General features: G+C 33.5%; 66 protein-coding genes and 2 other annotated features (2 of these 68 running past the window's edge). Of the genes, 21 read left to right on the plus strand and 45 right to left on the minus strand.

Annotated features, from left to right (window positions below):
- Positions 1-304 carry the 5' portion of a hypothetical protein gene (locus tag LJY09_RS26540; protein ID WP_053001520.1) on the minus strand. The gene continues 218 nt to the left of window position 1, outside the view, so only the first 304 of its 522 coding nucleotides appear in the window; it begins with the start codon at positions 302-304; the stop codon falls past the left edge of the window.
- Between the two features lie 256 nt (positions 305-560).
- On the opposite strand from LJY09_RS26540, the gene LJY09_RS26545 reads away from it, so the two are divergent.
- Both LJY09_RS26545 and LJY09_RS26550 read left to right on the plus strand, forming a co-directional pair.
- Positions 561-791: an XRE family transcriptional regulator gene (locus LJY09_RS26545; protein WP_047752044.1), complete on the plus strand. Its 231-nt coding sequence runs from the start codon at positions 561-563 to the stop codon at positions 789-791.
- Positions 792-1,029: 238 nt separating this feature from the next.
- Positions 1,030-1,290 carry a hypothetical protein gene (locus LJY09_RS26550; protein WP_228307879.1) on the plus strand — a complete coding sequence of 87 codons (261 nt, stop codon included), beginning with the start codon at positions 1,030-1,032 and terminating at the stop codon, positions 1,288-1,290.
- Positions 1,291-1,367: 77 nt separating this feature from the next.
- On the opposite strand, the gene LJY09_RS27860 is transcribed toward LJY09_RS26550, so the two are convergent.
- From LJY09_RS27860 to LJY09_RS26555, 3 genes are all read right to left on the minus strand, one after another.
- The gene (locus tag LJY09_RS27860) at positions 1,368-1,529 is read right to left on the minus strand and encodes an IS3 family transposase (protein WP_080963453.1); all 162 of its coding nucleotides are present in this window, start codon (positions 1,527-1,529) and stop codon (positions 1,368-1,370) included.
- Positions 1,517-1,738: a DDE-type integrase/transposase/recombinase gene (locus LJY09_RS27865; RefSeq protein ID WP_176521468.1), complete on the minus strand. Its 222-nt coding sequence runs from the start codon at positions 1,736-1,738 to the stop codon at positions 1,517-1,519. The genes LJY09_RS27860 and LJY09_RS27865 overlap by 13 nt, the downstream gene beginning before the upstream one ends.
- A gap of 111 nt (positions 1,739-1,849) precedes the next feature.
- Complete coding sequence (locus tag LJY09_RS26555; protein WP_047752043.1) at positions 1,850-3,190, minus strand: aminotransferase-like domain-containing protein; 1,341 nt, start codon at positions 3,188-3,190, stop codon at positions 1,850-1,852.
- Positions 3,191-3,310: 120 nt separating this feature from the next.
- Between LJY09_RS26555 and LJY09_RS26560 the strand changes: the two genes are divergently transcribed.
- Positions 3,311-4,231, plus strand: coding sequence for a DMT family transporter (locus LJY09_RS26560; protein WP_047752042.1), 921 nt, complete (start codon positions 3,311-3,313; stop codon positions 4,229-4,231).
- A 174-nt stretch (positions 4,232-4,405) separates the two neighbouring features.
- Here the strand turns inward: LJY09_RS26560 and LJY09_RS26565 are convergent, their stop codons facing one another.
- Entirely contained in the window at positions 4,406-5,974 is a 1,569-nt protein-coding gene (locus tag LJY09_RS26565; protein ID WP_228307880.1) for a 2-isopropylmalate synthase, read from the minus strand.
- Positions 5,975-6,031: 57 nt separating this feature from the next.
- Positions 6,032-6,275, minus strand: a binding site (T-box leader).
- 657 nt (positions 6,276-6,932) lie between these two features.
- Between LJY09_RS26565 and LJY09_RS26570 the strand changes: the two genes are divergently transcribed.
- A complete protein-coding gene (locus LJY09_RS26570) occupies positions 6,933-7,130 on the plus strand; it encodes an IDEAL domain-containing protein (protein WP_047752041.1) in 198 nt (65 codons plus the stop codon).
- Positions 7,131-7,406: 276 nt separating this feature from the next.
- Positions 7,407-7,877, plus strand: coding sequence for a DinB family protein (locus tag LJY09_RS26575; RefSeq protein ID WP_047752079.1), 471 nt, complete (start codon positions 7,407-7,409; stop codon positions 7,875-7,877).
- Positions 7,878-7,957: 80 nt separating this feature from the next.
- Here the strand turns inward: LJY09_RS26575 and LJY09_RS26580 are convergent, their stop codons facing one another.
- The 6 genes from LJY09_RS26580 to LJY09_RS26605 all read right to left on the minus strand — a co-directional run bounded on the left by LJY09_RS26580 (position 7,958) and on the right by LJY09_RS26605 (position 11,665).
- Positions 7,958-8,869 (minus strand): DMT family transporter, encoded by a 912-nt coding sequence (locus LJY09_RS26580; RefSeq protein ID WP_228307881.1) that lies wholly within the window; start codon positions 8,867-8,869, stop codon positions 7,958-7,960.
- The gene (locus LJY09_RS26585; RefSeq protein WP_047752039.1) at positions 8,859-9,257 is read right to left on the minus strand and encodes a MerR family transcriptional regulator; all 399 of its coding nucleotides are present in this window, start codon (positions 9,255-9,257) and stop codon (positions 8,859-8,861) included. Before LJY09_RS26585 ends, LJY09_RS26580 begins: the two co-directional genes overlap by 11 nt.
- Positions 9,258-9,410: 153 nt before the next feature.
- A complete protein-coding gene (locus LJY09_RS26590; protein WP_047752038.1) occupies positions 9,411-9,689 on the minus strand; it encodes a hypothetical protein in 279 nt (92 codons plus the stop codon).
- Positions 9,682-10,200 (minus strand): GrpB family protein, encoded by a 519-nt coding sequence (locus tag LJY09_RS26595; protein WP_047752037.1) that lies wholly within the window; start codon positions 10,198-10,200, stop codon positions 9,682-9,684. The genes LJY09_RS26590 and LJY09_RS26595 overlap by 8 nt, the downstream gene beginning before the upstream one ends.
- A gap of 12 nt (positions 10,201-10,212) precedes the next feature.
- A complete protein-coding gene (locus LJY09_RS26600) occupies positions 10,213-11,037 on the minus strand; it encodes a class I SAM-dependent methyltransferase (protein WP_047752036.1) in 825 nt (274 codons plus the stop codon).
- 142 nt (positions 11,038-11,179) lie between these two features.
- Complete coding sequence (locus LJY09_RS26605; protein ID WP_047752035.1) at positions 11,180-11,665, minus strand: dihydrofolate reductase; 486 nt, start codon at positions 11,663-11,665, stop codon at positions 11,180-11,182.
- Between the two features lie 88 nt (positions 11,666-11,753).
- Here LJY09_RS26605 and LJY09_RS26610 point away from each other — a divergent pair, with 88 nt between their 5' ends.
- Complete coding sequence (locus tag LJY09_RS26610) at positions 11,754-12,167, plus strand: NUDIX hydrolase (protein ID WP_228307882.1); 414 nt, start codon at positions 11,754-11,756, stop codon at positions 12,165-12,167.
- A 139-nt stretch (positions 12,168-12,306) separates the two neighbouring features.
- On the opposite strand, the gene LJY09_RS26615 is transcribed toward LJY09_RS26610, so the two are convergent.
- From LJY09_RS26615 to LJY09_RS26625, 3 genes are all read right to left on the minus strand, one after another.
- Positions 12,307-12,810 carry a DinB family protein gene (locus LJY09_RS26615; RefSeq protein ID WP_047752033.1) on the minus strand — a complete coding sequence of 168 codons (504 nt, stop codon included), beginning with the start codon at positions 12,808-12,810 and terminating at the stop codon, positions 12,307-12,309.
- Positions 12,811-12,936: 126 nt separating this feature from the next.
- Positions 12,937-13,395 (minus strand): GNAT family N-acetyltransferase, encoded by a 459-nt coding sequence (locus tag LJY09_RS26620; RefSeq protein WP_047752032.1) that lies wholly within the window; start codon positions 13,393-13,395, stop codon positions 12,937-12,939.
- Between the two features lie 282 nt (positions 13,396-13,677).
- Entirely contained in the window at positions 13,678-14,613 is a 936-nt protein-coding gene (locus LJY09_RS26625; protein WP_047752031.1) for an NAD-dependent epimerase/dehydratase family protein, read from the minus strand.
- Between the two features lie 144 nt (positions 14,614-14,757).
- On the opposite strand from LJY09_RS26625, the gene LJY09_RS26630 reads away from it, so the two are divergent.
- Entirely contained in the window at positions 14,758-15,108 is a 351-nt protein-coding gene (locus LJY09_RS26630; protein ID WP_047752030.1) for a winged helix-turn-helix transcriptional regulator, read from the plus strand.
- Positions 15,109-15,221: 113 nt separating this feature from the next.
- On the opposite strand, the gene LJY09_RS26635 is transcribed toward LJY09_RS26630, so the two are convergent.
- The 5 genes from LJY09_RS26635 to LJY09_RS26655 form a co-directional block, all read right to left on the minus strand.
- Entirely contained in the window at positions 15,222-15,635 is a 414-nt protein-coding gene (locus LJY09_RS26635; RefSeq protein WP_047752029.1) for a YjdF family protein, read from the minus strand.
- 272 nt (positions 15,636-15,907) lie between these two features.
- Positions 15,908-16,270 carry a hypothetical protein gene (locus tag LJY09_RS26640; protein WP_047752028.1) on the minus strand — a complete coding sequence of 121 codons (363 nt, stop codon included), beginning with the start codon at positions 16,268-16,270 and terminating at the stop codon, positions 15,908-15,910.
- A 197-nt stretch (positions 16,271-16,467) separates the two neighbouring features.
- Positions 16,468-17,658 carry a putative lipid II flippase FtsW gene (gene ftsW / locus LJY09_RS26645; protein ID WP_047752027.1) on the minus strand — a complete coding sequence of 397 codons (1,191 nt, stop codon included), beginning with the start codon at positions 17,656-17,658 and terminating at the stop codon, positions 16,468-16,470.
- Positions 17,659-17,701: 43 nt separating this feature from the next.
- Complete coding sequence (locus LJY09_RS26650) at positions 17,702-17,956, minus strand: hypothetical protein (RefSeq protein WP_047752026.1); 255 nt, start codon at positions 17,954-17,956, stop codon at positions 17,702-17,704.
- Between the two features lie 57 nt (positions 17,957-18,013).
- Entirely contained in the window at positions 18,014-18,403 is a 390-nt protein-coding gene (locus tag LJY09_RS26655; protein WP_047752025.1) for a hypothetical protein, read from the minus strand.
- Between the two features lie 1,025 nt (positions 18,404-19,428).
- Between LJY09_RS26655 and LJY09_RS26660 the strand changes: the two genes are divergently transcribed.
- The gene (locus tag LJY09_RS26660; protein ID WP_047752024.1) at positions 19,429-20,325 is read left to right on the plus strand and encodes a macrolide 2'-phosphotransferase; all 897 of its coding nucleotides are present in this window, start codon (positions 19,429-19,431) and stop codon (positions 20,323-20,325) included.
- A 207-nt stretch (positions 20,326-20,532) separates the two neighbouring features.
- On the opposite strand, the gene LJY09_RS26665 is transcribed toward LJY09_RS26660, so the two are convergent.
- From LJY09_RS26665 to LJY09_RS26685, 5 genes are all read right to left on the minus strand, one after another.
- Positions 20,533-21,108 (minus strand): GNAT family N-acetyltransferase, encoded by a 576-nt coding sequence (locus tag LJY09_RS26665; protein WP_047749698.1) that lies wholly within the window; start codon positions 21,106-21,108, stop codon positions 20,533-20,535.
- A gap of 134 nt (positions 21,109-21,242) precedes the next feature.
- Positions 21,243-21,677 (minus strand): GNAT family N-acetyltransferase, encoded by a 435-nt coding sequence (locus tag LJY09_RS26670; RefSeq protein ID WP_228307801.1) that lies wholly within the window; start codon positions 21,675-21,677, stop codon positions 21,243-21,245.
- A 191-nt stretch (positions 21,678-21,868) separates the two neighbouring features.
- The gene (locus LJY09_RS26675; RefSeq protein WP_157862161.1) at positions 21,869-22,039 is read right to left on the minus strand and encodes a hypothetical protein; all 171 of its coding nucleotides are present in this window, start codon (positions 22,037-22,039) and stop codon (positions 21,869-21,871) included.
- Positions 22,040-22,674: 635 nt separating this feature from the next.
- Positions 22,675-23,460 carry a MerR family transcriptional regulator gene (locus LJY09_RS26680; protein ID WP_047752022.1) on the minus strand — a complete coding sequence of 262 codons (786 nt, stop codon included), beginning with the start codon at positions 23,458-23,460 and terminating at the stop codon, positions 22,675-22,677.
- Between the two features lie 183 nt (positions 23,461-23,643).
- Entirely contained in the window at positions 23,644-23,913 is a 270-nt protein-coding gene (locus LJY09_RS26685; protein ID WP_047752021.1) for a YesK family protein, read from the minus strand.
- Positions 23,914-24,321: 408 nt separating this feature from the next.
- On the opposite strand from LJY09_RS26685, the gene LJY09_RS26690 reads away from it, so the two are divergent.
- Entirely contained in the window at positions 24,322-24,786 is a 465-nt protein-coding gene (locus LJY09_RS26690) for a MarR family transcriptional regulator (RefSeq protein WP_182031417.1), read from the plus strand.
- Between the two features lie 70 nt (positions 24,787-24,856).
- On the opposite strand, the gene LJY09_RS26695 is transcribed toward LJY09_RS26690, so the two are convergent.
- Both LJY09_RS26695 and LJY09_RS26700 read right to left on the minus strand, forming a co-directional pair.
- Entirely contained in the window at positions 24,857-26,080 is a 1,224-nt protein-coding gene (locus tag LJY09_RS26695) for a pulcherriminic acid synthase (RefSeq protein ID WP_154974526.1), read from the minus strand.
- Positions 26,081-26,113: 33 nt separating this feature from the next.
- Positions 26,114-26,827 (minus strand): tRNA-dependent cyclodipeptide synthase, encoded by a 714-nt coding sequence (locus LJY09_RS26700; RefSeq protein WP_209369524.1) that lies wholly within the window; start codon positions 26,825-26,827, stop codon positions 26,114-26,116.
- A 268-nt stretch (positions 26,828-27,095) separates the two neighbouring features.
- Between LJY09_RS26700 and LJY09_RS26705 the strand changes: the two genes are divergently transcribed.
- The 4 genes from LJY09_RS26705 to LJY09_RS26720 all read left to right on the plus strand — a co-directional run bounded on the left by LJY09_RS26705 (position 27,096) and on the right by LJY09_RS26720 (position 32,632).
- Positions 27,096-27,581: a MarR family transcriptional regulator gene (locus tag LJY09_RS26705; protein WP_154974523.1), complete on the plus strand. Its 486-nt coding sequence runs from the start codon at positions 27,096-27,098 to the stop codon at positions 27,579-27,581.
- 73 nt (positions 27,582-27,654) lie between these two features.
- Positions 27,655-28,869: an MFS transporter gene (locus LJY09_RS26710; protein WP_209369526.1), complete on the plus strand. Its 1,215-nt coding sequence runs from the start codon at positions 27,655-27,657 to the stop codon at positions 28,867-28,869.
- 356 nt (positions 28,870-29,225) lie between these two features.
- Positions 29,226-29,454: a binding site (T-box leader), on the plus strand.
- 50 nt (positions 29,455-29,504) lie between these two features.
- Entirely contained in the window at positions 29,505-31,430 is a 1,926-nt protein-coding gene (gene thrS / locus LJY09_RS26715; RefSeq protein WP_228307802.1) for a threonine--tRNA ligase, read from the plus strand.
- A 212-nt stretch (positions 31,431-31,642) separates the two neighbouring features.
- A complete protein-coding gene (locus tag LJY09_RS26720; protein WP_209369531.1) occupies positions 31,643-32,632 on the plus strand; it encodes a ketoacyl-ACP synthase III in 990 nt (329 codons plus the stop codon).
- A gap of 238 nt (positions 32,633-32,870) precedes the next feature.
- Here the strand turns inward: LJY09_RS26720 and coaD are convergent, their stop codons facing one another.
- A complete protein-coding gene (gene coaD, locus LJY09_RS26725; protein ID WP_047752015.1) occupies positions 32,871-33,356 on the minus strand; it encodes a pantetheine-phosphate adenylyltransferase in 486 nt (161 codons plus the stop codon).
- A gap of 209 nt (positions 33,357-33,565) precedes the next feature.
- A complete protein-coding gene (locus LJY09_RS26730; protein ID WP_168761487.1) occupies positions 33,566-34,207 on the minus strand; it encodes a TetR/AcrR family transcriptional regulator in 642 nt (213 codons plus the stop codon).
- A gap of 110 nt (positions 34,208-34,317) precedes the next feature.
- On the opposite strand from LJY09_RS26730, the gene helD reads away from it, so the two are divergent.
- On the plus strand, positions 34,318-36,666 hold the full coding sequence (gene helD / locus LJY09_RS26735) for an RNA polymerase recycling motor HelD (RefSeq protein WP_209369533.1): 2,349 nt from the start codon (positions 34,318-34,320) through the stop codon (positions 36,664-36,666).
- Positions 36,667-37,299: 633 nt separating this feature from the next.
- A complete protein-coding gene (locus LJY09_RS26740; RefSeq protein ID WP_228307803.1) occupies positions 37,300-37,488 on the plus strand; it encodes an IDEAL domain-containing protein in 189 nt (62 codons plus the stop codon).
- A gap of 293 nt (positions 37,489-37,781) precedes the next feature.
- Here the strand turns inward: LJY09_RS26740 and LJY09_RS26745 are convergent, their stop codons facing one another.
- Positions 37,782-37,991: a hypothetical protein gene (locus tag LJY09_RS26745; RefSeq protein WP_228307804.1), complete on the minus strand. Its 210-nt coding sequence runs from the start codon at positions 37,989-37,991 to the stop codon at positions 37,782-37,784.
- A 461-nt stretch (positions 37,992-38,452) separates the two neighbouring features.
- Here LJY09_RS26745 and LJY09_RS26750 point away from each other — a divergent pair, with 461 nt between their 5' ends.
- Entirely contained in the window at positions 38,453-38,752 is a 300-nt protein-coding gene (locus LJY09_RS26750; RefSeq protein ID WP_228307805.1) for a general stress protein, read from the plus strand.
- 596 nt (positions 38,753-39,348) lie between these two features.
- Positions 39,349-39,519: a hypothetical protein gene (locus LJY09_RS26755; protein ID WP_228307806.1), complete on the plus strand. Its 171-nt coding sequence runs from the start codon at positions 39,349-39,351 to the stop codon at positions 39,517-39,519.
- Between the two features lie 575 nt (positions 39,520-40,094).
- Here the strand turns inward: LJY09_RS26755 and LJY09_RS26760 are convergent.
- The 8 genes from LJY09_RS26760 to LJY09_RS26795 all read right to left on the minus strand — a co-directional run bounded on the left by LJY09_RS26760 (position 40,095) and on the right by LJY09_RS26795 (position 46,034).
- Positions 40,095-40,379 (minus strand): HesB/IscA family protein, encoded by a 285-nt coding sequence (locus LJY09_RS26760; protein ID WP_047751966.1) that lies wholly within the window; start codon positions 40,377-40,379, stop codon positions 40,095-40,097.
- A gap of 34 nt (positions 40,380-40,413) precedes the next feature.
- Complete coding sequence (locus LJY09_RS26765; RefSeq protein ID WP_228307807.1) at positions 40,414-40,842, minus strand: protein-tyrosine phosphatase family protein; 429 nt, start codon at positions 40,840-40,842, stop codon at positions 40,414-40,416.
- 64 nt (positions 40,843-40,906) lie between these two features.
- Entirely contained in the window at positions 40,907-42,679 is a 1,773-nt protein-coding gene (gene arsA, locus LJY09_RS26770; protein WP_228307808.1) for an arsenical pump-driving ATPase, read from the minus strand.
- Positions 42,680-42,692: 13 nt separating this feature from the next.
- Positions 42,693-43,061 carry an arsenite efflux transporter metallochaperone ArsD gene (gene arsD / locus LJY09_RS26775; protein WP_047751969.1) on the minus strand — a complete coding sequence of 123 codons (369 nt, stop codon included), beginning with the start codon at positions 43,059-43,061 and terminating at the stop codon, positions 42,693-42,695.
- Between the two features lie 117 nt (positions 43,062-43,178).
- Positions 43,179-43,601 carry an arsenate reductase (thioredoxin) gene (arsC, locus tag LJY09_RS26780; protein WP_047751970.1) on the minus strand — a complete coding sequence of 141 codons (423 nt, stop codon included), beginning with the start codon at positions 43,599-43,601 and terminating at the stop codon, positions 43,179-43,181.
- Between the two features lie 23 nt (positions 43,602-43,624).
- On the minus strand, positions 43,625-44,923 hold the full coding sequence (locus LJY09_RS26785) for an arsenical efflux pump membrane protein ArsB (RefSeq protein WP_047751971.1): 1,299 nt from the start codon (positions 44,921-44,923) through the stop codon (positions 43,625-43,627).
- 15 nt (positions 44,924-44,938) lie between these two features.
- Positions 44,939-45,289: an ArsR/SmtB family transcription factor gene (locus LJY09_RS26790; RefSeq protein ID WP_195694661.1), complete on the minus strand. Its 351-nt coding sequence runs from the start codon at positions 45,287-45,289 to the stop codon at positions 44,939-44,941.
- A 256-nt stretch (positions 45,290-45,545) separates the two neighbouring features.
- On the minus strand, positions 45,546-46,034 hold the full coding sequence (locus LJY09_RS26795; protein ID WP_228307809.1) for an arsinothricin resistance N-acetyltransferase ArsN1 family A: 489 nt from the start codon (positions 46,032-46,034) through the stop codon (positions 45,546-45,548).
- 375 nt (positions 46,035-46,409) lie between these two features.
- Here LJY09_RS26795 and LJY09_RS26800 point away from each other — a divergent pair, with 375 nt between their 5' ends.
- Both LJY09_RS26800 and LJY09_RS26805 read left to right on the plus strand, forming a co-directional pair.
- On the plus strand, positions 46,410-46,703 hold the full coding sequence (locus LJY09_RS26800; RefSeq protein WP_228307884.1) for an ArsR/SmtB family transcription factor: 294 nt from the start codon (positions 46,410-46,412) through the stop codon (positions 46,701-46,703).
- A 79-nt stretch (positions 46,704-46,782) separates the two neighbouring features.
- Positions 46,783-47,211, plus strand: coding sequence for an ArsI/CadI family heavy metal resistance metalloenzyme (locus LJY09_RS26805; protein WP_047751976.1), 429 nt, complete (start codon positions 46,783-46,785; stop codon positions 47,209-47,211).
- Positions 47,212-47,302: 91 nt separating this feature from the next.
- Here LJY09_RS26805 and LJY09_RS26810 read toward each other — a convergent pair whose 3' ends face one another.
- The 5 genes from LJY09_RS26810 to arsL all read right to left on the minus strand — a co-directional run bounded on the left by LJY09_RS26810 (position 47,303) and on the right by arsL (position 52,100).
- Positions 47,303-48,445 (minus strand): inorganic phosphate transporter, encoded by a 1,143-nt coding sequence (locus LJY09_RS26810; RefSeq protein WP_228307810.1) that lies wholly within the window; start codon positions 48,443-48,445, stop codon positions 47,303-47,305.
- A gap of 121 nt (positions 48,446-48,566) precedes the next feature.
- A complete protein-coding gene (vcpD, locus tag LJY09_RS26815) occupies positions 48,567-48,950 on the minus strand; it encodes an ArsD-related vicinal cysteine protein VcpD (protein ID WP_228307811.1) in 384 nt (127 codons plus the stop codon).
- Positions 48,951-48,963: 13 nt separating this feature from the next.
- Entirely contained in the window at positions 48,964-50,073 is a 1,110-nt protein-coding gene (locus LJY09_RS26820) for a GTP-binding protein (protein WP_228307812.1), read from the minus strand.
- Between the two features lie 19 nt (positions 50,074-50,092).
- Positions 50,093-50,797: an aquaporin gene (locus LJY09_RS26825; protein WP_416339302.1), complete on the minus strand. Its 705-nt coding sequence runs from the start codon at positions 50,795-50,797 to the stop codon at positions 50,093-50,095.
- A gap of 28 nt (positions 50,798-50,825) precedes the next feature.
- On the minus strand, positions 50,826-52,100 hold the full coding sequence (arsL, locus tag LJY09_RS26830) for an arsinothricin biosynthesis radical SAM protein ArsL (protein WP_228307814.1): 1,275 nt from the start codon (positions 52,098-52,100) through the stop codon (positions 50,826-50,828).
- A gap of 530 nt (positions 52,101-52,630) precedes the next feature.
- Between arsL and LJY09_RS26835 the strand changes: the two genes are divergently transcribed.
- A complete protein-coding gene (locus LJY09_RS26835; RefSeq protein WP_228307815.1) occupies positions 52,631-53,884 on the plus strand; it encodes a helix-turn-helix domain-containing protein in 1,254 nt (417 codons plus the stop codon).
- Between the two features lie 14 nt (positions 53,885-53,898).
- Here the strand turns inward: LJY09_RS26835 and LJY09_RS26840 are convergent, their stop codons facing one another.
- Genes LJY09_RS26840 through LJY09_RS26850 form a run of 3 tightly spaced genes read right to left on the minus strand, consistent with a single transcriptional unit; the run spans position 53,899 to position 55,720 of the window.
- On the minus strand, positions 53,899-54,189 hold the full coding sequence (locus LJY09_RS26840; protein ID WP_228307816.1) for an ArsR/SmtB family transcription factor: 291 nt from the start codon (positions 54,187-54,189) through the stop codon (positions 53,899-53,901).
- Between the two features lie 2 nt (positions 54,190-54,191).
- On the minus strand, positions 54,192-55,415 hold the full coding sequence (locus LJY09_RS26845) for an ATP-grasp domain-containing protein (protein WP_228307817.1): 1,224 nt from the start codon (positions 55,413-55,415) through the stop codon (positions 54,192-54,194).
- 11 nt (positions 55,416-55,426) lie between these two features.
- On the minus strand, positions 55,427-55,720 hold the full coding sequence (locus tag LJY09_RS26850; protein WP_047751984.1) for a carboxymuconolactone decarboxylase family protein: 294 nt from the start codon (positions 55,718-55,720) through the stop codon (positions 55,427-55,429).
- 201 nt (positions 55,721-55,921) lie between these two features.
- On the opposite strand from LJY09_RS26850, the gene LJY09_RS26855 reads away from it, so the two are divergent.
- On the plus strand, positions 55,922-56,331 hold the 5' portion of the coding sequence (locus LJY09_RS26855) for a MarR family winged helix-turn-helix transcriptional regulator (protein ID WP_228307818.1). The gene runs 43 nt beyond the window's last position; only the first 410 of its 453 coding nucleotides appear in the window; it begins with the start codon at positions 55,922-55,924; its stop codon lies off the right edge, out of view.

Genomic DNA, 56,331 nt, shown 5'->3' on the forward strand with positions numbered 1-56,331 from the left:
CACGGTCATCATTTTCTCCTCCTCCTTTCTCTTCGATGTTGGGCTCTTGTTCCATCCATAACGGGTGTGAAGAAGATTGCCATGGAGAGGAGGGGAGAGGGACGTCACTTATTTTATACTGATTCATTAGCGTTAAAAAAACAGGGTTGTGCGCTGCTGTAAAAAGCGCACATCTTATAATTTGATTTCGGTCTAACTCGGTAGCCTGAAACAGACTATCTACATATGTACGATAAATAGAATGATACCGCACAGTTGGTCGATAAGTGTCTACATGATTTTCCGGCTTCTTATTTTTCTTCATATGCGCTTTTCTCTTTCAGAATGACATCTAACATCTTCTTACCTTCTAACGTTAAATAGACGTCTTTTCGATTCAATAGCGAGGTTGCTAATTCTTTTGTCATTTCAATCGCTCCATTCTTGGTAGCATAAGGTGACGTCTCTTTCTGACGTCTTACTCTATGATATGAGCCGATGCTTGTCCTATATGTAACTTTTTTTTTTATGATTAAAAAAGTTACATAATGTCCATACTTCTTGATAAAGGAGATGGATGTATGGTTCTAGGCTTAGGAAAGAAGCGAACAAGGTTTGGAAGGTGGTTGGATAAGCAAGAAGATATCAATCAATTAGAACTCGAAAATGCCACAAAGTTAAGTCGCCCAACCATATCGAGGCTTTGTAATGATAAAAACTACATACCTAAATACTCCACAATTTATAGAATAAATGCAGGGTTACGAAAGTTAAAGAAGGATGTAAAAGTAGAAGATTTTCTACAGTTGTAAATAGGTAATGCACTTAAGGCTTATAAATGGAGTTATTAATACTAATAATTTAGCTAAATTAAATTTTGATAAAAAATGATTATATGAAAAACTTCAGGAATTAGATATAAGTTCTATTTCATAGGTATTTTATGTAGAAGTTGGAGGAGACGTAGCGATCGATCCAGTAGCAATTGGGCAAGCGATTGCGGATGCAGCTAAAACGGCTGATAATCGAAGTGGTTTTGTCAAAGGAGCAATGGAAAAAGCGCTTTTTGAATCGGGTCAACAATATAATGTAGTGGTCATGAATTTGAGTCAAGGTTATAATTCAAACCAGTTACAAGGTGTCCAATATTTTGATACCGTAGATTACGATGGTATCACGTTTGGAGTTTGGATATTTGAAGAAGGAACGTTTATTAATGAAGGTGACGGAGGATACGATAACTGGGCCTTTAGAGGTTGGTTTGAACGAACGGGAGATGACGAAAAAACGGTCAACTTTCGTAGACCTTAATCTATATAAAAAGAATTCATTTTGAATAATTATTTGAACAGCCCCCTGTCAAGTAGACAGTGGAAATAATAAAAAAATTAGGCGGCTTGAATCCTATATTCTAATAGACTTAAGCCGTTTAATCTTTCTTGATAACGTTTGTTATTGTAAAAATCAATATAATCATTTATTGATTGTTGTAACGTTTCAATCGTTTCGTACTTATGTGGGTAATATTCTTCACACTTCAACGTTCCCAAAAAAACTCCATTGGTCCATTATCTATACATCTTCCTGCACGTGACATGCTATGAACCATTTTTGCTTTTTCTACTTTTCTCTTAAACACACGGGACGTGTATTGATACCCTCGATCACTATGAATTAATGGTTGTTCATTCTTTTTTAAGATAGCGATAGCTTGGTCTAATGTTTGAAATACCAATCCGTTATTGTTTGAATCTCCCAATACATAACTAATAATAGAAGGAAAGCGAGAAAAATATATATCATTACAAGAATAATACTCTTAAGTCTCTTTGTCTTAAACAGTGTTAAAGACCTTAATTACATTAGGTAATTAAGCAAAATAGTTATCTCTTTTTTTTAAAGCATTGGCAATTTTTCTGACTCCTTCTTCAACTCGGTGATTTTCAACATTTGATACATTTAACTTTAAAACCCGTTCTTTGTGAAAGTTGGCTAAATAATTACTTTCAACTGAATCCAGATATACACCCTGTTCGTATAAATAACGAATAAATAACTTCATATTTACTTGTCTAGGTAGCAAAATATGACCATGCATAACTATTTCTGACGATGATTCGTAATTAGCCAGATGCTTTTGCAGAGATTGATGAAGAATTTGTGCACGTTTATGGTAAATACTACTTACTTTTGATTTATTATGTTCAAACATACCACTTTTTATATAAAGATATAGGGCAGCTTGTGAAATCATAGAGCTATCTATATCTGAGGTCATTCTAAATTTTTGAAAGCTACTAAGAATTGGAGGAGGAAGTACGGCTAAACCAATTCTTAAACCTGGAAACATGATTTTTGAAAAGCTCTTTAAGTAGATAACCTGTTCCTTTATATCCTCTGAAAAAAGAGGATCATTCTTTGTGTTATATTCAAAATCTGCTAAATAGTCATCTTCTATGATATACACATTGTATTTATAAGCTAACTGTAAAATAGCTGCTTTGTCTTTTTTGCTATATGACGTTCCTAAAGGATTATGGAAGCGTGGCATTGTATAAAAAAATTTAACCTCTTCTTCCTTGAATATTTTTTCTAGTTGCTCTAGATCAATACCTTGTGCTGTACGTTGAATGCCTATTGCATGAATTCCATATGTTTTCAGCATATCCATATACAAATGGTAACTAGGTTGTTCAACTAAAATAGTAGATCCGTTATTTGGAAAAGGCATCATACTCAGTAAAGCGAGTGCCTGTTGAACCCCTGAAGTGATGAAGATCTGTTCAGATTTCGCAAATACTTGATAAGATTCTAAGAGTCTCTTAGCTTCTGCAATTAATAAAGAGAAACCTTTTGGTGTTCCATAACGAAACAATTCTTCTTGATATGTATCAATCGCTTTATTAATACACTGTTGAAAGTCTTTATAAGGAAATGCATGCCATGTTGGAGATGATGTTGCAAAATCAACGCCTTCAGTAGATCTAGGTTCTTCGAAAACCTGATGTTCTACAACGTAATAACCACTCTTTGGAATAGAATAAATAATATGTTGCTCTTCCAAACGTTTTAAGGCAGATATTATGGTACTTTTACTACAAATATATTCGAGCGATAAGCCTCTAATTGATGGTAATTTTGCCCCTGATGGAAAGTCCCCAGACTGTATCTTTTGAAGTAGAGAATGATAAATTGTTTCATATTTAAGCATAGTATTCCTCCAAATACACATCTGTACCGATACAGATGTGTATTTTTTATATCGTAGATATTGCTTGTTTTTCTTACTATAGTGATAACCGGCCGGATAATTCTAAAGGAGGTCAATCACATGGTTAAAAAGAAAAAAGCATATATAGCTGCACTTACTTATGCTATCATTATCGGATTGTCATTTATGTTTGTCAAAGTTGCATTAACTATTGCTACACCTTTTGATGCATTAGCGCATCGATTTACTATTGCTTTTGTGGGGGTTACAATCTTAAAAGTACTGACGAAAAAAGCATTAAAAGTAACTAAAAAGGATATAGTGATTATTGCTTCATTAGCTATTTTATACCCCACTCTCTTTTTTGCTTTTCAGGTATTTGGACTAGTAAATGTATCATCATCTGAAGCCGGAATTATTCAAGCAACAATCCCAATTTTCACCTTAATCTTTGCGAGCATATTTTTAAAAGAAACATCTACATCTGGTCAAAAGATAGCTATTATTTTCTCGGTGGTAGGTGTGATATATATTATGTATATGAACGATATAGAAAATAAAAATACTAGTCTACTAGGAAGTGGTTTGATTTTACTTTCTGCACTTGTATCGTCCCTATACAATGTATGTGCTCGAAATTTAACTCAACGATATTCCTTATTCACTATCACATATATCATGAATTTATTTGGTTTTATTACCTTTAATGGTTTAGCACTGATAAATCATCTAATGAATAACACTATCCATCAATTTATGAAGCCTTTTGTTCATCTCAATTTTGTGATTGCAATTGTCTATCTAGGTTTATTATCATCTTTAGTTACTTCCTATCTTTCTAATTACGCTTTATCAATAATAGAAGCATCTAAAATGAGTGTCTTCAGTAATTTTGCTACACTCATTACAATCTTGGCAGGAGTAATTTTTTTAAAAGAACAATTTCACCTTTACCATCTAGTCGGGGCCATTATCATTATTGCAGGAGTTATAGGAACAAATTGCTTTGGCGCAAAAGGTAAACACAGTAAAAAAGCCTAGTTTCCATAATCCATATTCCCAGGATACAAAAACCTTAGAAATCTATAGATTCCTAAGGTTTTTATATTCATGTTTCTTTTCATTCGTCATAGTAGCCTAACTTAATATCCAGTAAATATTGCCAAGTCCATACTTTAACACACTAAGTACATCCCATTAAATATTACCTTTTATTTATTCAATCGGAAGTAAAGTATCAACCACGATACTGTTTACAACATTAATATACGCAAATGCACTTGCTTTCATAACATCCGTATCTGTTGCCTTGGCAATATACTTTTCGCCTTTGTATTCCACTTGGATCTTTACTTTTCCTAATGCTTCCTTACCTCTTGATACACTGCTAATATTATATTCAATCAATCTAATATCTAAATCACTAATTTCTGTAATAGCAGAATACAAAGCATCAATTGGGCCAGAACCGACGGCACTGCTTTTTAATATTCGATCACCCTTTTTAATCTTCACACTTGCAGACGGGAAATTTGTATTACTAACAACTTGCAAGTCGATTAGTTCATAAAAATGATGACTATAGTGCATTATATCCTGATTATGAATATCATTTTTCGCATAATAATTCTCAACGATGACATATAAGTCATGATTATATACTTCTTTTTTCGCATCTGCCAATGCAAGGAAAGCTTCAAATATCCCTTCAAATTGTATGTTAGTCATCTCATTAAAGCCTAATGATTCAAGGGCATTTTTCACCGCATGACGTCCAGACCGGGCGGTTAAAACAAGTTCCATATCGTCTAAACCGACTTCAATTGGGCTAATGATTTCATAAGCATCTCTTGCTTTTAATAAGCCGTCTTGGTGTATACCTGAAGAATGAGCAAAGGCATTATCTCCTGTAATGGCTTTATTTACTTGTACATCAAGCCCCATTAAACTACTTACTAACCTAGATGTATTTATAATTTCTTTCGTATTAATATTTGTGTACGCATTATAAACTGATGAGCGCGTATTAATTGCCATCACGACCTCTTCTAGTGCAGCATTGCCTGCACGTTCACCAATGCCATTTATCGTACACTCAACTTTATCTGCCCCATTTTTAATTGCAGCTAACGTATTCGCAGTTGCCATACCAAGATCATTATGACAATGGACACTTAAAAGCACTTTATCATTCAAATTTTTCAAGCGATCATTTATTTTAAAGATTAGTTCACCAAACTCTTCCGGCTCGGCATAGCCAACTGTATCGGGCACATTAATAATGGTAGCTCCCGCCTTTACAACAGCTTCGATCGTTGCCCATAAATATTCGAAATCGGAGCGAGACGCATCCTCCGTTGAATATTGTACATTTGGTAGAAATGTTTTGGCATATTTTACTGCATCAACACCAAGATCTAAGATTTGACTTTTCGATTTTCCAAACTTCTTTTCCACATGAATGTCTGAAGCGCCTAAAACTATATGGATTAACGGTTTTTTAGCATATTTCACACTATTATAAACAGCATCAATATCAGTCTTTACTGCTCTTGCTAACGCTGTAATGATCGTTTCGTCTGTATTTCCTATTTTCAGAGCAATTTCTTTCACAGCATTAAAATCACCAGCTGAAGATGAAGGAAAACCAGCTTCGATAATATCGACTTTCAGCTTCTTTAGTTGCTGCGCTACTTCTAGTTTTTCATACAGGTTCAACTTAGCCCCTGGGACTTGCTCCCCATCTCTTAAAGTCGTATCAAACATCCAAATTTTTCTCGTCATTTCAGAAACACTCCTTCTTCATATGAATGTATAAAAAAAGCCCCGCCTCTATAAAAATATAGAGACGAGGCGTTGCTCGCGGTACCACTCTAATTGATCAATCATTACATAATTAACCCACTCATTTTCGGCAGCTATCACCACCTATCTTCATAACGGTAGAAAACCGACATCCCCTACTTATAATATTCAGGGAGTAGCTCTTGGATGAGTTCAAAGGTAATAACTACCGATTCTCACCAACCATCGGCTCTCTGACAAGTTTAGATATCCTTCTACTATTTCCAATCTTTGCTTATTATTATTTGATTACATGCAATATTATATCTATCTATTCAATTTGTCAACGTATTTTTTTGAATACAAAATTTATTCTGACTATAATAATATCCTTTTTGCAAATTATTAATTTGCACATAAATATCCACTATCCTTAAGTAATGTTTAGAGTGCTTTCTTAAAAATTTTTTTATATTACTACATTAGTGAAAAACCAATTATTTGTCGTCACCTAGAGTAAATGGTACAACTTTAATTTTTATAAAAGAGGTTGTGCATTTACATCTATATATAAAATTAATTTACTATTTATCTTTAACAAAGATTACGTTAATAAAAGCACTCTAAAGTTAAATGATTATAAATTTTCTTTTAAGTCATTATGAATACAAAAATTTTTTTAGAGGTAAAGATAAAATAGATTGATATATATTAAAAGGTGAAAATGTTTATTTGTTGTTGCTAAGTATAGATAATAAAATATTAATCTTTATGATTTAATTTTTATCTTTTTTCAGCTAATTGAAGACATATGAAAAATATCTAAAAAGAATATAGGAGCGTAATTACGCATATTACATATTATTCTATGTCTCACTTCATCTATCAACCTTGCATAAAAAAAGTGCAAAAGGGAATACTGTTTGCAAAATAGAAAAGATAAAGGGGTTGACGTTTTATGGAAAATAATGTACTTAATGAAATGAATCAAGTTGATCCAAATTTAAGCGATGAAATGTTGGCTGAACTGTTTTTAGATCAAATGATGAATGACTTCAAAAGAAGTAAGATTCTCGAAAAAATTGATCAGTCCTTAGAGAATAAAGATAAAGAAGCTTTTTTATGTTTAACAGAGAAACTTAAATCCATACCTTGATCAAGGAGATATTATTATAATAGAAGAAACTTATAAAAAAACCTTTACGTGTTATGTTTAGTAAAGGTTTTTTCTTATAAAGAATTTAAAATTACTTTAATAGTTATATATATTGTAGAAAAAGCCTTCTATTAATAGATTATTAACGACAAGAGTAAATAAGTTATGTTAACTAGGTACGAATATTTTGAAGCGCTAGAGGTGCCTTAATTATATTCCTATCCCTCTATAGGTGGTATAATATGGATGATTGTATCAGTGAAAGGGGAGAAAGAGATGGACAAACTTGTATTCAAACAATTTGAAATCGGAAGAGAGTACTTCCTCAAAATCATAGAGGCTGTTTCTAAGGGGCAAACTGATGTACAGCCAGATGGTTTTAACAACACAATTCATTGGCATACAGGTCACGTTTTGACAATTACTGAACAAACTATGTTTGGTTTTCCTCATGCAACAACCCATCTTCCAGCAAATTATATGGAATTGTTCGGAAATGGTACGAAACCAGCCGATTGGACGGGGGATGTACCTACTATGGATGAGCTTAAGATCCAACTAAAAGATCAATTGGCTCGTATTCAGCAAATTCCTGCTGAACAGCTAAACAATAACTTGGAAAAGCCATTTTTGGGATGTAAAACCTTTGGAGAGCTGGCGGGTGTTACACTGATGCATGAAGCGACTCATATGGGCCAGATTCAGGCAATGAAGCGAATAATTGAACATGTGGGTGTGAAAAATTAAATTTTAAAAAAATGATATAACAAAGTTATCGGAGATAATAAAGCCTATATATTTTTTATATAGGCTTTAGCAGTTTATCGTTATATTGAAGCCGAAACTTTTTGTTTTCTTCTCAAGTTTAAGAAGCCAGAAGCTGTTAAAACACCTAAAATAACTAAACATGTACCTATTACTTGAGGTAATGTAATAAGGGATCCGGTTAAAATAGAAAGAATCATGGTGACGACTGGAACTAAATTAAAAAATAAAGATGTATTACTTGCGCCAATCGTAGCCATTCCTTTATTCCACCACAGATAGCCTAATACACTTGTAAATAGAGCCATAAAGAGAATAGCTCCCCAAGCTGACCATGTAACGTGAGACAAAGGCTGAGGGCTTGGTGAAAAAGCTGTTAAGACTAAAAGACAAAGAGAACCAACAATCATTGTATAAGTAGTTGTCTCCATTGAAGAACTACCCTTTAAATATTTTCTTCCTAATACACCATATAAAGCCCAACATAAGTTCCCTGTTAAGATTAATAAATCCCCTTTAGAAATCGATAGTGTTAGAATAATTTTTAACGAACCTTGCGTAAGGACAAGAATAACGCCTACTAAAGCAAAGGATATACCCAACATTTGCTGTTTTGTAATGGGATTCTTTAAAATAAAATAAGCAAAAAGTGCAGTTACTAGAGGGTTAGTTCCCATGATGAGAGCCCCGTTTAAAGGTGAAGTATATTGCATTCCTAAAAAGAAAAAAGCATTGAACCCAAAGATTCCTATGATGCCAAGTAAGATATACATTTTCCAATAGTTCTTAATGGCTTTTGACTTTATTTGTTTTTGTAATCCTAATATAAGAACCATAGCGAGTGCAGCAATACCAAATCGCCATGCTGCAGCACTTGCAGGGGAGAAGTAGTGAACAGCATACTTAGCCAAATTGAATGTAGCACCTGTAAATATAGCGAAGCCTATCAACATAAGGTATATTCTACTTTTCATCTTTTAAGTCTCCAATCATTGTTTTGTACGCCTCTAATTTCTCTTTTGTCACGTTCATAACAGTTTCAATCTCTTGTTTTTGCTTCTCTAAAAGAAGTAAGTGTTTGTTTAAAATCTCTGCCCTCGTTTGAATCTTTTTTAATTGAATGGCTGTAGAATCAATATTTTCTAGGAGACATCCATCCTTTAAAAATTCCTGGATATCTTCCAAAGACATCCCTGTTTGTTTTAACATTTTCATAAATTTAAGAAGGCGAATTTCACCTTCTGTATATCTTCTTTTTCCACCTTTTCTTAATGGTGAAGTTAATAACCCAATCTTTTCATAATAACGTAATGTATGAGCTGTGAACCCAGTTTTCATAGCAACTTCAGATATACTATACATTTCCATTTCCTCCTTTCTTTACATGTTACAACTTAGAGTTAGCTCTAAGTCAACGGTTAATTTGCAAACAATAAAAAAAGACTCAGATTTTTTCTGAGCCTCTTTGTTTAGTTACCCTAATGTGAATTATCGGCAATCATTGAAATATCTATATTAAGTTAATGGACTACCTGATGTTATCTTTTTAACCCATTCTTTTAGCTCCATATCTTCATGAAAATATATATTTGGTTCAATTTCTAAATCAATACCTAACAAAAAAATAAGGTATTCATGTAGTTGTTCTTCATCAGAAGAGAGGATATTTCTACTCTCTAGGTTTTGAACCCATTTATAAGACCATTGATTAAATTGTTCTCTAGACATATTTCCTTTAAGAACTTTCTCTAATTTGTTTATCAAATCTTGTTTAGTTGGCTGACTTTCAAACATTGATTTCACCTTTCGCTTTCTGAATAACAGCTGTTATAAATGGTGCTTTCGCTTCTGTATATCCAACTCGGTCAAAACTATATTTTTGAACCAATTCAATCTTCAACTGATTATATTGATCGCGTATATCTGAATATTTTCTTAGATAATCTCGAAATAAAATATTATTATTCCATTCTTCGCTTTGGTATTTATATATGTGTAAATGATGTGTTCCTGCTCGCCATAACCCTTTTCTAAAGAACCTTCTATTTGGAAAATCCTGATGAAATATATGTTCATATCCAATATTATTTAGTGGTTCAATAAAGGCAACTACTTCTTCTAGGTTACAAACTCCAACCATAATGTCTAATATTGGTTTAGCTCCTAATCCCTTAACAGATGTACTTCCAATATGTTCAATTGATAGAGCCTTATTGCTCATAATATCTTTTAAAAGCTTTTCCTCTTCCTTAAAAGATAAGGCCCAATCAGACGTATATTTCTCAATAACTACTCGCTTATCCATATGTATGTCTCCCTAGTATAATATATATTTTTTCCTACCGATATAAAGTAAATGTGATGAAACGCCTAAAGTATAAGGGTCGGTTGCTGTTTTCTTTAATAATTCAATTAGTCGATCAACTTCGGCTTGTCCCTTATTTGTCCAGTAATCCCATTGTTCTTTAGATAAAAGGGAACCAATACTAGATGATCCCACTACACTTAGAGTTTCAAATCCTTTAGATTCCATAAAAGGATTAATTTCTTGTATATCAAAGTAATAAGCTCCTGTAAATCTTCCTTCATCCTGATGATTAAAGTCCCCAGTAGCAATAAACTCTTCGATATTGTCTATTGTATTATTGGGTTTCCACGATTCTGGATGTAACAATGAAGAGATAGTGTGCCTAATTCGGGACATAAAGGCAACAAATACAACTCCCTCATCTTTTGTCACTCGGTACAATTCTTTAACTGCTGCGTCACGATCTTGTTCATTCTGTAGATGATACATTGGCCCCATCATCAAGCAAGCATCGAATTCTTGATTTTTTAATACACTTAAATCCTTTGCATCCATAATATGAAATCCATTAAATTGATTAAAAAGCTCAAGCTCTTTTGCTTTATGTTCAGCTACCTTTACTAATTTAGGAGTGAGATCAGTTAGCGTTACCTGAAATCCTTTCTCGGCTAGTTTCATTGCATATTTACCTGGGCCAGCCCCATTATCTAAGATACATCCGTTTTCCGGTAGATACTTTTGTATATAATGCCAGTTAATTTGAAACTCTAACGGTTCCCTATCTAGACGTCCCCACTCGTCAAATGTTGAGTAATAATCCATTACTTTGTTCATTAATTAAATCCCCTTTTATGTCTTATACAACTTCCAATATAAGTATTATTCCTTTTGTGGAATTTGTAAACTATTGATGGATATGAGATACAAAATCAATTAACATAATGTATCAGTTGTATCGGTATCTTTTCAAATTTAGTTAGTTTACCTTTTCATACACATGAAAGTAATGTTCATAATGATTGTTTTCATCCTCAGTACCTTTCTCAACCGATAACTCTTTCCATAGGGAGAGATCAACTTCTGGAAAAAAGCGATCACCCTTAAAATAATGATTGATCCTAGTTATGTATAATTTATGAGTATAGGGTAAGAACTGGCGATAAATTTCTTCTCCGCCAAGGATAAATACTTCTTCTCCTTCACACATGGAAAGAGCATGTTCAATTGAATATGCTATATGACAATCTTGAGCTTTATAATTTTCATTTGTAGTCATGATGATATTTTTACGTCCATCTAAAGGTTTTCCAATAGATTCATAATTTTTCCTACCTAAAATAATTGAATGCCCCATAGTAACTTTCCTTAGATACTTCCAGTCATTTGGGAGCCTCCAAGGAATATCGTTATCCTTTCCAATTACATTTCCTTTTCCTACAGCAACCATTGCAGATATAATCATATATTTTTCATCTCCTCCACTATAATTTTACCAAATAAAGAAATCCTTAACTTATAATATATCTATAAATGGTAAAGGAGGAGATATAATGGATTTCAATCGAATAGATGTAGCTTACAGTCTATTAGTAGACAAGGAGAAAGAGAAAATCTTAGTGGTATTAAACAGAAATAATACATGGTCCCTTCCAGGTGGAGGAGTAGAGAAAGGAGAGACTCTGGAACAAGCAGCAATCCGAGAAACAAAAGAAGAAACGGGATATGATATCAAAGTAGATAGTATCGTTAGTTTGAATGAAGCATTTATAGATAATAATCATATTCTTTTTATAGTATTTAAAGGGCAAATCACCCAAGAGTCAAACCAAATTCCTCTGGATGAAAACATCCTGAAGGTGGAATGGGTTGATTTAAAGACAGCAGATAAACTTATGCCTTATTATCCTAATGGCATCAGTACTTTAATTAGTTCTCCAAATGCTCAATACATAGTTCAAGAATAAAAATTAATTGTGAAATTTAGATTTTACTTAATGTATATCATATACAACCTTAGTTTACGTAAAGGGATTTATCGGAAATCACATGTAAAAAAGCCCTTTTATTAAGGGCTTTCACTTGTTTACTCTTATATATTTAATGTTACATTTTGGGAGCTTCCATACCGAAATTCGACCAATCTTCTTTTGATGGCCCATAAATACCTGGAACGGGTAATCCTGCCTGCCTCATAAGAACGGTCATTTGTCCCCGGTGGTGGGCTTGATGTTGTATTAAAAACATTAAAAGTGACCCATTTGGTATTTTCTTACCCAAAAAGTCTATTCGTTCTTCTAACGTTTTGTCGATCCATTGAGTTTTTAATGCTTGTACAAATGCGTCACTTGCTTGCTGATAGCTGTCTGCTATAAACTGAGCCGTAGTCGGAACAGGCCAATCTTCAGACGGTGCCTCAAACGTTAAGTTAGTATTTGAAGCAATTATGTGAATGGCAGCTACTGTATGCCAAGCAATACGTCCTAGAGTCCAATTCTGTGAAGTAATTTCCTGTTTAAGAGACCCATCAGTTAAATTTTTTAGTAATCTCTGGGTAGCATTTGCTTCATATTCCCAAGATTTTAAAAAACTATCTAAACTTTGAAACATAAAAATCCTCCTTTTGTTTATCCTTTTAATTCCATTTTAACAATAGTTGTATTATAAAACATTATGTATGAGACGTTCATTCCTAGTTAATATAAAACGGTTTATCGATACTCTTAGAGAACATTATTACTTGATTAAACTAGCTTCATATATTCTTGAGATACTCCCCCAAGGGTGATAACCATCTCCTATATATGAGAAATCGTACTTTTCATAATATCCGATATGATTGGTACATAAATAAAGCTTATTGAATCCAGCATTTTTAGTATCTTCTTTGATTTTTAAAAGAAGCTTTTCCCCTAAAGACATACCTCGATAGCCTTCTTCAATATAAAGAGCACATACCCATGGCCACAAATCCATACGACTGATGAAATCGTTACTAATAAGTCCTGCACAGCCAATGATTTCTCCTCTATTCTCTAACAGATACCAAATTGGAAGGCTGTTATCTGTTTTCAAACTATGTACAATACAATCTTCATAAAGCTTGAGAGTATTTTCGTTTGCCCATTTGTTCTGAATGTATTTTATTGCTTTCTCTTGATACTCTACATGTTCTCTAACATTAATGATTTGCATAATATATTTCCATCCTTTATAAAAAATAACATGTCATTATTTATATTCTACATGTTTTTAATTTACATAAAGAGAATTATCTATAATTTAGTTACCATAATGGATTTTATAGGGAGTCATCTCGACTACTCTATACTCTATTTACAAGACAAAGCTACTGATCCCTGTTCAGTAGCTTTGTCTTTTTAAAATGAATATTCTATACATTTGTAGTTAACATAAAACCATTTGTAGGTACTAAAAAGTCTAATAAACTAAAAATGGGTTTATTAGGCTTTATCTTTAAATAACGTTCCTTTTAATTAAGTCCCTAACTGCATTTTGTACGCTTTCAGTTTGGGAATATTTAGTCTTGAAGCCTAAACTTCTTATTTTTTCATCATCCCAAATCCGATTTGTACTGAAAGTACTTAAAGCGTAAGATAGGGGTGTACTTTCCTCTACTATTTTAGATAAGTCACGTACACTTGCTACTTTCCCTCTAGCCTCGTCTATAGCTGTTTTTAGACTTCCCCAGGTTGTATCAAATCCTTTAAGTAAAAAGACGTTTTGTTTTTTTGTAAACGTCTTATAGGTACCTAGCCATTCCATTGCTCTTCCTATATCGCGTGTATCAATTAAAGAAACTATTGTTTGGCCATTTTTCAAAATCGGAAATTTATTATCTGAATGATCTTTTAATAATCTTGAGAAAAAAGAAGCCTTATCTCGAGATCCTATTGCACTTGCTGGACGTAGGATAATTGTTACCATATCTGTTTCTTTTCCTATTTCTTGAACAATCTCTTCTCTTTTTAGAAGTAACTTCTGAATAGGGTACTCTGGACGTATATCATAGGATTCAGTTATAGGTTTATTTGTACGAAAATCATATACTACAATTGAGCTTAATTGTATAAAACGCTCAACGCCATTTAAAGCAGCCTGTTTAAGGAGTTTTCTTGTCAATTCAATCTCCACAGGTGCTTCTAAATTAACTTCAGTGCTTAGGTTAGCATCTGCGGTACAGTTATAAACTTTTTGATGCCCTTTAATAATCTCTCCAAAAGATTCTGTTCTGGAGAAGTCTACTCTAACTACTCGCACACCTAAGTTATCCAAAAAGGAAGTTTCGCTAGTTTGGCGAACCACCGCTGTAACCTCGTGTCCTTTTAACCGCAATTGTTCTACCGTATGACTTCCTATAAAACCTGTACCTCCAAAAACAATGGCTTTCATCCTTATCATTCCTTTTATAAATGTATTATAAATAACCATTTACTGGGCGATTTATAATAATTATACTAAATGAAGTACTTTCATTTTTATAGTCCTGATATTTTTTATAGTAAGTATCCTTATGAATAGTAATGGAGGAATATCATGAATAATCAACTTGAACTAAAATCTAATTCTTCTAAATGTCCTATAGAAAAGACGATGAATGTTATTGGAGGGAAATGGACCTTCTTAATCTTAAGGGAACTTTTTACTGGACCAAAACGTTTTGGAGAAATACAAAAATCTTTAAAAGGAGTAAGCCCTCGGACTCTTTCTTTACGTTTAAAGGAACTACATGAGGAGGAAATTATTACACGTAAAATATATTCAGAAATACCTCCTCATGTAGAGTACTCTCTTACTGATAAAGGAAAAACAATGCGCCCAATATTTGAAGCAATGAAGGAATGGGGAAATACATGGGATGTGTTAGGTATTAAAGAAAGGGAATAAATACTTTTTAGTTGCCAAACCTTATGTATGGCATATTTAATCTTTTAACGTAATCACAGTTCTAGGAAACAACAAATAAAGAGCCTTAAATAATAAGGCTCTTTATTTGTTCTCTATTTACCTTTGTGCTTGGCCTTTGCTTTTTGTTTCTTCATTAGGTATTTTTGTTCCTTCAGTTCTTCACGATATTGTTTAGCTCTCTTTTTTTTGCTTTTTTTCTTTTCTTCATATTCTTGTTTTATGGCTTCTTCAGCTTTAGTCGAAACACCAACTTTATTTCTTTCTTTTGCTACTTGGCGCTGTAAACGTTTAGGATTTATCTTTTTATCGGATTTTCTTTTTACATCAAGACCTGAATGAACCGATTGATTGATAATATCTAGCAGTCTGTAATAAACAAAGTCTAATATCTCTGTATCTTTAGGCTCTGCTCCAAATACATAACGAAATGCTCTTAATTTACCGTCTTCTACAACTTCAATAATTCCTACCCAAAACTGACCATCATGGTAAATCGTTAGTGACATAACGATTCCCTCCTCTAAACATACTATGAAATGATGGACATCCCGAGGAGGGGAAGGTCACTGACATTAATACATATTAATGCCTTCGGACTACCAACCGAAGTGTGTTTTTACATTCCATATACAAATTTTAACATAAAAACATTCAGTATAGATATTTTCCTTTAAAAGACTATTTAAAGATGCATATTAAACATATCGTAGTTAACATATCGTAGTTAACATAACCATTAATATCGGAAGTAATAATCTCATATAAACAATAATATTGTTTATAAATCTCTTATACGTTTTTTAATATCTGCTGCCACGCTAGTGGAATCATCAATTTCAAAAAAGACATACTTGTACCTTTCATGCCCTTCAAGTTCAATCATTACAAGAGGTACTCTGTTTTCGTAAGAAAGAAAATACCATTCATCGGCGTATTTAAAACTTCCCTCAAAAATATTAAGAGGAGAAATTGATGTTCCAGGCATGCGAAGCATCCATTTTGGAGCATCAAAATAGTCAACATATACATTTTTGATAGTGCTATAGGGCATTTTTAATTCGGACTTTAATGCAAAGAATCCTGTCATTCCATTTAATTTTAGAATCATAACTTCATCATTAAACTGTACTTCTCTTTTCATAATTCTTCTCCCCTAACTTTATTAATTAAATTCAGTTTTTTAAATTTACAACTATAATTAAGACGATTTATTTCATCAAAACGTTCATTATTAATTATTTTTTTTTTGCATATTGTATTCACTTCTAGTTTACATAATCACGATTATCAGAAATAAGTAATAGCATCTTATTTAATAAGATGCTATTACTACTGAGCTTAAATACTTTTTAACTTAGTTTGTTTAACTGACTCATTTTTATATTTCTCTTGAAATTTATTTAACATAGAAATGTTTGTTAATACTCCCGTAGCCAACATTAATAATGTAAGGGAGGATCCACCATAACTCACAAAAGGTAAAGTTACACCTGTGATAGGCAAGATACCGGTTACTGCTCCAAGATTAACGAACACTTGAATACCAACCATAACTGAAATACCTATAGCTAACAGTGCTCCAAAAGGTTCTTTACATTTTTTTGCTATGGTTAGACCTTTTACAATAATAAAAAGTAATAGCCCTAAGACAATAAGCACTCCCCAAAAACCTAATTCCTCAGCAATAACTGCCATAATAAAATCTGTGTGTGATTCAGGAAGATAACCAGCTTTTTGAACCCCTTGTCCTAACCCTTGTCCTGTCAAACCCCCAGTACCTATAGCCAAGTAGGAGTTAACCAGTTGGTATCCATCTCCTTGCTGATTCGCAAAAGGATGGAGAAAACCCGTGAAACGAGCTAAACGAACAGGAGAAAAGACGGTAGCAATATGTCCTGTTATTAATAAAACGAATAGCATAACAATAATGCCTATTACTCCTAGTACGGCAATCTTTATCATTGATTTTATTGAGATGCCTGAACATAAGACAATAGCTGCGACAATACCCAAAATGAGGAGAATTCCACCATAGTCCGGTTGCATGGCAATTAAGAAGCAAATAAAAAATACAATAAGCATAGGCGGAATAACAGAGCGCTTTAAGTCGTTTATATACTCTTGCTTATTCGTAAAGACGGCTGACAGATACAAAATGATGGCTAGTTTAGCTAATTCTAGTGGCTGTATTCTAATTGGGCCCAGTATAAGCCAACTTTGTGCATTCCCTGCTGTGTGTCCAACGATAAGTACCAACACAAGAAGAATAATCACTGTTACTAATAAAAATTTTAACACTTTTTTCTCTTGATAAATTTTATAAGGCACAAAGGCTGCCATACAGAAAAGGAAAAACCCTGCTATAAGAGCAAGTTTTTGCTTTTGATAAAAGTAATCACCTTCTACCCCATATCGACTAATAGCAGTTATCATACTTGCACTATAGACCATCACTAAACCGATAAGGCATAGAACAACTAAAGCTGCAATGAACTTGTAATCGTAACACCTTATAATTTTCTTAAACATAAAACGTCCTCATTTCTTGCAAATATAGAGAATTATAGTTCTTTTAAAAAAAGATACTCAATAAATTATATAAACCAAATCCCGAACTTGCTGCTATTGCCGTAATCCCTGTTGCTTTATTTCTTGTAGTTAAATAATAGTTTACGGCATGTAGTATAAAAGCAATGGAGACAACAATTATGGCTGCTTCGTACCAAATAGAACTATTTAGATACCACCCTAAGCTCATAAAAACAAGAAGAAGAGCTAAAGAGATACCTCTTATTTTACTTTCTGTAACAACGTCTACGTACTTCATATAACACTCCTATTACTCTATAGAATTACATATATCTATTTTGGTGCTAGTAAATAGTTAAACTTCCTTTAGAAATGGACTACTTATTAAGGTATATCTAGAAGTAAGGCTCTTATAAGAGATTTCTGTGAAAGTATTTCCTTTTTTTAATAAAAGTGTGCGATGTTTATCGTCTTTTTCTGTTAAGACGTACCCTTTCTTTTTCATCATTTCGATGTACGTATCCAAATGTCCTTTAGGTACCAAATACATAATGTTATTATCAACATCTGTCGTTTCAGCTATATCCTTATCTTTAAATTCTAATTGGTACATCGCTTTAGCATTTGCTATAGGTCTGGTGTCACCAAAGATATGCTCCCAATTAATAAAAATAACAGAGAGTACTATAATGGTTGATATAAGAATAGCTAAAAATAATGCCAAAATCTTTTTTGCTTTATCCATTATTTCGTTCCTTTCAGAGTTAATTACTAATGTCATTTAGGAAATAAACACATACAATTATTACATAAATTAGAAAATATTTAAATTTGTATTTTGAAATATGTTTAATTCTGTTTTTTTCTTTGAAAAATATCTCGTTTTGGATGCACAAAAATAAGCAATGCACCATTTTGCATGCATTGCTTATTCTTTATAAATTGCTTCGTAAACTACATATGCAATGAACAAAGCTATAAAAGTAATTCCTATTTCTATAAACAATCCACAGATTATACCTTCAACACATATTTGGCCATTATAAAAAGACACTCCCACAGTTAACATCCCTATATATAACGGTGTTAAAGTATATGTTTGTATGTGTCTTTCTAGTTAACATAAAACGTGTTATCGGAAAAGTATTAGTATAAATCTTTATAGAGTGAATTTTTTGATAAGTACGACCTAATATTTTAATTCTCGTGCAAACATTATTCCTAGCACTAGACCTTTTAGATAAGTAAAATAGACTTTTATCGGGGGATTGAAAATAATAATTTTATGTTATAAAATGAAAGCATTCTACAATAAGGAGGATTATTAAAAATGACTGCTTCAATCAGATTGCGTATCCGTACTTTGAACAAGTAATTTAATACGTTCAGAGGCTCTGTTTAATACTTGCAGAGTAAACAGGATCAGTCTGTCCATTTTTAATAATCTTCAACGGACATAGCAATGTGTGACATGAGAAAAGGTGGGTTCATCTATCTTTCTTTTGTTATACCTAAAAATGTACTTTTTTTCTTGAACAATTCATTGTTATGGTTTCTTCAAGGTATTACTGAGTACATGGACGTTGATACTTGTTTACTTTAAGCTGCAGACAGAGATTTCTGCAGCTTTTTTTGTGTTTCTAATTGTTGATCTATACTGATAAATAACTATTAATTAATAACATTAGTTGTGAGAAGAAGAGCTATAGATAATAAAAAGGGCAATGAACAAAGTGAAAAAAATTGAACATTTATGGGAGGATAATTAAGGTGAATAAACTAGAAATTAAAGAATTAGCAAAAAGAAAAGGCCTAAATGTAATCGAAAAAACAATGAAATTGAATGAATCAGGCTTAGATTTCCAAGTTGCCCATGCAGAGGATGAGCAGGGACAAAAATGGATTTTACGAATCCCGCGCAGACCAGACTCTATGACAAAAGCTAATCAAGAAAAGAAGGTTTTAGATGCGGTAAATCGATATACAACCATTCAAGCACCCGATTGGGAAATTTTCACCAATGAACTCATTGCTTATAAATCATTAGACGGAGTGCCAGTGGGTACCATTAATCCTAAAATTCAAAATTACGAGTGGGTTTTAGATATAGAAAATATTCCGTCCACATATTACGAATCATTCGGACGCATGTTAGCAGAGTTACATCAACTGCCAACAAACGTAGTAGAGAAGGCTGGTATTAAGATTTATACGGCAACTGAAGCAAGAGAGTTAATGAAAGAAAAAATGCAAAAAGTAAAAGATGAATATGAGGTGCGTAATAATCTGTTAAATCGTTGGGAGGCCTGGGTAGCTAATGATGATATGTGGCCAAACTATACCGGTCTTAGCCATGGTGACATTCATCCGGGGCATATTTTGATTAATCACCAAGCAGAGGTCACTGGCTTAATAGATTGGACCGAAGTAGCTGTTACAGATGTATCTCGTGATTTTCTTGCTCACTATTTATTCACTGGAGAAGTTGGATTGGAAAAAGCTATTACTGCATATGAGAAAGCAGGGGGGAAAGCGTGGCCACTTATGAAAGAGCATATCATAGAGTTAGCAACAACACAGGCGATTACGGTTGCTGAATTTGCTAAAAGCTCTGGGATGCAAGAGTATAAAGATATGGCCCAACAGATGCTTGGTCCAATTGAGTAATAAAATAACTTTGATAAAAACTTATATAATGAGCAAACTACTTAAGAAATCTTTTAGGACTCCACTTACAACCTAATTTGTTTATCAGTAGAAAAAGCTATCTTCCCCAAAGGTAGCTTTTTCGCCTTTTATCGGAAATCTAAATATAAAAATAAAGCCTCTTCTAGAAGTAGAGGCTTATTAAGCTTACCTTTAAAACTGTATACATTAAATCTGATTAGGCTTTAGAACCTTTGCATAAATACAGGTGTCTCTCAAGTCTAACCCATTAGCTGATACATCATCATTTTCTAAAATACCTTCTAGCCTAAACCCTAGTCTTTCAGGTATAGCACGACTTTTAATATTACTTGAGTCACATTTAATTTCTAACCTTTTGGCCCCTAATTCTTTTAGAGCAAAATTCATAATTCCTTCAACAGCTTCAGTCATGTATCCTTTCTTACTAAAGCGAGAATTAATCCAGTAACCAATTTCAAATTTAGGAACATTCCAATTTATACGATGTAAACCAGAAGATCCAACGAAGTCACCCGTCTCTTTTAGAAAAATTAAAAGCCTTAAGTCTTCTCTTTGTAAAAACTCTGTATGAGATTTTCGAATACTTATTTCTGCTTCTTCTACGGTTTGCTTATTTTTAGCAAAAGGCAGCCATGGTTTTAATTCTTCAATAGATTCATTTATTGCTTGAGATACAACTTTTCCATCCCCAGGAAGAGGCAGTCTTATAAAGAGCCTTTCAGTATAAAACTTCGTAGGGAAATCTAATAACAGTGGATTCACTTAAACACTCCCCAACTTTTCTTCATTTATTAAAATAAGTCTATATTATTAATAAAAAAATGCAAAGAAATCATATATATGATGTGCATTGCTAGTTTACATAGTCACAGTTATCCGTAGAAAAAGTACTTGAATTAATTCAAGTACTTTACAAATAGAACCTTATCTTGATTTGGTTTATTCCCCTGTTCAATTTCAAAACCCATTTTAGTATGATAAGCAATTGAAGCTTTATTCACAGGAGAAGTCACACAGCGAACAATATTGCGGCCATTTTGTTTAATTACATCGAAAAATTGATTATATAATTGTTTCCCAATACCTTTTCCCCTGTACTCCGGATCGATTCCAACAAAGTGAATATATGCTTCATTCGAGTAGAATTGAGATAAGAATCCAATTAAAAAACCTATGATTTTACCTTCTTCTTCAACAATAAAGCTAGTATTTTTAAAATGATCAAAAAAAAGCTTTGGCAACAAGTCAGACATTTGTCTTCCATTCCACCAATCGTTAATTAACGGAGATATTATATAATAATCTGATCCTTTCACTAAACGAATTGTCATTATGATCTCTCCCTAATTTATTTATGAATTCACTTAAATTGATGCTATCACAGGAAGAAAATGTTATGTTGTTCTTTCTCTTTTTTTTAATAAATTCCAATGTGAAAAGTGAATAGAATATACAAAATCAGTTTACATAATGTTTTTTTATGGGCAGCAATAAAGAGCTTGGATCAATTGATCCAAGCTCTTTACCAGTTATACCAAATAAAAATTCCGACTATAATTAAAGGCACACAGGCCATTAAGACTCCATAAAGCGAGAACTCGAATTTCTCTGGGTTACCCATATAAGATCTTATCCCTGCTCTATCTAGGCTAGGCTTTTCAATTTCCGATTCCTCTTTCTCTTTATCAGACATACTAATCCACTCCTCCATCTGGAAATAAAATTCCAGTTAAAATAATTACTAATCTAGAAATCATGTATTCTATACATATTTTTAATATTGTAAGCAACTTTTTATAACTGTCCGGCTACTGATAACAGTAAAATTAAAAGAATCACAAATACTAATAAAGTTGAGCCTCCTATTATTAGCAAAGTCTTTTTGGTGTTTAAGTTGTAAGCTTTTCGTAGGAATAATCCAAGAAAAGTTATCGCTAAAAACATGGACCAAACCCCTAGCCACTCTAGATGTATATATTCTAAAATTGAAAAATTAAATATAAATGGCATAAAAAGAAATTCGTGCAAAAAAAGAAATGTAAAAAATATAAATAAAAAAAGGTATGTAACAGATGACAAGCTTTTAAACAAGTTTATTTCCTCTTTCCTAAACAACATTAGAAGTTATATAAACTAGATAATATTGCTTTATTATTTCTCTTTCTTTCTAATTAATTTTACCATAAAAGGTATTTAGAGGTAATTTATTAGTGTATATACCGTGCATTTTTAGTTACCATAATCAGCATTCTAGGTAGCAGAAGAAACCTATAGAATTTTCTATAGCTTTCTTTAAATATCTTAACTAATAAGTTAACTTAAAAGAAATTATTTACCATCATGTTGGTTGCGATTATACATTCCGTTTTGAACCATATAATATTCTATCACTTGATCTAACCATTTTTCTTCTTCCTCTGTATAAGGTGAGGCCATCATACTTTGAAAATCTTCTATTTCCTCGTTCTCTAATTTTCCAAAAGCATATATAGCTTCCTCACCAACGTATTTAAGAGATGCCTGCAAATGTTTATTTGCCAACTCTTGTACTTCTGGATCATGAACTGGTTTTCCGACTAACCTTTTCGCTTCTCTCGATAAATCAATAAATTCTCTATCTAAGGACAAATTCTCCTCGTCAGATTTATCATAAACCTTATCTGCAATCTCTTTAGAAGTGAAATGCTCAAGCCATGTACGTTGATCTTCTTCATTTTGAATGTTATTAATCAAACTAATTAATATTTCACTTGGAACATCCTCTTGATCACCTAATAAAGAAATCGTCTGATTAATTGCCTTCAGAACTTTGTCTAAATGCTCCTTTTTCTTCTCAAATGCTTTTTTCTGTTGAATTAAAGTGTTCTCTAAGTTTAAGTTCAGATTTGTATTTGTTAGCATTAATCCTATTTCTTCTAGGTTATAACCTAAGAATTTTAATGCTAAGACTTTTTGAAGTTTTACTATATGGTCCTCTCCATATAGGCGATGGCCAGAACTGAGATCTTTTTGAGCTTTGAGTAGCCCTATTTCGTCGTAATAATGCAACGTCCTTATTGAAACACCCGTTTTCTTAGAAAATTTACCAATTGAGAAACCTAAATCATTACCCAACTTACATAACCTCCTTAAAATCTATTATTAATCTAATTAATTTCATCATAATACCTGACGTAACCGGAGGTTCAAGTGTTAATTTTTAAATATACATTTGTAGTTAATATAATGTGACTTATCAGTACAAAAAAAGCCTTTAGACTCATAAATCTAAAGGCTTAAAATATGGTTAACACTTTATTAGCTATACCTGATTAAAAGCTTGGTAAAAATAAGTCCACTTAATGATGGGAACAATAAATACGCTCCTAGTGCTCCCAAAACCATTCCATCCCATCCGCCTACTACCAAAATGCTAATTGCGATTATAGTCAAAGAGATGACAAACCCAATGTTAAAAACTTTATCCCCTATGTGTTTATCAGAGTTTCTTTTTCTCTGAACCGAATGAAATATATAGGCTAATACTAATGCAGCTATAATGGTCACTAAAATGATCTTAATATCCATAGAATACCCCTTTTATCCTTTTAATTCCATTTTAACAATAATATTAAGTGAAATCACTATGTATATCATATACAGAGCTAGTTTACATAAACACTCTTTCCGGAAGACATACCAAAAACGAGTCCTTGGTAAACAAGGGCTCGTTTGCTTTTTCATTTTATCGGTTATGCAGCCTTTTATACATCGTTGATATGACGGAGTTCTCTTTATAGGTAATTGAGGAGATGATGTATAAAAAGGGGACTATTTATACATCATTTTTTTATAAATAAAGATAGTATAAGCTACCAAGAAGTTATAATATAGAAAAAGACTAAACTAAATGAACTTGACAACAAAATTGTTAACCAGTAAACTATTTTATATAGTTAACCAGTTAACAATTATATTAAAGAAGGTGGGTTTCGTATGGAAGCTCTTCAGAAACAAGCGTTTCAAGCTATTGAGTGTTTAATTATGACTAGAGAAAAAAAGGTCCAAAGTAGGAAAGTGTTAGCTAACAAACTAACTCAAAGTGTAAATGATACAAATAAAAAATGGACAATTACTCAATTACATATTGTTTCATTAATAAATAAAGATAAGTATGTAAACAATGCTTTTCTTTCTAAAGAACTTAATATCTCAAAAGCTGCAATATCTAAGGCTATTAATACTCTTTTGCAGTATGGCATCCTTACGGCTCACAAAAATGCTAATAATAATAGGGAAACCTTTTACTCTTTAACAGAGGAAGGGGAAAAGTTAGCCACTATTCATGATAAAATGCATGAAATAGCAAAGGAAAGGTATGAAGAATTACTTAATAAGTTTTCAGACGTAGAATTAAAGATAATTATAAAATTTTTAAATGAGTGGACCAAACAAATATAGAAATAGGCTTACGACATGCCTAATGAGCACGCCGTAAGTCCACTTATCTAATTGTCTGAAAGTTAACAACTTACTCTTTAATAGGATCAAACGTCAATGGAAGAGAAACAGGTCCACGTGTATAAAGACCACTTTCTTTGTACTGGAAACCTTCTTCTAATTTCATATTTTTTAGTTGATCTAAAACAATGTTAGCTACTACTTCAATTTCTGTTCCTGCAAATGCTGCTCCTACACAATTATGTATGCCAGAACCGAAAGCCACATGTCGAGCAATACCTGTAAACGCAGTTTTAACGTCAAGGTCTGGACGGTGAATGTTAAAAGTATCAGGATTATCAAATGCTTCAGGATCTCGATTGGCAGCTCCAATCATACAGAATACTGTTGAACCTTTAGGTAGTAATTTATCGGCAATTTTCGCATCTTGCGATAATTGCCTTGGTATAAGTTGTACTGGTGGTTTAAACCTTAGAGTTTCGGCAATTGCTCTTGATAATAATGAACGATCTTCCATCACATCTTGCATTTGTAACGGATTATTTAATAAATAATACATCAATAAAGCCAATGTCTTGTCTGCAGGTTCGGTAGCTGCTAATAGTACATTAAGGATAAGTGCCAAAATGTTCGTGTCGGACATCTCAACTCCTTCATACTCAGACTGACATAATATTGAAATGAGATCTGATTTTGGGTTTTGTCGACGCTCTTCTATAATGGGTAAAAGGTAGTTTGCTAGTTGTTCACTGCACCATAATGAATGATCACGTTCTTCAGATGACAACTGTATAGTAGTGATAAAGTTAGCAACTCCACTATGCCAATCTGCGATAAGTTGATGATCTTTTTTGTTAAGTCCTAGCATATCCATCGTGACATATACAGCAAAAGTTTTTCCAAAATCGTTAACTAAGTCAATTCTACCTTTACTTAAGTGTGGTGATAATAACACTTCTGCGTTTTCTTTAATTAAAGGAATGAGTCTCTTAAGTGAATCACCTATAAAACTCTTTACTACAATTTTACGTTTTGCTGTATGTTCCTTTCCTTTCATTTGTGCAAGGACAGGTCCACGCATTACAGGTTCCGCACGTTTAGCAAGAGATTTAGTCGTAAAGATTTCTGTATTCTGTAATACATACCTCACGTCTTTATATCGGCTAATAAAATAGCTATCAATATTTTGCTCATAATGGATAGGATCGAAATCGCGAAGTTCTGAAAAATATCGGTATGGATCTTGATGAAACTGTTCTGATAAGATACTAAAGGTTTTAAATGATGTATTCAAGACGGTTCCTCCTAAAAGTTTAAAGGTGTAAATTTAATGAATTTCATCGACAGTTATATATCCTTGATTTTGTTGCATTCTAATTGAAAATTGCTCATCTTTTATTTGTTCACCTAGTTTCCAAGGTTTATGGTAAGCAAGTACAGTTTCTTGAATACCCAAAATATTAGGTGCTCCAATAAAGAACGGCAGTTCAGCCAAAACATATTGCACAGCATTATGTAACATTTCTGAAGTAATAACTGAAATATCCATATTTGTTCCAGATGCTCTTCCTACAATTGCTGCATGTGACATTTCTAAACAAACATTTTGAAAGTTTGGTTGATGTAAAAAACTTTCTTCAATCTTAGTGCGCATATCACAATATACCGGTTGAGTAAGAAAGTCTGAAAATGTATAAATAGCTTCAGGGTTACCACCATGAGCTTTAAGAGCTCTTTCGGCAAATCGACGATTTCTGTTTACTTCTTTTCTCACTTTACGCTCAGCTTTCACCCTAGAAGTTCCTAAAGCTTCTAAAAGGTTTGCGGCCTCATTTCCAGCTAAGAGAACAGAGACATCCTTAAACTCTTTAATGCTCCACTCAATTAGTCGATAAATATATTCTTCTGAAAATCTACTGTTAAAGGGGCTAATTCCGATTAATATGTGGTTTCTTCTTTCAAAAATTCTCTGGCAATTTTGTGATAAGGGTTCAATAGCAAATAAAGGCTTAGCTATTTTTTCTAAAAGAATTTGTGACATAGCTATTTCAACTCCTAAGATTAAACGATTAATGTTCACTAGTAAACAAAAACTATTTTAAATCCAAATATTTGTAAAAGTCAACGTTTTTTCTTTATTTTGTAAATTTATAAGCGTTTTTCCTGCAAATATAGTAGGTTTTAATTACTATGAAATCTGATTTTATTGTATAGAAAAGAGATTTTACATTCATTTAATAGCTTATTAGTAGTATAATGTTTACTGGTGAACATTAATTATTTATACATTAGAAAGGTAAGGAACTAATATGTCTCTATTATCTAAACAGTTAATATACGAAAATTATTTGCAATTATTACACCTGAACGAACAAAAAGCTGATTCAGTTTCCCAAACATTTTTTGATTATCTTGATGAAAAAGAACTGAACGAAATAGGAACATTACCCAGTAACATGAGCAGCATCCACGTGATTGAATGCATTGGAAATAATGGACCTATAAATAACATAGGGATTGCGACTAGGATGAATTTATCTAAAGCAAATATCACGAAAATTACCCGAACATTAACGAAAGATGAGTTAATTAAAAGATTCCAATTAGCAGACAATAAAAAAGAGGTCTACTTTAAGTTAACAGCAAAAGGAAAACAAGTTTTTGAACTTCACGAAAAACTACATAGCAAAAGGAAACGACAATTTTATGATTTAATTGATGATTTCTCTGATGACAAACAAAAAATTATATTAGAGTTCCTTGAAACAATGATTAATAAATTAAGACAAGAATAGACAAATTAGTTGCTCTTAGAATGTCAAGCATACTTTTATATGGAAAAACTTATTTACAAGGTAGGAGATTTATATGGGACATACAAATACAAAACCTATTTTTATCTTATACGTCGTTTGTATAAGTGCATTTTTTGCATCTTTAAATCAAAATATTTACTCGCCTATTATTCCGTTAATTAAGGATTCATTTGACGTGAGCACAACATTAGTTAATTTAACTGTTTCATTGTTCATCTTTATTACAGCTATTATGCAAATAGTCTACGGGACTATTCTTGATTTTAAAGGAAGTCGTTTTATTCTTCTCCCTAGTCTTATGCTTACCGTATTGGCTAGTATTGGTTGTGCTGTTACAAGTAACTTTACGTTGTTTCTCGTTTTTCGATCTTTGCAAGCCCTCGGAACCGCAGCCATTCCATTGATTGCAGCTGCTACAATAACGGATTTTTTTGATGGGGAAGAACGAGGTAGTGCTATGGGAACTTATCAAACCTTGTTATCTATTGCTCCTGCAGTAGCTCCTATTTTAGGAGGATTTATAGGAGACCGATACAATTATGATGGTGTTTTCTGGTCATTAGTGGGTATATCTATTCTTTTACTTATTATCAATATGTTGTTTTTTCCTAAAGACCAGAAAAAGCACAAGGCAAGCAAGAGGAACGGTCTTCATTTTTACCTTGTAATGGCGAAGGATAAGATGGGAAGTGTATTGTTGTCATTAAGCTTCTTGAACTTTTTGATTTACTTTTCTATCCTGGTTTATCTCCCCGTTTTATTAACAGACCACTATCATCTAAACCTAAAACTTGTTGGCTTGCTTTATCTTCCTATGACGCTAAGCCTTATAGCCGGAAGTCTGTTATTCAAATACATTCAGAAGAAGATTTCTCTTATAAATATATTTACCTTTACTAATTTTTTAATCGTATTTAGTGTTATAGGATTTGGACTCACACATACTGTTTCTTTACTACTTATGTCGCTAAGCCTATTCATTTATGGGGTGGGAATTGGAATCTTAACACCTTCCTATGCAACCATATTAACCCATCAATTTGAACAAAATCGAGCTAGTGCTATGGGGGTATTTAACTTTGTTAGATATACTGGTATGTCTATAGGACCCATTTTGTCAGGTACATTACTAGAATTTTTGAGAAGTGAAACCATGTTTATAATGTTCGGTGTCATGTTTGGCATTATAAGTATCTTTGGTTATTTACTAGTGGACAACCCCAAAAACACAGGTGAAAATAGAACTACCAATAAACCATCTTTTTAAACAAAAACATCCAATTAATAACATATTTAGAATTAAGTATTGACATTTACAAATAATATAAATTATAATTCTATTTATTGGAAATGAACATGTTGAGCGTTGAAAAGGACACGAATTATTTTTATATTTCTTTACAGAGAATAGGGCCTTTGGCTGTGAGCCCTTAAGAAAGAGAAATAATTTACCACCTTGGAGCTATTGTGGGGAAATATGTAGATAGAGTAACCTCAATCGGGAAATCCGTTATCTTTTTGAGAATATAACACTTTTAGTGTTTTATAAAATTAGGGTGGTACCACGACCGCACTCGTCCCTGTTAGAGGGATGAGTGCGGTTTTTTATGTTCAAAAATAAATAGATAAGCAACGAAAAGGACATGAATTATTTTTATACTTCTTTGCAGAGAATAGGGTCTTTGGCTGTGAGCCCTTAAGAAAGAGAAATAATTTACCACCTTGGAGCTTTATTAGTGAACTAGTAGTAATTAATAACGTTTGCGACGTTACAGCACCAGAGCCATCAATATATTTTTATATTGATGGGAATTTGGGTGGTACCACGTGTGAAAACATACTCGTCCCTTACTTAGGGACGAGTATGTTTTTTTTGACTTTATTTAAATAGGAGAGGTTATCATGAGTAAAGATTTAATTCAAATTCGCTTTTTAGATGGAAATGAGAAAGAATTTTCAAAAGGTATTACATTACATGCTATTGCAGAATCCATTAGTTCTAGCCTAAAGAAGAAAGCTATTGCGGGTAAAGTAAATGGAGAATTGTATGATTTGCATCGAGCCATTAATCAAAATGCAGAAATCGAAATTTTAACAGTAGATTCTGACGAAGGTCTAGAGATTATGAGGCATACAACAGCTCACATACTTGCTCAGGCTGTAAAAAGAGTACATAAGAATGTGAAATTAGGTGTAGGACCAGTTATTGAAGATGGATTTTATTACGATATGGATCTTTCTACAACGATTGCTTCTAATGAGTTGCTACAACTTGAACATGAAATGAAGAAAATTATTAATGAAAATCACCCTATTGAACGTACTGAAGTGACACGCAGTGAAGCTGAAAAAATATTTAGCGAAATAAACGACGAGTTGAAACTCGAATTATTACGTGATATCCCTATGAATGAAACAGTTACGATTTATAAACAAGGGGAATTTTTCGATTTATGTCGAGGCCCTCACCTACCTTCTACTGGAATGGTTAAGGCGTTTAAATTAACAAAAGTATCAGGAGCATACTGGAGAGGTAACAGCGATAACCAAATGTTACAACGTGTATATGGCGTAGCTTTTCGTTCTCAAAAACAGTTAAATGAGTATCTGATGTTTCTAGAAGAAGCAGCGAAAAGAGACCATAGAAAATTGGGAAATGAACTAGAATTATTTATGTTTTCTGATGAAGCACCTGGAATGCCTTTTTATCTAGCTAAAGGACAAATGGTTAAAAATCAGCTGGAGCAATTCCTACGATCCGTTCAAGAAAAGCATAATTATGAAGAAGTACGTACTCCTTTTATGATGAATCAACAATTATGGGAAAAGTCTGGTCACTGGGATCATTATAAGGATAATATGTATTTTTCAGAAGTGGATAACGCTAAATTTGCATTAAAGCCCATGAACTGTCCTGGTCATATGCTTATCTTTAAAAATAAGCTCCATTCCTATAGAGATTTACCCATTCGAATGGGAGAATTCGGTCAAGTTCACCGTCACGAATTCAGTGGGGCTCTAAATGGATTATTAAGAGTACGTACGTTTTGTCAGGACGATGCTCATATCTTTGTTACTCCTGAACAAATTGAAAGTGAAATTAAATCGGTCATTGAATTAGTGGATTATATCTACAAGACATTTGGTTTTGAATATAGTATTGAACTTTCAACTCGACCAGAAGACTCCATGGGAGAGGATAGCTTATGGGAACTTGCTGAAAACTCCTTAGAAAACGTATTAAGAAAGTTGAACTTTGATTATAAATTGAACGAAGGCGACGGAGCATTTTATGGTCCTAAAATCGATTTTCATATTAAAGATGCCTTAAAAAGAAGTCATCAATGTGCAACGATTCAATTAGACTTCCAGCTACCAGAAAAATTTGATTTGAATTATATTAACGAAAAGAACGAAAAACAGCGTCCAGTTGTCATTCATCGTGCTATTTTTGGATCCCTTGACCGTTTCTTTGGCATTTTAATTGAGCACTTTGGAGGCGTCTTCCCAACATGGTTGGCACCTGTACAAGTAAAGGTTATTCCAGTTTCCCTAAAGGTTCATCAGGAATATGCCCAAGAGATTAAAGAAGCTTTAGGAAAGAAAGGGATTCGAGTAGAATTAGATAATCGAGAACAAAAGCTCGGATATAAGATTCGAGAAGCTCAAGTGGCGAAAGTTCCTTATATTTTGGTATTAGGAGATAAGGAAATGGAAAGCAACTCCGTAAACGTACGAAAACACGGTGAAGAAAAGTCTGAAACGTTCAATTTAGATAGCTTTATTGAAAAACTTCAGGATGAAATTGTTGAAAAGAAACTTAGATAATTAAACAAAAATGGTTCCTTAATATTTAATAAGGGACCTTTTTGTATTTCTAGTTTACTCTTTCCTATAATGAATCAGCACAGGTTTTTATATTTTATTATTAGGATTTTGTATACTCATTTTACAATTTTTTCATATAAAATCATTGACTTTATTAGTACCTAGTACTAATATCAATTTATATATCTTGGTAATTAAGAAGGGTGAATACAATGAAATCAACTGCACGTATTACAGCAATAGGTACATATGTACCAGAAAAAAGACTTACCAATGACGATTTAGAACGAATTGTAGATACGAATGATGAATGGATTGTGAAACGAACTGGCATGAAGGAAAGAAGAATTGCCGATGAAAACGAATATTCTTCTGACCTAGCCATTAAAGCAATTGAAAACTTAGTAGAGCAATATCAGAAAGAGTTAAAGGATGTAGGATGTATCGTAGTCTCAACTACAACACCCGACTATGCATTTCCAAGCGTGGGAGCCCAAATACAAGATTACTTTGATATTCCTACAACTGGGGCGCTAGACTTTAACGCTACCTGTGCTGGCTTTACATACGGATTACACATGGCAAACGCCTTTATTACATCTGGACTTCATGATAAAGTCTTAGTCGTAACTGCAGAAACATTATCAAAGGTTACAGATTATACAGATCGCACTACCTGTGTTCTATTTGGGGATGGAGCTGCAGCTGTTTTGGTCGAAAATGATGCAGAGCGCCCAAGTTTTATTGCTACGCATATTGGTACAAATGGAAAGGGAGGTAAACATGTATACCGCACCAATTTATCTACTACCATGCATGGACAACCTTTGAGTTCGAGTGGCAAGATGGTGCAAAACGGAAGGGAAGTATATAAGTGGGCATCTCGAACAATTCCTTTAGGTATGGCTGAATTGCTAGAACAAGCAAATCTACAAAAGAGTGAAGTAAATTGGTTCGTTCCACACAGTGCCAATTTACGAATGGTTGAGTCTATATGTGAAAGATCAGAGTTTCCAGTTGAGAAGACATTAACTAGTGTCGAGTACATGGGAAACACTTCTTCCGTTTCCATTCCTCTAGCACTACAAATAGGGATAAACGAAGGAAAATTAAAAGATGGAGACGTTCTCTTACTCTACGGATTTGGAGGAGGCCTTACCCACGCAGGTCATATTATTAAATGGGATTTAGGTAAGGAGTAAACAATTAATTTATATCATTTCAACAAGAGTTTTATAGCTAATGAGAAGTTAGTAAGTTTGTATACACAATGTTAGTTAACCCTTAAATAACCTAAACAAAGATGACCGGCATGACAATACAAAAAGATCCTACATCAAAATAATGTAGGATCTTTTCATTTACTTTTATAAATAGAGTATGTTTATAAAAGTATAGAAAAGCACCCTTACTCCAAGATAACATGTGTGTATACATTATTTATCCCTGGTAACATGGAACTTTCAATAAAAGTGCTTTTTCAACATGCTCTGGAATATAACTGCTTAACCTTCCCCCATTAGAATAGATTTCCTTTACCATACTTGAACTAAGAAAAGAATATTTTTCTTCTGAGTGAATAAAGAATGTTTCAGCTTCTTTATATAGATTTTTATTTGTTAGCGCCATCTGGGCTTCATATCCATAATCAGTCACGGTTCTCAAGCCTTTGATAATCGCTTTATAATTGTGTTCTTTCATATAATCTACAAGTAATCCTTCAAATGTATCAACTTTGACTTTTTTATTATCTTTAAATGATTGTTCAATTAGCTGTCTTCTCTCTTCGGTAGAAAATAAATATTGTTTCTTAGAATTCACCAAACCAGCGACTAAAATTTCATCAAAAAATTCACTAGCTCTATTTATAATATCAATATGCCCATTTGTAATTGGATCAAAGCTTCCTGGATATATAGCCTTCATTTAATCACCTCACTTCTTACTACTAACTATTCCGAAAAGCATTTGGTAATCTTTTCATTTTGTTAGCAATAATAATTACTTTAACATCTTGTAATAGATTTGAATATCTTGTACGTAAAAGTATGACTTTTTGAACATCACTAACAAAGGAAGACTTCCATTTCGAATTCTTTCTATTTTATATCGTTATCTTAAATGTTTTAACAAAGTCAATACAACTTTTCGAAATATTGTTTTATTGAAGGAAAGCTTCCTTTTGGAGCACCTAATAGTTTTTCGTAAATCTCGTCAATCGCATCAAGTTTGGCAATGAGTTGTTCGTGAGTCAATGAGAAAAGGCTGGGATCAAGCATGAAATGGAGTCCGACTAGTAAGAACTCCGTAATTTCATCTGGAAAATTCGTGTGAAATACACCTTCTTCCACTCCTTGCTTCACAACAGATGAAATAATTGGTGCATACTCTTTAATCATGCCAACTTTCATTTTCTGATGTAGAAGGACGTTATCTTTGTGATGCAAATGAGTCATTAATCCATCACTGAAATGATTTGATGTTTCCTGTGAAAAAAATTGAATGATGCTTATAAACTTTTCTATTGCCTTTAAATCAGGGTTATTAATAATTTGTTTAAATAACTGGACACTAGAATCAATAGAGTCTTGAATTACTGCGTCTGCAATTTCATCTTTTGACTTGAAATAATGATAAAAAGTACCTTTCGCAACTCCAACTTTTTTAATAATATCGTTAACCGTAGTATTCTCATATCCATTAGATGAAAATAAACCTTTTGCTACGGTAATAATCTCGATTCTTCTTTCTTCTGGTTTTTTGACGATTCTTTTCATGGAATTTCCCCCTTGAGACATATTATTGTCTTTTAAAGATACATCATTGACCGTCGGTCGGTCAATAGTGTATCATTTATTTACTTAACATCTGTAGGGAGCGTGAAAAGATGACAAATGGAAACCAAGAGCGAAAGTATGAAAATGAGCGCATTCGTATTGTTTTAAGAGAAATTGATAAAAAAGTGGTTAAATTGGATTATGATTCTGGTGGATTAAAAAAAGATGTCATTCATTTAAAGAAAACCTTTTGGGATGATGTGAAAATTAATCTAGATAATCCTGAAGATGCTGGTGAAACCTTATCAAGCATTAGACAGCAGGCAGAGATGCTGTCCGAGAGGGAAAGAACGCACCGTCAACTAGATAAGCAGAGGAAGACCTTATCTCGATTAAAAGATTCTCCATATTTCGCCCGAGTTGATTTTCTTGAAAATGGGGAGGAGACAACAAATAACGTATACCTCGGAGTTGCGAGTTTAATGAATGAAAAAGAGGAAAAATTTCTTATTTATGATTGGAGAGCTCCTATTTCCAGTATTTATTATGATTACTCTCCGGGACCAGCCCAATACGAAACAGTAGAAGGGATGATTCAAGGAGAAATGCAGTTAAAGCGTCAGTTTATCACGAAAGACGGCCAAATCAAAACGATGTTTGATACGGGTGTAACCATTGGAGATGAACTATTGAAAGAAATACTTGGCAATAACGCGAGTATCAATATGAAAAGCATTGTTGCTACCATTCAGAAAGAGCAAAATCAGATCATTCGTAACGTGAAAAGTAAGTATTTAGTTGTACAAGGGGTTGCTGGTAGTGGGAAAACCTCTGCAGCTCTTCAAAGAGTTGCGTATTTGTTGTATCGCTACCAAGATGAGATCACGGCCGAAAATATTATGCTTTTTTCACCTAATTCTTTATTCAATCGCTACATTGCTTCTGTCCTCCCTGATTTAGGAGAGGACAATATGCAGCAGCTTACATTCCAAGAATATGTAGAGAAGCGTCTTGGAAAACAATTTGATGTTGAACATCCGTTTACGCAAATGGAATATATGCTTACATGTCAGGAACATAAAATGTATTCTGCCAGAAGAAAAGGAATACGGTATAAAGCGAGTAACGATTTTAAATCTTTGATTGACTCCTATGTTGTTGTTCTCTCAAGTGAAGACTACCTTATCTTTAAAAATATTTCTTTCCGGGGAGAAATGTTGATTGGAGCTGAACAAATTAAAAGCTATTTTTATTCACTAGACGCATCTATCTCTATTCCAAATCGTATGCAGTTAGTAAAGGAATGGCTTCTAAAAGAGTTAGTAAAGAAAGAAAAATTGGAGAGAACCAAAGATTGGGTAATAGAAGAGAGTGATCTGCTAGATCTTGAAGAGTATACAAAAGTTTATAGTGAGCTCCTAAAGGAAGGAAGATTTTCTGAAAATACGTTCGACGATTTTGAACAGGAGCAAAAGAAAATAGCTAAAAAGATTGTCAAAAAACACTTTAAACCAATACGAACAGCTGTAAAGAAACTAAAATTTATTAATGTGGCAGCGCTTTACAGCCAATTGTTTAAGCAGAAAGATAACATCTACCAAAAGCTTAATGATACATTTCCTGAAGGTTGGGAAGAAATTTGTTCATATACGTTAAAAAAGCTACATAGAAAAGAACTGACGTATGAAGATGCAGCTCCTTATTTGTATCTCCAAGATAAACTTGAGGGGAAAAGAATAAACACAAGAATACGTCATTTATTTATTGATGAAGCACAGGATTATTCACCCTTTCAGTTTTTTGTGCTTAAGCAGCTTTTTCCTTATTGCCGAATGACGATTCTAGGTGATTTTAATCAGGCGATTTATGCCCATACTCTAAATGCACCAACCTTACTATCAAACGAATTGTATGTAAAAGAAAATTTTGAAAAAGTGGTGTTAACGAAAAGCTACCGTTCAACTCGTCAAATCGTTGAATTTACAAAGGGAATTATAGAAGAAGGAGAAACTATTGAAGCCTTTAACAGAAATGGTCAGAAGCCTACTTTTACGAAGGTAGAGGACCTGGACACCCTCCAATCTCGAATAACAAAGAAGATTAGGCAACTGCAGTCAGCAAACCATGAAACAATTGCTGTGATATGTAAAACAGGAAAAGAAAGCTGGGAAGCCTATGACCGATTGAGTGAGCAAATAAATATCCAGCTGATGGAACATAATACGAGTTCTTATCGAAAAGGTATCTTAATTTTACCTGCTTATTTGGCAAAGGGAATCGAATTTGATGCTGTGATAATATACGATGCTTCTGATGTAACATATGGAAGAGAATTTGAAAGGAAGCTTTTTTATACTGCATGTACGAGGGCCATGCACGAGCTTCATCTTTTCTCCGTAGGGGAGATGAGTCCGTTTATGAATAAGATTCCTGCAAATTCATATGAGATTACGGAGTAAGTATAACTTCAATGAGGAAAAATGGCCTTCCACCACTTTAATTCCTGACAGGGTTCGCGGAAGCTTTTTTCTGTGGCATTAAATATAAAAGCCGATGATTCCTTAGCGTAGGGAAAATCGGCTTTATTCATATCGAAATTTGCTTAGCGTATGTTTTTCGCATTTTGTTGGTAGGACCCCAGAAAGTAAGTTTAGGAGGTTACTTTTTTTAAGGAGGATTGTTCGTAAAAGTATATGTTTACGAACTTTTCTCTTATATAGAAAACCTGTCATTTTCATCGTTCGGTTAAGTTTGAAAATAAATGACGAACGTCTTCTAAAAACTATACACCTTTATGAACGTTTCTGATAGGAAAATAAATTAAGCTAATGGTTTGCCATTGTTAAACATGACTGGCAGAACCTATATTCTTAAAAGTTAGTTTGTAGATCTCCTTCAACAAATAAATAAAACAGTTTTTGTGCTCGCTTTAGGGTTTATAAGTATGAAATAACAATCAGAATAACAAAAGGATTATCAATACATGGGGTAAATATATTCATTATTTCACTTTATCTATCAATCTCGTATAAATAACGTCAAAAAGGTTAATAATGTTTAAAAAGGAGAAAAGATAAAGGGGTTGATTTTTAATGGAAAATAATGTACTTAAAAACATTGATCCAAGTTTACGTGATGAAATGCTGGCTGAATTGTTTTTGGATCAAACGATGAACGATTTCAAAAGAAGTAAGATCCTTAAGGAAATAGACCAGTCTTTAAAAAATAAAGATAAACAAGCTTTTTTACGTTTAACAGAGGAACTTAAATCTGTATCTTAATAAAAACGATGTAATATATAAGAAATTCATTAAAAATAAGCCTTCTTTTTTAAAGACTGAGGCTTCTTTTTATTTCACATTTATATATATCTTTTTATAATAAATTAAACTTATAATGAGAGAACCTATTAGTTCCAGTACGAAAATGCTCGTAAGTCTCTTGTCAAAAATTAATTACTAATTACTTAATACTTGAATTGTAATTAAAAAGCAGGTCTGATCCAAAGATAAAATCTGCTAAAAAATCAAAAAGAGATAATGAAAACATCGTGATTTACTCAATGATTCATTAATTAAAGGAAGAATGCAATTCTCACTAGGTCTATTCCCCAGAACTTCTCTTTAATATTATTGTATTTATTTCCTTCTGCAATATGAGCTTTCCGGAAATTTAATTGATATAAGGTAATTAACATCCAAACAGTGATGCCAGTTAGGCCAGCAATCCATACTAAAATTAGAAAAACAGTGTTAGCAGCAATGATAAAAATACTTACGACCATGCTAAAGAGCACCCCTGTTATCCGAATACATGGGTGCTCTCCTATAATAAAATTTGTATGACAACCTTTCAATCAATATGTTATAATTACTAGTAGACCTAACCTTTCTTATACTTTCGCAAAGTATAACTCAAAATCAAAAAAAGTCACCTCACTCTCCAATGCCAATAGAATGAGGTGCTTTTTATTTTATAGTGTCGTTTAATCTTCCTCCGGCATCTTAATTAAAATAGTGATAGCTACTGCTGTCAGAAATATAGCCTCTAAAATTATCAATAGATTTGTACTCATATCTCCCATCTACCCTTCTACTCTAATCCCTATAATTTCATTGTAACAAAGGAAATAAGTGAATAGAACAAAAAAATGAAAGCGTTTTATTTAAGTGTTTTATCATGTTAAGGATGGAATTAAACGTGAAAATAAGTTTTCGTTTAATTAAAATTTAAGGAGATGGGAAAATGGGAACAAGAAAAGGAGTTGCAGGGACTTTTCATTCAGAGCAAGAAGCGATACATGCAATTAAGGTGTTAAAACATCAGGGGTATCGTGAAACAGATATATTAGTAGTAGCAAAGGATAGCAATAATACTTTACAGTTAGGGACTGAAACGAATGTAATGATAGAAGCTGGAACACCAGCTGTAAGTTCGTTGGCAGGTGTGATGATGGACAGCTTTCTTACCATGATGACAGGTGGAATGCTTTCTACTACCCAAGCTGGTGGCCTAACTTCAAAACTTTACTGCAAAACGGTGTGAAATAGATGTAAAGGAAGGGAAAATCCTTGTTCTAATTGATGTGGATGAAACTCAAACAATTCCTTCACATACTAAGGTTAGGGAGTCGCCATACGAGACGGAGGGGCACAGGTCAGTGCAACTTCTCCTGTTATTAAAGAGATTGAAGAGGTTGCAACCTCAGTAAACAATCAGAAACCAGAAAGTCAAATTAAAGACACGAATATTACGACTTCTGAAAAAGGAAAAAACAATGAGAAATCAACAAACAAGCAAAAGAAATAAGTATATCTTCTTTATAGTTTATAGTAGAGAGAATAATTAGGAATATTTAAGGAAGGGCTGCCTAACTGTATTGGCAGCTTTTTTATTGCTCTTTAAATTAACATAAGTAATATTTCTAAAATCAAAAAAGAACCAAAATGACTCATTAAAATGAGCATAAACAGGCAATAAAATAAAAGAAATTACTTTCATTACTAAGGGTCATTTCTTTTATTCCTAAAAGTCCTGGAGGTTATATTAAATTCCAACAGGTATTCTCACTAAATTCTAGAAATATTAATTATTAAAATTCCGTATAAATATTTCCAATTATGATAAAAGCAGGTGATTAAATGGAACGAAAGAAGTTTATTGAACACATTGATAAGTTAATGGAACAATCTGATGCGTGGAGAAAGGATGCAGAGAAAAGGGAAGACTTGAACAGTGCATGTTTTTACCAAGGCGAGGTCAAAGCTTATGAGAGAGTAAAGAGATTGGTTAATCAGCAGTTACATGCATAAATAAAAATTACAACCCTAACTCAGAAATGAGGAAGGTTTGCCTTATTTCTTTTTCTAGTTTACATAAGATAAATTCTAGAAACCAATTTATTTCAGGAGAAAGGGGGCATTTTATGGTCCAATATAATAGTAAGTGCATAGAGTTAGTTTATAGATAGAGTAAAATCGTTTGAGTGTCTTAGACTGCGCTTTTTTATATCTCAATTTTTTAAGAATACTTTTGAAATTGAGATATAAAAAATTTAAATTTATATTAAAACCCACAATTTTGCCTGTCTACTCATAGAAATAAAAAGAAACTATACAGCAGCAGGTGATCATTAGATGTTTATAAAATATATGCTCTTCTTTATATGTTGGAACGTGGCTTAGTCGCGTATATTTTTCATCAACTGAATGGGAGATCTAAAGTTGTATCAAAAATTGAAGTAGAACGTAATGAGAATTACTGGCAGCATAACGAATTGTATCTTCTAGGTCCTAAAAAGAAGTAAACAAAGGTAAATAAAAAAGAGAAGATTTTAACCTTCTCTTTTTACCACATATATTCTACAGTTTTAAAGTTAATTATTTAATTAACAACAGCTGTTATCCATTCCTACCAAAACAAATCCTGCACCTTGAGGACCTTCTTGAACATCAAGTGTAAGCCCTTGAGTTGTAGATAGTACTGTATTTTCAATAGCTACTTGAATACCGTTAATTTCTTGGACTGTATCATCCTCAGTAGGTTCGTCCAATGATAAACCGACTTGAGGTCCACAGCATCCAGCACCTTCAGAGTAAAAACGAATGCCTTTAGCTCCTTGTTCAGCGAATACATCTTCTAACATCTTTTTAGCTCCATCTGTGATATTCATCTAATCTCTCCCTATCTTCAATTATATTTATTGGTTAAGCTTCTGGAAATAAACGTTGAAGTGAAGCTTTCATTTCAGGTTTTACATTAATTTTAGCACGAGCTGCTTTTGCTTTTTCTTCGGCTTCTGCAATGGAATCAGCTTCTCTAAGTGCTAACAGAGTTCCAATTGCAATCGTACCAGTACGATTACTTCCTCCTGCACAATGGAAGTAAATCTTCTTCCCTTCCTTGTACGATTTTATTACTTCATTAATTGCATTTTCAATAGATTCATCTTGGTTTTCTGCATCATCTACAATTGGCGTATGAACACGTACTTCTGGAGCATCATGTTCTAATGATTCTGCACGTAAGTCATAAATCACATCTACTTTATCATTTTTCATTATTTCTTTTACATCAGCTGCACCACCAATAAAAATACGATTGTCAATTAATGATTGATAATTTTTGTTATTCATGTTGTCCACCTCTATAATTTTAATGTCTGAATCATTATTAAAACAGGTTACTTCCCACTTTGAATTATTGAATATACTCTTTGACTTTTTCGTAACCGATTTTCTCTTCTGGTTGCCAGGGAATAATAGCACAATTAGATGTTAATTCATTCTTTATTTTCTTAATCCATGCTTTTTCAGCTTGTGATCTTCCCTTTAAAATAGCATCCTTTGTATCTGTTGCGTACAGACTTTGGTTGATAACCCACCATTTTGGCGTAATTTCAGCACGTTTCAAGTCTTCCTGAAGACGATTCGCTTCTAATACTGGCGTTGCTTCTGCAAGAGTTACAATAACTACACTCGTTTCTTTTGGATTACGTAAACGTGGCAGTAACGTTTTAACGCTTTCTGGAACCTCTCCTGTAGCTTTTTCCAATTCTTTATGATAAGACTCGCTAGCATCAAGTAAAAGCAACGTATGACCAGTTGGTGCTGTATCAATGACTACAATTTCATCATTTGACTTAGCTACCACATCCGCAAAAGCTCGAAACACAGCAATTTCTTCTGTACATGGTGAATTTAAGTCTTCTTGAATATAAGCAATGCCATCTTCATCAAGTTCCTCACTAGCTTTTGTAAGTACTTCTTTTTTATAAGCATCTACTTCAGCTTTAGGGTCAATTCGACTGATGCTTAGTAATTCCTTTGCTTCACTATTACTAAAAATAAAATCTAAATGGGCTGCAGGATCTGTGGTAGTTAAATGAACACGATGGCCTTTTTCAACTAGTCCTACTGCAATGGCAGATGCTACTGTTGTTTTACCAACACCGCCTTTACCCATTGTGAAAATAACTTTTGTTCCATTTTTAGAGAAGTCTTCTACAACATCTTTAAACTCGGTTAACTTTTCTGGAGAAAGCTCTACATTTTTAATTTCGGTTTCTGGTAATGTCTCTGATTTAAACAAACGACGTAAATGATTAATACCCGTTAAAGGGTAAGATACGTAAGGCACTGAATACATAACCATTTGTTGAAGTTCTTCTGGCACTTTCTTTAATGATTCTTGTTGTCGAGTATAAAAAGCAGTAGATATTTCATCGCCTTGTACATATTGACTCATTAACCCATTCACAATTAAGTTTTGATTTAAAATGCCAATATCTTTTAATTCTTTTGAAGCTCTATTTGCCTCTTCTAGAGAAGAAACATCGGGCCGAGCCACTAACATTAAAGTCGTCTGATCCGGATTTGATAAAGCTTCTACCGTTTTTGCGTATAAACCTCTCTTTTCATCTAGACCTGATAAAGGCCCTAAACAAGAAGCTCCATGTGTACTTTCATCTAAGAAACCAGTCCATGCACTTGGCAATTGTAACAAGCGAAGTGTATGCCCTGTTGGCGCTGTATCAAAAAGAATATAATCAAACTGGTTGACCATTTCTTCATTAGCAAGTAAATTTGTAAACTCATCAAATGCAGCAATCTCTACCGTACAAGCTCCAGATAATTGTTCTTCCATAGTAGAAACAACAGCATCAGGGAGTTTTCCACGATAAGGTCCTACGACTTTCTCACGGTATGTTTTTGCTGCTTCTTCAGGGTCCAGGTTACAAGCATATAAATTTTTCACCATCGGTATCTCAATTGGCTCGTTTCTCAAGTCAATTTCAAATACATCTTGTAAATTTGAAGCAGGATCTGTACTAACAATCAGTACTTTATGACCGTTATCTGCTAACGAAACAGCTACAGCACATGCTATGGATGTTTTGCCAACACCGCCTTTACCTGTAAAAAATAAAAAGGGTGTTTGAACCATTTTTTCGGGTTGAAAAGATTTGAACATTTCTTTTACCTCCCTATTTTGGATTATTAATATTTAATTTGATCGACATGCGTGGTTTTTCGCTCTTTAATTCTTCAGTTTTAACACCAAACCATTCAGCAAATTCTTCATTGGTTGGGTAGCTTCCAGTTTTCTCTACTTCACCATCCACTAATACTACTGGTAAAGCATCTGGACCTTTACTCATAAGAATCTTATTAACTGCTACTTGATCAACGAACTTATTTGGTTCGCTTGTTAAGTTATAACGTGTGATATCGAACCCTTTTTTCTCCAAGGCGAATACGGCTGAAGCCACCCTTGTTAATTCAGGATCAACACTAGGACCACAAACACCTGTTGAACAACACATAGCTGGATCAAAAATCTCTACTTTCTTCATAATTTCATCTCCCTTTATGTAGACTATACCTTTTTAAAAGTAGTTTATAATAATATACTTATATAAAAGATAAAGGATATGCCGAGAGAAACTCTCCCGGCTATTTAATTTTAATGATTATTTACCTGTTTCAGCAAAACGGTGAATACGCTCTCCGATTTCATCACGTACACGTTGGAAGAATGCCCATTTCTCTTCATCTGTTCCTTCTGCTTTTGCTGGATCATCAAATCCCCAGTGTTCACGTTTTACATGAGGAGGCGTTACTGGGCAGTGATCTGCTGCGTGACCACATAACGTGACGACTAAATCCGCATTATTTAAAATTTCAGGATCAATAACATCAGATGTTTGATTCGAAATATCAATGCCTGCTTCTTTCATCGCTTTGACAGCATTGGGGTTTAGCCCATGTGCTTCCAGACCTGCACTGCGTACATCCCATTCTTCATTATTTAGATGTTTTTTTGCCCAACCTTCTGCCATTTGGCTACGGCAAGAGTTACCTGTACATAAGAAATAAAGTGTTTTTTTAGACATGTGTCAAATCTCCTTTAGAAATGTTATGAAATAATAAGTAACCAAATATATAAACCAACAAGTGTAATAAACAGTGTTGGAATGGTTAAAATGATACCTGTTTTGAAATAGGTTCCCCATGAGATTTTCACGCCTTTTGTAGAAAGAACATGAAGCCATAAGAGTGTGGCAAGAGAACCGATTGGCGTGATTTTCGGACCTAAATCTGATCCAATAACATTGGCGTAAATAAGTGCTTCTTTAATCGTCCCTGTTGTATGTGTTGCGTCTATCGCAAGGGCATCAATCATAACGGTTGGCATATTGTTCATGATGGATGAAAGAATGGCTGCAATAAATCCCATGCCAATGGTTGCTGCAAACAGGCCTTGATCGGCTGTTGCTTGAATCACATCGGCTAGCACTTCTGTTAGACCAACATTACGTAAACCGTATACCACGACATACATACCGATGGAGAAAAAGACAATGGCCCACGGTGCTCCTTTTAATACTGTTTTTGTTTCCACTGCTGGACTTGTTCTTGCTATTCCTAAGAAGAAAACAGCAATAATTCCTGCAATGAGAGATACCGGAATATCGAAAAATTCACCAACAAAGTAACCAAGGACTAGAATAACGAGTACTATCCCAGATAATCGGAACATCTTTTCATCTTTAATCGCATCGACTGGTTTCTGTAAATCCGCAACATTGTACTTCTTAGGAATACTTTTGCGGAAGTATAGATATAAAACAATAATGCTTGAGAAGAGTGCGAACAAATCTGGCACAATCATACGTGATGCAAACTCAGAAAATCGAATACCAAAAAAATCAGCTGATACGATATTAACTAAGTTACTAACCACAAGTGGTAATGACGTTGTATCTGCAATAAATCCACTTGCAATTATAAATGGAAAGACCATTTTATCTTCAAACTTTAATGCGCGAACCATTGCCAGTACAATCGGCGTTAAAATTAAGGCTGCTCCATCATTCGCAAATAAGGCTGCAACAACGGCTCCAAGTAGCGAAACATATACAAACATACGAACACCATTGCCACCTGCAGCTCTTGCCATATGCAATGCTGCCCATTCAAAGAAACCAATTTCATCTAAAATTAAGGAAATAATAATAACTGCGATAAATGTGAGGGTCGCATTCCATACGATGCTTGTTACATCCAGAACATCTTGAAAATCAACGACTCCTGCCAGCAAAGCCAGGACGGCTCCCCCACAGGCTGACCAACCTATAGATAGGTTTTTAGGTTGCCAAATAACAAAAACTAATGTCACTAAAAAGATCAGTGACGCCAGGACAACTGATGTCAATTTTTAAACCTCCAATTACTCACAACAACTAATACGTAAGCCCTGTTTTTCTAATTCAGTTAAACGTTCATCTTGACTTGGTAATGAAGCAAGCAAACTGATTATAAAATCGTGATTTTCATGTGCTTCGTTAAGAGAATAAAAAATCCATTGTCCTTTTCGTTTTTCCTTCACTAAACCAATATCTTTTAACTTGCGTAAATGCTGACTAATGGATGGCTGACTAGCCTTGTAGATTTCTACTAATTCGCAAACACAGCATTCATTTGTTTGTAAAAGCTTCATCATTGATAGGCGCGTTTTATCACCCAACAATTTTAGAATTTGAGCTGCTTTTTCAATTTCAACTACTGTTTTCACACCCACGTACATACACCTCCTAGTTAACTAGAATTAATATATAATAATTTGCTTATATGTTTATATGTATTAATATACTTGCTTTTTAAAACATTTACAACCCTTTTGATTAAATAAGTTAGATCAGTCCCATCTTGTTATCATGCACCCATCTAACTGTTCACTTATATATAAAGAAATTCATGTAATAATTAACCTTCACATCAACTTCTACTTATATGTGAAAAATCCCCCAAGATTATTCCTTAGAGGATTTTACGAATTATTTAAGGATTTTCTCCATTGCCATCACATCTACATGCTGATCGTCTAATATTCCTTGTTCATAAAAAACGCCAACTTCTCGAAACCCCAAACTACGGTATAGTTTCTGACCTGCTTCATTAAAAGGAAAAGTCGAGAGAACTAGCTTATGAAAATTATTTTTCTTTGCGATAATTTCTAAGGTGTGCAATAAAGCTTTTCCAATCCCCTTTCCTCGACTCTCACGTTGAATATAGACGGATACATCAGCTACGCCATTATATGCACAACGATGAGAATAGGGATTTAAAGAAGCCCATCCGTCTATTTCTCCTTCTCTTTCGGCCACAATAACCTCATACCGATCATTGCGATGATACAACCATTCTTTTATGTAAGGTAAATCCTTTACATCTTCCTCTAAAGTAGCAATTCTGTCTTCAATTCCTTCGTTATAAATACTTAAAACTTGTGGTAAATCCTCTTCTTTCATGATTCGAACATTCATAAAACTCCCCCTATCTTAAGTCTTTAATTATTATATCAATTTTTTTTGATGTATTAATTGATTTCTGTAATTTTTTTGATATGATTAATACATCAAGAAATTTTGATTCATTCAATGTGAGGTTAAAATATGAGAATTAACAATTCAGGAAACCTATCTGTAGAGTATTTTCATGCTTATTTCCGATTAGTCGTCAATACACAAAATATAGACAAAAACGAAGCTAAAACCCTTATATTCAAACGTTTTTTTCATGATGATCCAATGTTACGCGGAAAAACTACGTATACAAATTTTGAAAAAGCATACAATACATTTACCTATTAAATCAAAAAAAGTTGATTAAGGAGAAGAGTAATGGATACAGTAAAAGATATGAAGCAAACATTTGAACAATACGAACAAAAGTTTAAAGCTCTTGCGGATCAAAAAAGACTAGAAATTATGCATGAGCTTTGTCAACGAGGTCAAACATGTGTGTGTGATTTAACTGAATTCTTTGGTATATCCCAGTCAAAACTATCCTATCACTTGAAGATTTTATTGGATGCTAACTTGATTACAAAAGAAAAAAAGGGAACTTGGAATTACTATGATCTAAACAACGAAGAGCTAAATCATTCATTGTCTGAGGAGCTACGTTGTTTATTTAAAAATGAAAAAGGATAATTTTATCCTTATTTTTTACCGGATATATCAATTTTTTTTGATTTAACGTAGTGCTTATATTACTAAGGAGGAATTTTAAATGAAATATGTTCATGTAGGAATTAACGTAACGAATTTAGACCAATCGATTGAGTTCTATCAAAAGGTATTTGGCATAAAACCTGAGAAGATAAAAGAAGACTATGCGAAATTTCTATTAGATGAACCAGGACTTAACTTTACTCTAAACGTACGTGATGAGGTAAACGGGAACCAAGTCAACCACTTTGGATTCCAAGTTAATGATGCAGAAGAAGTAATTGCTCATAAAGAACGATTAGAGAAAGAAGGATTCTTTGCTCGTGAGGAGATGGATACAACTTGTTGTTATGCTGTTCAAGATAAATTTTGGGTAACAGATCCGGACGGAAATGAATGGGAATTCTTTTACACTAAAGCAAATAGTGATGTTCATAAAATCAGCTCCAATGTAGGGCCAAATGAAAAAGCCCCTAAAACTTGTTGTTAAATGAAAAGCCTGCCTCTTCAAGGAGACAGGCTTTTTTTGAATCTCTAACATGTTCTTCTACTTCGGAAATCGTATAAAGATATAATAGCTGTTAAAGGAGTAACTTTAGAATATAGTAGAAGACCATTGCAATAATTCCGGCACCAGGTAAAGTAACAACCCAGGATAGAAGAATCTCTCTAATAACTCCGAAATTCATTGCTTCTCGTCCATTTTTTAATCCAGCTCCAATAATAGAAGAAGTACTTACATGGGTTGTAGAAGCCGGTAATCCAAATTGACTCGAGGCCATAACTAAAGAGGTGGTAGTGAGCACTGCTGATAAGGAGCTATTTTCATCTAATTTAGTCACTTTTTTTGCTAATAATTCCGTTACTGGCAGCCCTTTAATTAAGCTCCCTAGGCTCATCGCTACAGTAACTAAAATGAAGAATGAAAAAGGTAAGGTACTGCCTTGCTCTGAGGAACCATTTAATACAGAGACTAGTAAAGCAATTGCTACAATTTTTGGCGTATCATTAACCGACCGAACAAAACAAATTAAACCACTAGAGATCCAGGCAATACCTTTTCCTACTTGAGGATTGATTTTAATTTTGTCTACAAATAAATTAAGGAACCAAGCTATACATAAACCTAATACTGGACTAAGAAGTAAAGGTAAAACAAATTTACTTCCAAGATTCCCCCATAATACACTAGATACACCTTGTGAGATGCATGCGACTAAGATAACGGCTCCGATAATGGCATGTGTTGTAGAAACAGGTAATGAAAATTTAGTGGCAAGTGCTACCCAAAGAGTTGCCCCTAGTGCCATAGCCAAAGCCATGATACCTGTGAGTTGATATTCCGAATTCATTAAACCGGCAGTAAATAAACCAACTAGTTTAGAAGCAAGAAAGAAGGAACATACTCCTCCAATTACGGTCATGACAACGCCATATATTATAGCTGTTAACGCACTAGCGTAGCCAGAAGCTACTAATGAGGATACACCTTTAGAAACATCGTTTCCTCCATTTTCTGCTGCTAACCAAGCTACAACACATAACCCTATAAAAGTTATAAAAGACCCTGATGGCACAATACCAGTCATCACAAAGAAAGATGTAGTTAAAATGGCAATGATTAAACCGGTTAAAGGGTTAGTCCCAATATTTAATTTCTTTCTTAAACCTGTTTGAACTGCTATATCTGTACTTATCTTTTGATTTTGCATCTCTATCTTCAAACCCTTTCATCCTGATATAGTCCCTTAGCTTTAAGGAAGATTATCTTTTTATTTAGGAAGCCAATGTTTTATCTATAAGTCTTACTATGAATAAGGAGCCAGCATGCTGACTCCTTATCGCTTAATTAAATTCTTTTATTACCAATTCTAAGTGAGGCTTAGTAGCAAAGCTTACTAAGTTACCGTTTACTACAACAGCTGGCGTTACATATTTAAGAATCGTATCCTCACTTATATACTCAAATCCTCTTTTTTTAATCAATTCACTGAGTTTTTTCTGAGCCATTACTCGATCCATTGAAATATCATAATTATAAAGATGTACATTTACTGATTTATCAAAGTGCTCTTTTAATTGATCCTTTAACTCTAGACTTTCTTCATAAAAATTTTGGCTATCTTCACAGCAACCAGTATCTGTAACTAAATCTGCATCTGTATCACAACAATCTCCTTGGCCACTTGGGATACTTGGGAAAATTTCGATTAAATCATTTGATTTCATCTATTTGTCCTCCTTACATTACTTCGTATAAACGATGAACCGGTTTTGGTGGTAGTGGGCTAAAGCACTCATTATATGTTTCATTCCATTTCGTACCTAATTCTTTATTCAGAGCTCCAATGGCATCGGCCACCACCAGATTTAAGATAGCTGGAGATGCTTCAATACGGATATTTAAAACAACTCGTAGTTGTTTTGCATTTTGTACATTTTCCTCAGTAAATGTTGGTTCATCACCTGTATGAACCATACTCGCTTTCACGTATCCATCTTCAAGTCCTACATGAACTTTTAAATGTGCAATAGCCATTTTCTCTCTTATAAAGTGGGCATTTAATTTATCTAAGAAGCTTTCAGCCCACTGACGTGGGTCTACGTCTCGATCAGAACTTAAGTCACCTAAAATATTCATCCATGCTAATTGAGCTTCTCCCTCTGCATAGCGTTCGTAATCGATATCAAGTACTTTGTCTCCACCTAAATCTGTTGTTAACCATGTTTCTGTTAGTACATCAAGGTTATCTCCCCTTTCTGCGGAGATTGTTTGGATGACAGTTTGCGGATAACGTTGTTGTAAATAGTTATATAGTTTTTCAACTTCTTCAGAAGAGTAGCGATCTAATTTGTTCAGCGCGATGATATCTGCTTCAGCTAATTGCTTTTCAAAAATATAGCTTACTGACTGTGAAAAAGAAGGTCTTGTTTTATCCGTTGCATTAAGCTCATGCATTAATCTCGCTGGATCTACCACAATTGTTAAAGGTGCAGTCTTAAACTGTTCTGAATAATACTGTTTTAAAGGCTGAATCACAGTAGCAGCTAAATCTGTACAACTTCCCACAGCCTCTGCAATAATTACATCAGGCTGCTTTTCCTCTAATAAACCAGTTAAATTTTCATATAAATCTTCAAATTGGCAGCAGAAGCAACCACCTGTTACTTCTTTTGTATCTAGACCATTTTTACGAGCTAGCTCAGTATCAATTAACTCTTTTCCTTGATCATTCGTTACAATTGCGACACGATAGCCTTGCTCTTCAAGTTTTAAAGCTGAGTTAATCATTGTAGTCGTTTTACCAGCTCCTAAAAATCCTCCAAGTAACACTAGTTTTGCAGTTTTCATTTCCATTCCCCCTGTTTTTTTACTCTTCTTCATGAAGTATTTTATAAATTAAGGCAGCACTAATGGCCCCTAATACCGTGGCTACTAAGTAGACCCATAGAGTACTAAATGTACCTGATACTATTGCTGGACCAAATGATCGAGCAGGATTCATGGATGCTCCACTAATTGGACCACCAAACATTGCTTCTAGAGCTACAGTTGCTCCTATTGCCATGCCAGCAAATGACTTAACTGCTTTACCATGCACAGCTGATGTTAAAATAACCATCATAAGCACAAATGTTAAAACAAACTCTAAAACGAAACTTTGTATCCAAGAACCACTAGGTAGAGTAGACCCTAAGTGCGCTACATTCCCAAACATAAGTAATAAAGTTATGCTTGATGCAGATGCTGCGATCAATTGCGTAAAAAGGTATAGTGTCGCTTCTCTTTTGTTGATTTCACCGAGAAATAGAAAAGCGAGTGTGACTGCTGGATTAAAATGAGCTCCTGAGATATGTCCAAATGAATAAATTAAAGCCAATACAACCAAACCAAACGTGATGGCTACTCCAACATGAGTTAAACTCTTTGTAAGAGAGTCAACAACAATTGCTCCTGTCCCTGCAAAAACAAGAAAATAGGTCCCAATGAACTCTGCTATCAATTTTTTCTTTGTTTCAGCGTAAGGGTCTAGCTTTGGTAAGACATGTGCTTGCCTAACAGGAGCTGCTACCATAGATTTCTCAGCCACTAGTTATTCCTCCTTAGCACTTCAAGCAGCATCGCTTGAAGATTCCCTCTTCAGCTGGCGTTAACATTTCAAAATAAAGTTCGTCCAGTTTGGGATCTGGATGCTTCCAGTCATAGTGAAATTCATGTTCTTCTAAATCTAAGGATTTAATAGATTCCTTGTGTAATAATGGAGAACCTTTATACAAATATAGTCTTGTTTCATATTGAATTGGATCTACAATGTTCCCTAATTGGTTTTCTTCTACGAAAGATCTGAACGTTGTAAGATCTTCAAATTTAGTCCATGGATTAAACATAATAAAAGTTGGATTTAATTTGATATCAATTTCCCTTAAGTAAGCAATCGCTTCTTCGATATCTGAAACCGTCGTATCTTTTGCGACAGCATCAAGTACTTCTTCTGAAGGAAATTCTAATGCTGACGTAATAAATTTAACTCCTAAGTTCTTCATTTCTAAAAGAGTTTCTTTATTTTCTAAGATGTGATCTACGCGAGTTGTAAAATCATATGTTAAGTCAGGGAATTCTTCGTGAAGTTTACGTAAAATTTTGATTCCATGATATTTCGCATTAAAGAAATCTGCATCGATGAATGTAAGGTGCGTCATTCCTCCTGCTACGAGATTTCGAATATCTGTTAACACGATATCCTCTGGAACTAAAATAACTTTGCCGTCGTATGCTGCAAATACTGAACAATATAAGCATTTATGATGACAGCCCCTAGCAATTTCAGTTGAGCCTACAACTTCTTCTGATCCTAAAATATGATTAATTTGTTTTTGAGGGTATTTATACAAAGGTGGTAGTAAATCTCGTGAAGGTATGTCTAGGTGATTACGTGCCATGTAAGGATGTATTGATTCCCCTTTTATAGCTTGTTCAGCGCTTAATAATCCTGGAATCTTTTCTTGTACATCGCCTGAAAGATGCTTAGCTAATAAAGTTAATGGGTGTTCCCATTCCCCACAAATACAGGAATCACTATATTTACCAGCTAAACGATTAGCATTGATAGTAGCATGTTGTCCAAAAAATGTGATGTGAGCTTTGGAGTTAAGGTTAGCTGCTTGTTTTGCAATTTCTATTCCAGCATGAACTGCGTCAAATAGGGGAACCGAAATTGCAATTAAATCTTTATCTAGAAATTTTTCTTCAACTATTCCTTCAACATACGTATCTAAAATCGAAACGTTAAATCCTTCTTTGATTAAAGGTGTTGCTGCTGTGGCAATAGTGTTGGGTTGAAAGCCGCCTTCAAAGTTTGAAACTAGTAAAATATTCATCATTTAATCCCCCTGATTTCTTCTTATGGCCAAACCGGATCTGTCATCAGCATGATAATAGTAGTTGCTGCTATCGTTGCGTACATAAACCCAATTTTACATTTCAATTTTGATTTCATTTATTTATTTAAACTCTTGGCCAAACTGGGTCTGACATCATGATAATAACAGCTGCTGCCATTGTAACCTTCATAAACAAAACCTTATATTTTAATTTCATCGTCCTATCCCCTTTTTTAAAAATATTCAAAATATTTAAGTTGTATTTGTCTACCAATCACAATAAGGGTAATTCTTCTTTAATAGTTTTCAAACTAAAACCTAATCTTCCTCCTTATAACATTAACTAACATTAGTTAACATTTTTTATTTTTATTTACTTTTGTTATTAATGTTAAATCTTTAAGTAAATAGTAATAGATGTGGAATTCCTTGTCAACATATTTTGAACATTTAACAAACTATTTACATTTTGTTCAAAAATGTTAATAATAGAGATAGGTAAATAAGAAAAGATTGGGGTAGTTTTTATGTTAGGTCAGCGCATAAAAGAATTAAGAAAAGAATCCAAGTTAACGCAGCAAGATTTATCAGAAGGCATCATTACTAGAAGCTATCTAAGCCAAATTGAAAAAGGCCTTGTTCAGCCCTCATTTGATGTATTAGAAAAGTTAAGCGAAAAACTTGATTGTACAGTTGATGATTTCTTTAAAACAATAGAAAACAAAGACTTACTTTTATCACAAGTGAAAAAAGAAATAAAAACTGCAGAAAACCAAGTAAATGCGAATTCATTTGATAAAGTTGAAACATTTATTCAGAAGAAAGAATATTTGTCTCGTAACGATTTAAATGAATATGACAAAGGCATTTTAATGTGGATACATGGAAAGTATTATGAGTATAAAAAAGACTACAATCATGCTATTACTTTTTTTGAAAAGAGTTATTCCCAGCTTGAAAAAGGCAAACATACGAATGAGATGCTACGCTCTTTAGATTCCCTAGGATCTTGTCACAGTCAGGTTAGCAATAATGAAAAAGCCCTTCATATCTTAAATAAAGCGTATCGTATTATGATTTATGACCAAATTAGTGGAATGATAAGGATATCAATTTTAGTTAATCTAGGGGTTGTTCACGGTAAATTAAAGGAGTTTTATTCTGCCATTAACTTTTTAGAAGAAGCAAGAGATCTAAATGATAATCTAGGTACTTTTTATAAATCTGGGGAAATCTTTATGGCTTTAGGAATTTGTAATATGGAGTTGAAACGTTATAAAGATGCCAAAGTCTCTTACGAACGGGCTCTTAAATATTTTAAACTTAGTGAAAATAAATACCATGAAGCCGGTACCTATACAAATCTAGGAATTTTATTTTCTTACCAAAAAGACTATTATCAAGCTGACCTTGATTTGAGAACAGCTATAAATATTTATAAGAATGTTAACGCTGAAGAAGCACGAATTATGAATGCGCAGGTAGAACTTGCAAGAGTATATTATTTACAAGAAGAATATGTACAAGCGTCTTCTTTATGCGAGGACATTATAAAGCTGAATGACGTTAATAAGCATAAGGCACAGGCATTCGAACTTTTAGGAGATATTAATTATAAATTATCTAATACAGAGACCTCACTAAAGAATTATGAGGAGGCAAAAAAGATTTTAGTAAATCAAGCAATGCCATGTGATCATGTATGCAAAAAGGTGGCCGACGTTTACTTCCATTTAGGAGACTATCAGAAAGCTGCAGATTCCTATAAAGAATGCTTTTAATAAAAAACAGTGAGTTACTTGGACTCACTGTTTTTTATTATTTCTTGGTAGGTAACAGGCGACAGAATACTTTTAACTTCTTTATCATTTACCTGATAGTAACACCAAGTTCCTCTTTCGCAACGGATAAGGATTCCCGCATCTACAAGTAATTTTAGGTGATAAGATAACTTCGATTGAGAAATATCAAACTTTTTTTGTAGATCAGAGACACATAACTCCTTACAGCAGGAAATTTCCTTTAAAAGTGCAAGTCTAGTTTTATCACCAAGAGCTTTAAATTTATTTTCAACGTCTATAATCATATTTAAATCCCCAACAAGTTCCCAATTTTTAGAGATAACTTCTTTTCTATGGAATCTGCTATGCTACTTGAAAGGTTCTGTTCATCTCCATAGACAATGAAGTAGCCTAAACGTTCAAAATTACTTTCGGTTCGTTTGACTGATTCCCCATTTTTAACATACCACTTTTGTTCTTTTATGCAGGAAGACCGGAACTGTTCGTCAAACTGTACTTTTCCATCCTGATTAGCTAAAAGAAATCGAATAGAAGCAGATGGAACAGTAGATGAAGATGTCACTAAAGAGTCGATGCCTTTACCTAAAGTAACAAGGAAAGCTAATGCTTTAAGATCAATCCCCGTGACTGCTTTGACGAGATGTGGTATCTCATCACCTCCTGGTCGAGCGTTTACTTCTACAATTCTTGGCCCTTTTTTTGTTAATTTCACTTCAGTATGAGTAACAGCAAAATCCACACCTAAAGCAGCTAAGCTTTGTTCTACTAGCCTTTTAATTTCATTCTCTTCATTATCATTTAAGTTTGCAGGAAAGTCATGTCCTACTTCAATAGAAAGAGGGTATGGAGTTACAAGTTTCTTTGTAATTCCAATAATAGTAGTTTGGGCATTAACCGTTACAGACTCAATACTAAACTCCGGCCCATCTAAAAACTCTTCAATAAGTATGTCTGAATCAATGGTTTGACCCACGATATTCTTCTTACTTTGCACAATATGTTTAATAGCTGTTGATATTTCTGAGTGATTCTGGCATAAGTAAACATTTTTACTTCCTGAATCGTTAGATGGTTTGACGATAAGAGGAAAATCCATGCCTTGAAGTTGAGATTCTAGCTTCTTTTCAGAAGTAACAAGACGATATTGAACCTCTCCTACACCAGATTCATTTAATTTTTGCCTAGCCATTTTTTTATTTCTACATCTTAAGCTAGCTTCATAAGGTAGTTGATACTTTAATTGCAGCATTTCACTTATCTTAGATGCTAAAGGAATTCGATATTCATTCATAGTAAAAACCGAAATTATATCAAGTTGATTAGCCAGTTCTAGACACTTTTCTAACACGGTTTCTTCATGGTTTAAATCAATCTCAACAGGCACATCCACATCGAAAATTTCATCAAATGAAATCTCTTTTCTTAATAAAATGGTTTTATAACCTTGTTCTTGTACCAATTGAACTTCATTATCTCTAGGGCTAACTAAAATAACATATTGATTATCCATAGATCGTCTCCTTACTGGCAGCATGTAGAGGATGATTTACTTTCTACCTTTAACTCAACTTGATCCTTTAATTTTTGAGAGTTTACAGCGATTGCAATACCTGTTATTTGACCGATTTCTTCTTTTGTAAACCCTAATTGTTTAGCTGTTAGAACTGCGTTCTTCAATGTAGCTTGATCATTTAACAAAGTAGCTGATGTTAGAATAGCTACAACTTTTTCTCTTTCAGGTAATGTGCCTCCTTCTACTGCTTCAGTAAAAAAGGTTTCAAAATAAGAATTTAATTTTTGATTTAAAGCTAACATGTTTACAACACTCCTTTTAACTTAATTAACATTTTTATGCAAAAAATAAAAATGTTATCTATTGTTAATTAAATGATATAACCAATTATTAGGTGCGTCAATAAAAAAATTCTGAAAAAAATGGTAATTAATTTGTTGACAATTGAAATAGTTGTAGATTACAATTGTTTCAACAAGCAAATAAGGTGTGGTGAAAAGGATATGAACAACGTAAAAGTAGGAAAAGAATCTCATCAATTTCGTCAGATGCTGCAAATTTTAATTAGACGCTTTGGTTTACTTGAAAAAGAAGGTGCCCAATGTTGTGGGGTTTCCTTAGTACAAAGTCATATATTATTTGAAGTGGAGCGCACAAAAAAACCTTCATTAAATGAACTATCGTCTTCATTAGGTCTAGACAATAGTACATTAAGTCGTCATATTCAAGGGTTGGTAGAACGCAATTTAGTAAGTCGTATACAATCCCCTACCGACCGTAGATATGTAACGATTACACTTACTCCTGAAGGAGAGAAATACGAAGATGAAATTGCTAAACAGATGAATGTATATATTCAAGAAATCCTTTCTAACGTACCAGAAAATAAACGTGGTCAAGTTTTAGAAAGTAT

Source organism: Priestia sp. J2, assembly GCF_020790095.1.
GTDB classification, from domain to species: Bacteria; Bacillota; Bacilli; order Bacillales; family Bacillaceae_H; genus Priestia; species Priestia zanthoxyli.

Excerpts from the sequence above, each read along its gene's own strand:
- LJY09_RS26745 (WP_228307804.1), bottom strand. The coding sequence starts at position 37,991 with ATGGTCGTAAGTATTTTTATCATTGCTGCTAACACTGTTTTTCTAATT.
- LJY09_RS26575 (WP_047752079.1), top strand. The coding sequence starts at position 7,407 with ATGGACAAACTTGTATTCAAACAATTTGAAATCGGAAGAGAGTACTTC.
- LJY09_RS26800 (WP_228307884.1), top strand. The coding sequence starts at position 46,410 with ATGAAGCAAACATTTGAACAATACGAACAAAAGTTTAAAGCTCTTGCG.
- LJY09_RS26675 (WP_157862161.1), bottom strand. The coding sequence starts at position 22,039 with ATGTCTGATAAAGAGAAAGAGGAATCGGAAATTGAAAAGCCTAGCCTA.
- LJY09_RS26755 (WP_228307806.1), top strand. The coding sequence starts at position 39,349 with ATGGAACGAAAGAAGTTTATTGAACACATTGATAAGTTAATGGAACAA.
- LJY09_RS26610 (WP_228307882.1), top strand. The coding sequence starts at position 11,754 with ATGGATTTCAATCGAATAGATGTAGCTTACAGTCTATTAGTAGACAAG.
- LJY09_RS26685 (WP_047752021.1), bottom strand. The coding sequence starts at position 23,913 with ATGGATATTAAGATCATTTTAGTGACCATTATAGCTGCATTAGTATTA.
- LJY09_RS26650 (WP_047752026.1), bottom strand. The coding sequence starts at position 17,956 with ATGAAGTACGTAGACGTTGTTACAGAAAGTAAAATAAGAGGTATCTCT.
- arsA (WP_228307808.1), bottom strand. The coding sequence starts at position 42,679 with ATGTTCAAATCTTTTCAACCCGAAAAAATGGTTCAAACACCCTTTTTA.
- LJY09_RS26795 (WP_228307809.1), bottom strand. The coding sequence starts at position 46,034 with ATGAATGTTCGAATCATGAAAGAAGAGGATTTACCACAAGTTTTAAGT.
- LJY09_RS26720 (WP_209369531.1), top strand. The coding sequence starts at position 31,643 with ATGAAATCAACTGCACGTATTACAGCAATAGGTACATATGTACCAGAA.
- helD (WP_209369533.1), top strand. The coding sequence starts at position 34,318 with ATGACAAATGGAAACCAAGAGCGAAAGTATGAAAATGAGCGCATTCGT.
- LJY09_RS26605 (WP_047752035.1), bottom strand. The coding sequence starts at position 11,665 with ATGATTATATCTGCAATGGTTGCTGTAGGAAAAGGAAATGTAATTGGA.
- LJY09_RS26765 (WP_228307807.1), bottom strand. The coding sequence starts at position 40,842 with ATGAATAACAAAAATTATCAATCATTAATTGACAATCGTATTTTTATT.
- LJY09_RS26710 (WP_209369526.1), top strand. The coding sequence starts at position 27,655 with ATGGGACATACAAATACAAAACCTATTTTTATCTTATACGTCGTTTGT.
- LJY09_RS26620 (WP_047752032.1), bottom strand. The coding sequence starts at position 13,395 with ATGCAAATCATTAATGTTAGAGAACATGTAGAGTATCAAGAGAAAGCA.
- LJY09_RS26600 (WP_047752036.1), bottom strand. The coding sequence starts at position 11,037 with ATGAACAAAGTAATGGATTATTACTCAACATTTGACGAGTGGGGACGT.
- LJY09_RS26740 (WP_228307803.1), top strand. The coding sequence starts at position 37,300 with ATGGAAAATAATGTACTTAAAAACATTGATCCAAGTTTACGTGATGAA.
- LJY09_RS26700 (WP_209369524.1), bottom strand. The coding sequence starts at position 26,827 with ATGTCACAAATTCTTTTAGAAAAAATAGCTAAGCCTTTATTTGCTATT.
- LJY09_RS26565 (WP_228307880.1), bottom strand. The coding sequence starts at position 5,974 with ATGACGAGAAAAATTTGGATGTTTGATACGACTTTAAGAGATGGGGAG.
- arsD (WP_047751969.1), bottom strand. The coding sequence starts at position 43,061 with ATGAAGAAAGTAGAGATTTTTGATCCAGCTATGTGTTGTTCAACAGGT.
- LJY09_RS26580 (WP_228307881.1), bottom strand. The coding sequence starts at position 8,869 with ATGAAAAGTAGAATATACCTTATGTTGATAGGCTTCGCTATATTTACA.
- LJY09_RS26730 (WP_168761487.1), bottom strand. The coding sequence starts at position 34,207 with ATGAAAAGAATCGTCAAAAAACCAGAAGAAAGAAGAATCGAGATTATT.
- LJY09_RS26820 (WP_228307812.1), bottom strand. The coding sequence starts at position 50,073 with ATGAAAACTGCAAAACTAGTGTTACTTGGAGGATTTTTAGGAGCTGGT.
- LJY09_RS26850 (WP_047751984.1), bottom strand. The coding sequence starts at position 55,720 with ATGTTAGCTTTAAATCAAAAATTAAATTCTTATTTTGAAACCTTTTTT.
- thrS (WP_228307802.1), top strand. The coding sequence starts at position 29,505 with ATGAGTAAAGATTTAATTCAAATTCGCTTTTTAGATGGAAATGAGAAA.
- LJY09_RS26655 (WP_047752025.1), bottom strand. The coding sequence starts at position 18,403 with ATGGATAAAGCAAAAAAGATTTTGGCATTATTTTTAGCTATTCTTATA.
- coaD (WP_047752015.1), bottom strand. The coding sequence starts at position 33,356 with ATGAAGGCTATATATCCAGGAAGCTTTGATCCAATTACAAATGGGCAT.
- LJY09_RS26590 (WP_047752038.1), bottom strand. The coding sequence starts at position 9,689 with ATGTTTGAAAGTCAGCCAACTAAACAAGATTTGATAAACAAATTAGAG.
- LJY09_RS26805 (WP_047751976.1), top strand. The coding sequence starts at position 46,783 with ATGAAATATGTTCATGTAGGAATTAACGTAACGAATTTAGACCAATCG.
- LJY09_RS26560 (WP_047752042.1), top strand. The coding sequence starts at position 3,311 with ATGGTTAAAAAGAAAAAAGCATATATAGCTGCACTTACTTATGCTATC.
- LJY09_RS26670 (WP_228307801.1), bottom strand. The coding sequence starts at position 21,677 with ATGACAATTCGTTTAGTGAAAGGATCAGATTATTATATAATATCTCCG.
- LJY09_RS26630 (WP_047752030.1), top strand. The coding sequence starts at position 14,758 with ATGAATAATCAACTTGAACTAAAATCTAATTCTTCTAAATGTCCTATA.
- LJY09_RS26835 (WP_228307815.1), top strand. The coding sequence starts at position 52,631 with ATGTTAGGTCAGCGCATAAAAGAATTAAGAAAAGAATCCAAGTTAACG.
- ftsW (WP_047752027.1), bottom strand. The coding sequence starts at position 17,658 with ATGTTTAAGAAAATTATAAGGTGTTACGATTACAAGTTCATTGCAGCT.
- LJY09_RS26550 (WP_228307879.1), top strand. The coding sequence starts at position 1,030 with ATGGAAAAAGCGCTTTTTGAATCGGGTCAACAATATAATGTAGTGGTC.
- arsC (WP_047751970.1), bottom strand. The coding sequence starts at position 43,601 with ATGTCTAAAAAAACACTTTATTTCTTATGTACAGGTAACTCTTGCCGT.
- LJY09_RS26640 (WP_047752028.1), bottom strand. The coding sequence starts at position 16,270 with ATGAAAAGAGAAGTACAGTTTAATGATGAAGTTATGATTCTAAAATTA.
- arsL (WP_228307814.1), bottom strand. The coding sequence starts at position 52,100 with ATGAATATTTTACTAGTTTCAAACTTTGAAGGCGGCTTTCAACCCAAC.
- LJY09_RS26705 (WP_154974523.1), top strand. The coding sequence starts at position 27,096 with ATGTCTCTATTATCTAAACAGTTAATATACGAAAATTATTTGCAATTA.
- LJY09_RS26615 (WP_047752033.1), bottom strand. The coding sequence starts at position 12,810 with ATGTTTCAAAGTTTAGATAGTTTTTTAAAATCTTGGGAATATGAAGCA.
- LJY09_RS26635 (WP_047752029.1), bottom strand. The coding sequence starts at position 15,635 with ATGTCACTAACGATTTACCATGATGGTCAGTTTTGGGTAGGAATTATT.
- LJY09_RS26545 (WP_047752044.1), top strand. The coding sequence starts at position 561 with ATGGTTCTAGGCTTAGGAAAGAAGCGAACAAGGTTTGGAAGGTGGTTG.
- LJY09_RS26825 (WP_416339302.1), bottom strand. The coding sequence starts at position 50,797 with ATGGTAGCAGCTCCTGTTAGGCAAGCACATGTCTTACCAAAGCTAGAC.
- LJY09_RS26570 (WP_047752041.1), top strand. The coding sequence starts at position 6,933 with ATGGAAAATAATGTACTTAATGAAATGAATCAAGTTGATCCAAATTTA.
- LJY09_RS26845 (WP_228307817.1), bottom strand. The coding sequence starts at position 55,415 with ATGGATAATCAATATGTTATTTTAGTTAGCCCTAGAGATAATGAAGTT.
- LJY09_RS26585 (WP_047752039.1), bottom strand. The coding sequence starts at position 9,257 with ATGTATAGTATATCTGAAGTTGCTATGAAAACTGGGTTCACAGCTCAT.
- LJY09_RS26595 (WP_047752037.1), bottom strand. The coding sequence starts at position 10,200 with ATGGATAAGCGAGTAGTTATTGAGAAATATACGTCTGATTGGGCCTTA.
- LJY09_RS26840 (WP_228307816.1), bottom strand. The coding sequence starts at position 54,189 with ATGATTATAGACGTTGAAAATAAATTTAAAGCTCTTGGTGATAAAACT.
- LJY09_RS26760 (WP_047751966.1), bottom strand. The coding sequence starts at position 40,379 with ATGAATATCACAGATGGAGCTAAAAAGATGTTAGAAGATGTATTCGCT.
- LJY09_RS26555 (WP_047752043.1), bottom strand. The coding sequence starts at position 3,190 with ATGCTTAAATATGAAACAATTTATCATTCTCTACTTCAAAAGATACAG.
- vcpD (WP_228307811.1), bottom strand. The coding sequence starts at position 48,950 with ATGAAATCAAATGATTTAATCGAAATTTTCCCAAGTATCCCAAGTGGC.
- LJY09_RS26690 (WP_182031417.1), top strand. The coding sequence starts at position 24,322 with ATGGAAGCTCTTCAGAAACAAGCGTTTCAAGCTATTGAGTGTTTAATT.
- LJY09_RS26625 (WP_047752031.1), bottom strand. The coding sequence starts at position 14,613 with ATGAAAGCCATTGTTTTTGGAGGTACAGGTTTTATAGGAAGTCATACG.
- LJY09_RS26750 (WP_228307805.1), top strand. The coding sequence starts at position 38,453 with ATGGGAACAAGAAAAGGAGTTGCAGGGACTTTTCATTCAGAGCAAGAA.